The organism is Sporosarcina sp. (assembly GCF_029257255.1).
GTDB lineage: Bacteria > Bacillota > Bacilli > Bacillales_A > Planococcaceae > Sporosarcina.
This window is the reverse complement of sequence record NZ_JARICI010000002.1, coordinates 1-43,503: the sequence shown is the minus strand read 5'-3', so window position 1 is coordinate 43,503 and position 43,503 is coordinate 1. Positions and strand designations below refer to the sequence as shown.

Genomic DNA, 43,503 nt, shown 5'->3' with positions numbered 1-43,503 from the left:
TAGGTGACGGTATCGCACTTGCTCATGGCCTCGACAATGTCATGGCGGGGGAACTTCTTGAGTTCTCTACCGGCGTAATGGGTCTGGCACAAAACTTGGAAGCGAACAACGTAGGTATCGTTATCCTAGGGCCATACACAGACATTAAAGAAGGCGATGAAGTTCGTCGTACAGGTCGTATTATGGAAGTACCAGTCGGAGAAGAATTGATCGGCCGTGTCGTCAAGTCACTTGGACAACCAGTTGACGGATTAGGTCCGATCAACACAACAAAAACACGCCCTATCGAAAGCCCTGCACAAGGGGTTATGGCGCGTAAATCAGTTCACGAACCACTGCAAACAGGAATCAAAGCGATTGACGCTCTAGTTCCTATCGGCCGTGGACAGCGTGAATTAATCATCGGTGACCGTCAAACAGGTAAGACTACTGTTGCGATCGATGCGATTCTTAACCAGGCAGACCAGGACATGATCTGTATCTATGTAGCAATTGGACAAAAAGAATCCACTGTTCGTGGAGTTGTTGAAACTCTACGCCGCAATGGTGCTCTTGATTACACAATTGTTGTTACAGCATCTGCGTCAAGCCCGTCTCCAATGCTTTACCTTGCACCATACACAGGTATTTCAATGGCAGAAGAATTCATGTTCGACGGCAAGCACGTACTAATTGTTTATGATGATCTATCTAAACAAGCTGCAGCTTACCGTGAACTTTCCCTTCTACTTCGTCGTCCTCCAGGCCGTGAAGCATATCCAGGGGATGTCTTCTACTTGCACAGCCGTTTACTTGAACGTGCTGCAAAATTGAATGACTCATTAGGAGCAGGTTCTATTACTGCACTTCCATTCGTTGAAACACAAGCTGGAGATATCTCCGCTTATATTCCAACGAACGTAATCTCTATTACAGACGGACAGATCTTCCTTCAGTCCGACCTATTCTTCTCAGGCGTACGTCCTGCTATCAACGCAGGTCTTTCCGTTTCCCGAGTTGGTGGATCGGCGCAAATTAAAGCGATGAAGAAAGTTGCCGGTACACTTCGTTTGGACCTGGCAGCGTTCCGTGAACTAGAAGCATTCTCTCAATTCGGTTCAGATTTGGATCCTACAACAAGAGCAAAACTGGACCGCGGTCAGCGTACAGTTGAAATCTTGAAGCAGGACTTGAACAAACCGTTGAAAGTCGAATACCAAGTTATCAGTCTTTATGCACTGACACGCGGTTATCTCGACGATATTCCAGTAAAAGACGTATTGCGTTTTGAAGCTGAAATCACTAGCTGGTTAGAATCAAACCACACGGAAGTTTATGATCATATCCGTACAACGAAAGATCTTCCAGCGGATGACGTAATGAGCGCAGCGTTCAACGAATTCAAGAAAAACTTCGTTTCTTCAGAAGCATAATCTTGAACTGATCTTAAAATAAAGGTGGTGAATAGCCAGTGGCGTCCTTACGCGAGATAGAAAGCCGTATTGCTTCAACAAAAAAGACGAGTCAAATCACGAAAGCGATGCAGATGGTATCTGCTTCCAAACTGAACCGTGCCGAGGTCAACGCGAAGAAATTCGTTCCTTACATGGATAAAGTAGAAGAAGTGGTCGGTGCCATTGCAGCCGTAACGAAAGATTCCGGGCATCCATTGCTTACTGCACGTCCCGTTAAGAAAACTGCGTACATCGTAGTCACTTCTGACCGCGGGCTCGTAGGAGGATACAACGCGCACATCTTCCGTGCCGTTACCCGTGCAATCGAACAGCGCCATAAGTCGAAAGACGACGTGGTCATTATCGCGATCGGCCGTAAAGGCTATGAATTCTTCGACCGTCTGGGTTACCAGATTGAAGAAAGTCTGATCGGGCTCTCGGATCACCCTCGTTTTGAAGAAGTAAAAGATATCGCGAATCGTGATGTTGGCATGTTCACAGAAGGCGTATACGATGAAGTGTACTTGTACTACAACCACTTCATCTCCGCCATTTCTAATGAGGCAACTGAACGTAAATTGCTTCCACTCACAGATATTTCATCCGTTTCAGCTTCTTCATCATATGAGTTCGAGCCTTCTGCGGAAGCGATTCTCGAAACGCTTCTTCCGCAATATACGGAGAGCCTCATTTATGGAGCAGTGCTGGATGGAAAAGCGAGTGAACATGCTTCCAGTATGACAGCAATGAAGACGGCGACAGACAATGCGTCTGAACTAATCGATTCGTTGACATTACAATTTAACCGTGCGCGTCAAGCAGCGATCACTCAGGAAATCACTGAAATCGTAGCCGGCGTAGCAGCACTAGAATAAATCATTTGAAGGTAAGTAAGACAGGAGGGAAAAGCATGAGTAATGGACATATTCTTCAGGTTATGGGTCCGGTTGTCGACGTTAAGTTTGAAGGCGGACAGCTTCCTGCGATCTATAACGCATTGAAGGTTAATATCGACCGCGCAAATGGCGTAGTTGAAGTGTTGACTCTTGAGGTGGCACTTCACCTTGGAGACGATGCGGTTCGTACGATTGCGATGTCCTCGACAGATGGTCTGAAACGCGGTACGCCCGTAGTAGATACAGGTGCACCTATTTCTGTTCCAGTCGGTGACATTACACTCGGACGTGTATTTAACGTACTAGGCGAGGAGATCGACCTAGCTGAACCAGTTCCGGCTGATTCACAACGTGACCCGATTCACCGTTCAGCACCAACGTTTGAATTCCTTTCCACAGAAGTTGAAATTCTGGAAACTGGAATTAAAGTAGTTGACTTGCTTGCACCATACATCAAGGGTGGTAAAATCGGACTCTTCGGTGGTGCCGGTGTAGGTAAAACAGTTCTGATCCAGGAATTGATCAACAACATTGCTCAAGAGCACGGCGGTATCTCAGTATTCGCAGGTGTTGGAGAGCGTACTCGTGAAGGTAATGACTTGTTCTTCGAAATGACGGACTCAGGCGTTATCAAGAAAACAGCAATGGTATTCGGTCAAATGAACGAGCCGCCTGGCGCACGTATGCGTGTTGCACTTTCCGGCTTGACTATGGCTGAGTATTTCCGTGATGAGCAAGGACAGGACGTTCTATTGTTCATCGATAATATTTTCCGCTTTACACAAGCAGGTTCTGAAGTTTCTGCCCTTCTTGGACGTATGCCATCTGCGGTTGGTTACCAGCCGACATTGGCTACAGAAATGGGTCAGTTACAAGAGCGAATCACTTCTACAAATAAAGGTTCCGTTACATCGATCCAAGCGATCTATGTACCAGCGGATGACTATACGGATCCAGCTCCGGCAACAACATTTGCTCACTTGGATGCGACAACGAACTTGGAGCGTAAGCTTTCTGAGATGGGTATCTACCCAGCAGTAGATCCGCTTGCTTCTTCTTCACGCGCATTGAGTGCTGAAATTGTTGGGCCTGAACACTACCGTGTAGCACGTGAAGTACAGACAACGCTTCAGCGATACCGTGAATTGCAGGATATCATCGCAATTCTAGGTATGGATGAGTTGGATGAAGATGACAAGCAGGTTGTTGACCGCGCTCGTCGGATTCAGTTCTTCTTATCACAGAACTTCCACGTTGCTGAACAGTTTACAGGACAAAAAGGTTCTTATGTTCCGGTTGCTGAAACGATTAAAGGCTTCGCTGAAATTCTGGAAGGTAAGTATGACCACCTGCCAGAAGATGCTTTCCGTTTAGTCGGACGCATTGAAGAAGTTATTGAAAAAGCAAAAGGCATGGGTATCGAAGTCTAAGAATAGGGACCAGGAGGGAAAAAAATGAGTAAAATCAAAGTGAATATCGTCACTCCCGACGGCCCTGTTTGTGAAATGGATGCAAACATGGTGATTGCAGTTACCGAAGCTGGTGAAATCGGGGTTCTTCCCGGCCACATCGCTATGGTAGCACCACTTCAAATTGGTGCACTTCGCATTAAAACAGACGGCAAGACAGAAACTGTCGCAGTCCACGGAGGTTTCATAGAAGTCCGTCCTGAAGTGGTTACTGTATTGGCGCAAAGTGCTGAAATGGCTGAGTCCATTGATATTGCACGCGCAAAGAAAGCAGCAGATAAGGCTGAGACTGACTTGAAGAAAACTTCTGATAGTCTGGATCACCGTTTGGCTGAACTTGATTTGAAACGTGCCATCAACCGTATGCAAGTGTATGAGCAGCGTATATAAATAGCAGTATAAGGGCGGACAGAATTTGTTTCTGTCCGCCCATTTTTAGTGTTTTGATGGTTTCGTAATAATAATTAGTCTGAAACTAGGCAAGTGCGCCAAAAGTTCATCAGAAAGCGCGAAAAACGTTTTGGAACGAACCAAAACAGACTTAGAGCGCCCAAAAGTTTCGTGTAGCCGAACCAAAGTTAAAATTAGCCGCACCAAAAAGCGACTGCAGCGCACCAAACCGTATTATTTTTTTGAAAGGAGTGTGGATGATGAGTTCACTCGGCAGTAATCCATTACTCGCGATTGTTTCACATATTTTTTTCATTGGAATTAGTTTTTATGCATTACAGGCGATATTGCCTCAAGCGATCATTCGTAAAAATCGGGTGTTGCAAACACAGCTTTTGTTTATTTTGCTAAGTATTGCAATTGGTTCGACCGTATCAAATTTCTTTTTAGACATATCCTATTGGTCAGGAAGATGGGCCACCTGGTTTTGACTTCCTTCAGCTGAAGTGCTCTGGGATAGCAGCCGGAGTTTAAAACTCCGGCTGAACGAAGTTAAAACCTTAAGTGTCTGTTTATGCAAATGGTTTGAGGATGGGATACCGTTGATCTGCGCTCTAGGCGGACGCTTTCCGGAGGGCTCGCGGTGAGCCAACTTGGTCGCTTCGCTCCCCCAAGTTGTCTCACCTGTCGAGGCTGATCCTCCCGGAGTCGCCGCCTTCCGCTACGATCAACTGTCATGGCTCTCTGGTTGTGTAAGTGGAGAAGTAATTAAAATGCATTATAGGTTTGTGATAAATCTAAGCATTTTACTTAGAAAAATGTATTATTTTTTGGCTTAACAGCGCAACTTATTCTGATTTTTAAAAGTAAAATTCCTTTAAATAATTATGCTAAGTTGTGTACCTGCATATGATGAGTTTTGCGTTTGTTTAGACACAGTACATTGTTAGGATTGGAGCGTCGGGTGGCGACTCCCGGAGGATCAGCGGCTCACCGCACGCCCAGAGCGCAAATCCCCACTGCAAACTAACTTCACTTAACTCTTAACATGCCACACAATACACAAACTACTCACCAGCGTAATTAAATTTGTCAAAATGCGTGTAGAATCTTTTAAACTGGGGTATTACGTTAAACATGTCCAATATTACATCGTATGTAATATACACATTGTGTCAAAATGCCACATATACTAGGTTACGTATGAAATACTCAAAAACTGCGCCGGAAGTTACTTGTCTAGTAATGTTTTACAGGGTACAATAGAATATGTTTTATGTGTGAATTAACTGAATGAATATGTGATGGATAACTACTAAAATGTTTATTGATGATAATAGGTTGTGGGCGTAGGATATAACTTGACTCGGAGGGGCTAGTGGTGGAAAAAATTATTATTAACGGCGGACGGACTTTACAAGGGAACGTGCGTGTAGAAGGAGCTAAGAATGCGGTACTGCCGATCTTAGCAGCTGCTTTATTGGCATCGGAAGGTGTGAACGTGATTCGTGATGTTCCGAACTTATCAGATGTTCGGACAATCAATGAGGTACTGAAAAGTCTGAATGCGAAAATCACGCACAACCCGGAGAACAATGAAGTGATCATCGACTCTCAAGGAAGACTGGCGGACGAAGCGCAATTTGAGTTTGTACGTAAAATGAGAGCATCCATTTTAGTAATGGGGCCATTATTGGCACGCAATGGATTCGCTCGTGTCGCATTGCCGGGCGGCTGTGCGATTGGCTCAAGACCGATTGACCAGCACTTGAAAGGTTTCGAAGCAATGGGTGCTGAAATTTCATTTGGACACGGTCACGTAGAAGCAAAGGTTAACGGTCGTTTGAAGGGTGCAAAGATTTACTTGGATTTCCCAAGTGTCGGCGCTACAGAAAACATCATGACGGCTGCTGCATTGGCTGAAGGTACCACTGTGATCGAGAACGCTGCAAAAGAACCGGAGATCGTAGACTTGGCGAACTTCATTAATGAAATGGGCGGAAAAGTAGTCGGCGCCGGTACAGACAATATACGTATTGAAGGCGTCTCTAAACTGTATGCATCTGTCCACCACATTATTCCTGACCGTATCGAAGCAGGAACGTTCATGGTAGCAGCTGCCATCACTGGCGGAGATATTGTTATTGAAAATGCAGTGCCTGAACACTCTACAGCTCTCATTTCCAAAATGACGGAAATGGGCGTAGTCGTAACGGAATTGGATGAAGGAGTTCGCGTTACAGCGCAACATCCATTGAAGGCAGTCGATCTGAAGACGATGCCGCATCCAGGTTTCCCGACAGATATGCAGTCACAAATGATGGCATTGATGTTAACGGCAACAGGTACAGGCGTATTGACTGAAACTGTATTCGAAAATCGTTTCATGCACGTGGAAGAGTTCCGACGTATGAATGCTGATGTAAAGATTGAAGGACGCTCTGTAATCGTTTCTGGACCATCCAAGCTTCAGGGAGCTGAAGTTGCAGCAACTGATTTACGTGCCGCTGCCTCATTAATCTTAGCTGGCCTCGTAGCAGATGGGGTCACTCGCGTTACTGAACTTATCCATCTAGACCGCGGCTATGTTGACTTCGACAAAAAGCTCAAAGCATTGGGTGCAGACATTACACGTGTCTCTTCAGAACAGGAAATCACTGAAGCAACACAACTCGTATAATATTTCAAAACCATGGACATTCATTGTTCGTGGTTTTTTCTATTACATAAAATTCCGTGCACCAACATATAGTCCAGTATGTACAAAAAACTACTCTTTTTATTCATCATTCTCACTTTATTTTTTATTCCCATCTTACTAAGACAAGCGCCAGAGCTGAAGCTGGTAGAACAACGGAAGGAGAAGACATGCGAGATCATGATTACGGTCACCGGGGTGGACGAGCCGATTTCATTGGAAGAGTATGTAGTGGGGGTTGTGGCTGGGGAGATGCCGGCTGATTTCCATGAGGAAGCGCTGAAAGCCCAGGTGATTGCGGCGCGCACATATGCGGCGCGTAATACGGATAAAGGAAAGAAGCCGATTGCGAAAGATGTGTCGGCGCAGGTGTACCGGACAGAAGCTGAGCGCAAGGAACGATGGGGCAAATCGTTCAAGCAGAATGAAAAGAAGATCCGGGCAGCTGCGGAATCGACGAGGGGGGACATTGTCGTTCACGGTGAGGAAATCATTTCGGCGATGTTCTTCTCTACATCTAATGGCCAGACAGAAGCTGCACAAAACTTCAGCGGCAATCCAGTGGAATACTTGCAGAGCGTAGAAAGTCCGGGGGAGGAAGATGTGGCCCCTGAAGTCGAACGTAAATTGCAGATGACGTTGACGGAATGGAACCGTAAGCTTCAATTAAATTGGGATGCCAGTGAATTCCGGGAGCTGCAGCTTGTGAGGAATCCAACAGGCCGGGTCCAGAAAATCATCGCGGGCCAATATGAAGCGAGCGGACGGCAGATCCGGGAGAAGCTTAATTTAGCATCGACGGATTTCAATATTGCCTATGACGTTAATAATCAAATTGTGCATATTACCACGCTCGGTTATGGACATGGTGTGGGGATGAGCCAGTATGGAGCGGAAGCATTTGCGCAAAAAGGCTGGACGGCGGAGCAGATAATTTCCCACTATTATACAGGCACTCGCATACAAAAAATAAATTTATCAGGAGACGAATGTTTAAAATCGCCGTAACTTGCAAAGAATGCAAGTGAGGTGATGACAATGAGAGAAGAAAAACCAAAGATCCCTTCTCAGGATAGTAAAAAAGTTAAAAACGGCTGGTTCTGGCCTGCCATTTATACGGGAGTCGCGCTTTTATTTGTCGGCATGGTATGGGGATACTCCGCTATGACAGGCAAAGACGAAGTGGCAATATCCGATGTGGCGAAGATCGACCAGCCGAATAAAGATGTCACGGTAGAAACAAATGCAGAAAAAGAAACACTGAAGTATCCATTCCATGAAGATCAGCTAGATCAAGTCGCAATTTTACAAGAGTTTTACGATCCTACAGCAGATGAAGCAACACGCGAAAAAGCATTGCTCGTATTCAAGCAGATGTATGTCACAAGCAAGGGTCTCGCGCTTTCTATGGATGGCCAGCCATTTGAAGTAGTGGTGGCGATGAGCGGTACAGTCGAAGAAGTTATTGTAGATTCATTCAAAGGCAATGAAATTAAGGTGAAACACGCTGACGGTAAGACGACAGTCTACGCTTCACTGACAGGCGTTCTAGTAAAAGAGGGCGACAAAGTTCAGCAGGGACAAGTTCTTGCTACAGCAACTCAGAATGAATGGAACCCGCAAGCCGGCGTTCATTTACAATTTGAAGTCTATGAAGAAGGCGTAGCGGTCAACCCGCATGATTTCCTAGCATTCTAATAAATAACACACGAAGCCATTCCAGCCCCCCGGAATGGCTTTTTCATATGTTCAGGGCCGGATGCATACAATACAGTACCTAAAGGAGTGAAGAGAGAAAGGAAGAGGGCGTGCACGAGCAAATTAGAAGGCGTTGCGTACGTCTCGGAAAGCTGCTGATCGAAACGAAACTGACCGTGCGCGCGCTTGCCAATGTCACTGGCTATTCAAAAAGCACGGTGCATAAAGATCTGACCGAGCGGCTACCGAACGTCGATCCGGGTCTGTCGGAGCAAGTCGCAGAAATCCTTGCTTACCATAAATCAATCCGCCACTTACGCGGAGGAGAGGCGACCCGTCAAAAATGGAAAAATGAAATCCCCGCAGAGAAGGCGAATGTGAAATGAGCAGTTCCAATACTTGTAATTTATTCGTTGGCTTGATACAATACAGACAAGTTAATATTTCTGGTTTGAGTTATTGAGAGACCTCAAAGAGTGATTGTCATGTGCAATCGTTCCTTTGAGGTCTCTTTTTTTATTTATTATCAACATAAGTTGAAAATCTATTTACAATGTACAGCCTGATCAGTTGATTGGTGTGCATGGTAGCCTATGTTCGCCGCGTCCTGCGGCAACGGCTGCATGACTCACTTCGTGTGAGCCCGCGGCTAAATCGACTCTGGGAGGATCAGCCCGACAGGTGATGACAACTTAGGGGAGCGTAGCGACCAAGTTTTGTAGAAAGCACCCTGTATTGCCTTAATTTCTGTAAAGTACACAGAAATACGGCAAAGCGAACCCTTCGCTGTTCGCTTGGCTCACCGCGGGCCCGCAAGACAAGCGTCCGCCTGGAACGGAAATCAACGGTACTAGATAACTTCTAGAATACAGGTCATTAAGTCCAACTTATAAATGCAGAAGACGCAAACACGTAGAGTGTAATGGATTAAAAGATTCTAATTATAAAGGAGAGAGTAGTATGACTACATTTTCAGCAATGAAACGCCAAGAGGTAATTGATTTATTGGATTCCGAGTTATTTGACGTAGTGGTTATCGGGGGCGGTATTACAGGGGCAGGGATTGCGCTTGATGCCGTTACGCGAGGATTGAAAACTGCGTTGATTGAGATGCAGGATTTCGCTTCCGGCACGTCTAGCCGCTCGACAAAGCTTGTGCACGGGGGGCTGCGTTATCTGAAGCAGTTTGAAATTAAGGAAGTAGCGGAACTCGGCAAAGAACGGGCTATCGTCTATGAAAACGGACCGCACGTCACGACGCCTGAACGCATGCTTTTGCCATTCCATAAAGGCGGGACATTCGGCAGCTTCTCGACGGCGATTGGTTTGCAGGTCTATGATTTCCTGGCAGGTGTGAAGAAGTCCGAGCGCAGAACGATGCTCAACGTGGAACAGACAGTGAAGCAGGCTCCTTTAGTAAAAAAAGAAGGACTGCAGGGCAGCGGGATGTATGTGGAATACCGCACAGACGACGCACGATTGACGATTGAAGTAATGAAAGCCGCTGCTGAAAAAGGTGCAGTCATTCTGAATTACGCAAAGGCAGCAGGATTCACGTATGATGAACAAACTATAAATGGCGTGGAAGTAGAAGACATGACGTCTGATAAAAAATGGACAATCCAAGCCAAGAAAGTGATCAATGCGGCAGGACCTTGGGTGGATGAAGTGAAAAACATGGACGGGCCTTCAGCAGGCAAACATTTAATTCTGTCAAAAGGTATTCACCTTGTATTCGATCAGTCAGTATTTCCACTGAAGCAGGCGATTTACTTTGATACGCCAGATAAGCGGATGATCTTTGCGATTCCGCGTGAAGGTAAAGCATATGTCGGCACAACGGATACTTTTTACGAAGGTGATCCGAAAGAGATGCAGATTACGGAAGAAGATCGTACGTATATACTCGATGCCATCCGTTACATGTTCCCAAAAGTGACGGTTACGGCAGAAGACGTTGAGTCTACGTGGGCAGGCGTGCGTCCGCTCGTTCATGAAGAAGGCAAGAGCCCTTCTGAAATCTCTCGCAAAGACGAGATTTGGGATTCGGAAAAAGGACTGATCACGATTGCTGGCGGAAAACTGACCGGCTATCGTAAAATGGCGGAGACCGTCATTAACAAAGTTGTACGTCAGCTGTCCAATGAAACGGGACGGAAATTCCCGCGCAGCATCACGAAACACTTCCCAATTTCCGGCGGCGACATTGGCGGCTCATCGAACTATAAACGTTTCATTCGCGAGGCGGTTGAACGCGGACAGGCCCTTGGCTTTACGGAACGTGAGAGTCAGCATCTGGCTGCATTGTACGGTTCGAATGTGGATAAAGTGTTTGCCATTCCTTATGAACCGGCGACTCAAATGCCAAGAATTCTCTATGTGAAGTTGCGTTATGCCATCGAACAGGAAATGACCGTGAAGCCAACAGACTTTTTCGTGCGCCGGACTGGCGACTTATTTTTCCATATCGATAATGTGCAGGCTGGGAAGACTGACGTGCTGAACGAAATGGCGGCTATTTTGCAATGGACAGAAAATGAACGTACACAATACGAAGAAGAACTGAATGAGGAACTTAGAAAAGCTACGACAGTGATCTGACATGGTATTATAAAGAAAACTCTTTTAGAGGAGAGATCCGTATCATGCCTTTCCACAATCAGAAAATCCTGCCTGCTGCACGGACGGCAAAGCAATTCGAAAGACTGCTTGAAAGTCAGTTCGAATATATCGTCCTGCTGGAAGTGCATATAAGCAATGTGAAGACATTGAAGCACGAGGCAGATAAGCGTTGCAAAAAACTGATCATCCATGCCGATTTGATTCAGGGCTTGAAAACAGATAACTTCGCGGCAGACTTTCTCTGCAATGATATTCGGCCGGCCGGCATTATTTCCACGCGGTCGAATATGATCGCAAAAGCGAAGGCGAAAGGCATTATTGCGATTCAGCGCATGTTCCTGCTGGATACGATCGCGCTGGAAAAAAGCTATTCGCTAATCAAGCAGACGGCGCCTGATTTTATTGAAATGCTGCCGGGTGTTATTCCTGAATTAATTGAGGAAGTGCAAGCACAAACCGGTATCCCGATTATCAACGGCGGTTTGATTCGGACGAAGAAGCATATTGACGATGCGCTCAGTGCCGGTGCGGTGGCAGTCACGACCTCAGATCATGTGCTGTGGGAATCATTCGCAAAAGATATAAATTCCGGAAATTCCTGTTGACAGACAATTCCATCAAAGATATACTTGGTGATAAGTTCATAGACGTGGTTGAGTACAGGAACCCACAATTATTTTCTTGCCTTGCGCAAGGGCTTAATTGTGGGCTTTTTCATGTTCTCCAATCACAAAAAACGATAGGGAGGAGAAAAAAGATGACACCATTTGTTGGAGAATTGATAGGAACAATGATTTTGATTATCTTTGGCGGGGGAGTAGTCGGCGGTGTAGTGCTGAAGAAATCCAAGGCAGAGGGCGCAGGATGGATTGTAATTACAGTTGGCTGGGGGCTGGCGGTTGCAATGGGGGTATACGCGGTTGGAGGTGCCAGTGGGGCGCACTTGAATCCTGCAGTTACAATTGGCCTTGCAACAATTGGGGATTTTGCTTGGGCAGACGTTCCGATGTACATCGTTGCACAAATGCTTGGAGCGATAGCAGGAGCGATCATTGTCTATCTACAATATTTACCGCACTGGAAAGAAACAGAAGACCAAGAGGCGAAGCTTGCGATATTTGCAACGAGTCCGGCGATCCGGCATCCGCTTTCTAATCTGACAAGTGAAATCATCGGTACATTCGTCCTTCTTCTCGGACTGCTGTCAATCGGTGCGAATGAATTCACTGAAGGGCTAAATCCTCTCATTGTCGGTGCACTCATCATCGCAATCGGCATGTCGCTCGGCGGTACGACTGGCTACGCGATCAATCCTGCGCGTGACCTGGGTCCCCGAATTGCGCATTTCTTCCTTCCAATTCAAGGGAAAGGGACGTCCGATTGGGGCTATGCCTGGATACCAGTTGTTGGGCCAGTCCTGGGTGGAGCTTTCGGAGCTTTATTTTATCGTCAATTCTTCATCGGCGAAAACAGCATAGCATTCTGGATCGTTGGTGCAATCGTCTTAGCGGTTCTGCTGGCTGCACAATTTACTGTACGCAATGTACCTGAACCAGTCTATCAGTTAACGAGTGCAACCAAGGCAGAAGTAGAGCAAAAACGTGTATAATAGAAAATAACTAGATACTGGAGGAATAGAGAATGACAGAAAAATATATTTTGGCACTGGATCAAGGAACAACTAGTTCACGGGCTATTCTGTTTGATTCGAAGGGTGAAATTTACCATACAGCGCAGCAGGAATTCACACAGTACTTTCCAAAGTCAGGCTGGGTGGAACATAATGCGGATGAAATTTGGAGTTCTATTCTCTCTGTCATCGCTACGGTCATTTCTGAGAAGAATATTAATGCAACGCAAATCGAAGCGATCGGCATTACCAATCAGCGCGAAACTACTGTCGTCTGGGATAAACATACAGGAAATCCGGTTTATCATGCGATTGTCTGGCAATCACGCCAAACAGCAGAAATTTGTGAGAATCTGAAAGAAAACGGTTACAATGAATTGTTCCGCAATAAAACCGGCTTGCTAATTGATGCTTATTTCTCAGGTACAAAAGTGAAATGGATTCTTGATAATGTGGAGGGAGCACGCGAACAGGCCGAGAAAGGTGACTTGTTATTTGGCACAATCGATACATGGCTTATTTGGAAACTGTCCGGAGGCAAAGCACATGTTACCGATTATTCCAATGCATCCAGAACGCTCATGTACAATATTCACGACTTGAAATGGGATGAAGAGTTGCTTGAGATTTTAGACGTACCGGCGTCGATGCTTCCTAAAGTCTGCCAGTCTTCTGAAATCTATACACATACGGAAGCGGCGCATTTCTTCGGACACGAAGCACCGATCGCCGGCATCGCGGGAGACCAGCAGGCAGCGTTATTCGGCCAGGCATGCTTCGAAAGCGGCATGGTGAAAAATACGTACGGCACAGGCTGCTTTATGCTGATGAATACAGGTGAAAAAGCGGTGACATCCGACCACGGTTTATTGACGACAATTGCCTGGGGGATCAACGGCAAAGTGGAGTACGCACTTGAAGGTAGTATTTTCGTAGCAGGTTCTGCAATCCAGTGGCTGCGTGACGGCATGCGGATGTTCCGCAATTCTTCTGAAAGTGAATTGTACGCAAACCGCGTAGACTCCACAGATGGCGTATATGTAGTCCCTGCATTTGTCGGCCTAGGCACCCCGTACTGGGACAGCGACGTGAAGGGAGCCGTATTCGGATTAAGCCGTGGTACGACGAAAGACCATTTTGTCCGCGCAACGCTTGAATCTCTTGCTTATCAAACGAAAGACGTACTCGATGCAATGGAAGCTGATTCAGGCATTTCACTGAAAACACTGCGCGTGGACGGCGGGGCTGTTTCCAACAACTTCCTCATGCAATTCCAGTCAGATCTGTTGAATGTGCCGGTGGAGCGTTCAACAGTCAATGAAACGACAGCACTTGGAGCTGCCTATTTGGCAGGACTCGCAACAGGTTTCTGGAAAGACAGCGACGAAATTGCTTCACATTGGCGTCTCGGCAGAGCATTTGAGCCTGACATGGAAGAGAGCAAAAGAGAAGAACTGTACGCAGGCTGGAAGAAAGCGATCGTTGCAACGACTGCTTTTAAATAAAAATAGTAGAGCGGAGTCTGTCGGGAAAGCTAGATTGCTTTCCTGGCAGCTTTTTTAATGGAGTTTGGCAGCTGGAGATGGTGTGGTGCGCGTTTATTCGGGGGATAATCATAAAGCATTGCGAAGCGCTCATAGCCGGGCTTTTTCATTTGAAATAGCGGGAATAGTGCGCGCGGGGTCTGTTTTGGTGCGTTGGAGACGGGGTTTGGCGCGCTGCAGTGTGAAAATGGTTCGGAGGCGGGGTCTTTTGGTTCGTTGATGGATGTTTTTGGCGCGGTAAAGCAGGGTATTGGTGCGCTTGTCTAAGCAACAGGAGTTATTTCAAATGAAAGCTGCGCCCTGGCGTAACCGCGGCGTTGATCATATAACTCCACTACGCGCTCATACCCCTTGCATGCAAATTCCAACATTTTCCGACAATAATTACAAAAATCCTAACGAACTATGCCATTCGAATAGGAGATATGATACAATTCATAGTTAGAATACTACATATTTACAGGGCGGAAGGGGAAGCGACAGCGATGTTTTCGAAAGATATAGGGATTGACCTGGGAACAGCCAACTTATTGATTCATGTGAAGGGGAAGGGCATTGTCATTAACGAGCCTGCGATTGTTGCAATTGAGAAACAGACGAAAAAAGTTTTGGCTGTCGGAGACGAGGCGTACCAGATGGTCGGGCGGACGCCAGGAAACATCGTCGTCGTACGACCAATGAAAGATGGCGTTATTGCCGATTTTGATGTGACAGAAGCCATGCTTAGCCACTTTATTAATAAATTAAACGTAAAAGGCTTTTTATCCAAGCCAAGAATTTTGATTTGCTGTCCGACGAATATCACAAGCGTAGAGCAGAAAGCCATTCGCCAGGCAGCTGAAAAGTCCGGCGGCAAGCAAGTATTTCTGGAAGAAGAACCGAAAGTCGCAGCGATCGGCGCAGGCATGGATATTTTCCAGCCTACCGGTAATATGGTCATCGACATTGGCGGCGGTACGACTGACGTCGCAGTACTGTCAATGGGCGATATCGTGTCGTCTGAATCAATTAATATTGCGGGCGACCAGTTCGATCACGACATCATCCAGCATATTAAAAAACAGCATAAATTATTGATTGGTGAGCGGACTGCCGAGCAGATAAAGAAAGAAGTCGGCACCGTATTTATTGAAAAAGCGAAGCCAAGTACCATTGATATCCGCGGACGCGATATGGTTTCCGGACTGCCTAAGACCGTGACGATCACTTCTGAAGAAATTAATAAAGCGCTTCATGAATCGGTGAATCTGATTGTTCAGGCTGCAAAAAATGTACTTGAAAAGACACCGCCTGAACTGTCTGCAGACATCATCGACCTCGGTGTGTTCCTGACGGGCGGCGGCGCGATGATCCACGGAATCGATATGCTGCTGTCTGAAGAATTAAAAGTGCCAGTGTTCATTTCGGAAAATCCGTTAAACTGTGTAGCAATCGGGACGGGCATTCTGCTTGAAACGGTCGGGAAATCTGCCGCGCGTTCTCACAGATAACGACATTTCAACGGAAATTAGTGTATAATAAGAAGTATCATTCATTCGTAAATGGTGCGAATGAAGACAAGAACGGAATAAAAGGAGTGAAATGGAATGTTTCGTGGTTTTTACACGGTAGGATCAGGCATGATCGCACAGCAGCGCAGGACAGAAATGCTTGCGAACAATATGGCCAACGTCAATACACCTGGTTTTAAAGCGGAGCAGTCGACAATCAGGGCTTTCCCTGAAATGTTTATGTCCCGTCTCGATGCCGCGCGCGTGCCAACGGAAAAGGGATTGAATTTCAAAGGACTTGCACCGGTAGGCGGATTGTCTACGGGCGTCTATATGCAAGAAACTCTGCCTTTATTCGCACAGGGTCAGCTGCGGGAAACGGAATTGAAGACAGACGTCGCACTGATTGACGGACCGATGGATGTCAATGAAGAGACAGGTGTAGCCGGAACGGTATTTTTCACGCTGGAAGGCGAAAATGGCGAACAATACTATACACGGAACGGAAATTTCACTGTCAATGCTGAAGGGTACTTAACGAATCCATCTGGACTGTATGTACTGGACGCAACAGGCAACCGCATCGAGCTTTCGGGCGATGATATCCGTATTACCGAAGAAGGATTCATTTTCGAAGGAGATACGCAGGCAGCTACACTCGGTATTGCGTACTCTGCCGAACCGGATCTACTTTCGAAACTCGATAACGGATTGTTCAGATCTCCGGACGGACAAGCGCTGCCGATGGGTGGCAATTACTCTATGCAGCAAGGCTTCCTGGAAGATTCCAATGTGGATGCAGCACGCGCAATGACAGACATGCTGACGGCGTACCGTGCATTTGAGGCCAATCAAAAGATTTTACAGGCGTATGATCGCAGTATGGAAAAAGCAGTAAATGAAGTCGGACGTGTCAACTGATGTTCACTAATTATGGATTGCCTAAGCAAGAGAGGAGTCACCTATTATGATTCGCACAATGACCACAGCAGTCAACACGATGAACCAGCTGCAGCATAAGCTTGATATAATTGGCAATAACTTGTCCAATTCAGCTACGCATGGCTATAAATCGACCGACGCTAAATTTCAGGAACTGCTCTATCAGCAGATGAATAACGATAAAGCTGACCGTGCCGACCGCCGTTCAGAAGCAGGTATACGTACGGGAGTCGGCTCACGGCTCGGTGGCATTCAAATGAACTGGAAAGTCGGTTCGCTACAAGTGACGGACCGCCAGTTAGACTTCGCCCTGACGGAACCTAAGCAATATTTTAATTTAATTCAGCAGGGTGAAGGCGGAGAAGAAATCATTTATTCTCGAAAAGGGAATTTTTATGTATCGCCGATGAATAACGGCCAGAATATGCTTGTGAATGATGAAGGGCTGCCTGTGGCGGACAGTGCCGGACGACCGATTATGTTTTCAGGACAGGCAACCAACTACCATGTTCATCCAAACGGACGGCTCGAAGTTACACAGCCAGGTGGCAATCAGACGTTTGAGCTTGGGGTAACAGTTCTTGAAAAGCCTGACTCTATGGTACAGCTATCGGCGACAAACTTCGGCCTGCCTGCAGATATGGCGGGGCTTGGAATTGCAGCCAATGACTTACTGACGGAACTGACAGGTGCAGGACGCAGCCAAATCGGCCTGCAAAATCAGGCACTCGAAAGCTCCAACGTCAATTATGAAAAAGAGATGACAGATTTGATTGCTGCCCAGCGTGCTTATCAATTTAATGCACGTTCTGTAACAATGGCTGATCAAATGCTAGGTCTAATTAACGGCATCCGCTAAGCGTGCAATAGGAGTACTGACTATGACAGATGAAAATCGTACAACTGAAAAGCAGATCTCGCAGCCCGCTGAAACGAACGTGAAAACGTCTGAAGTGAATCAGCCATCGCGAAACGACCGTCATAAAAAGGTTGAATCAGACGCGAATTTTTGGGCGCGCATCAAAGCCAAATGGCCGAACAGAAGCCTAAAAGAAAAACCGGATAAACAGGAAGTGCCAGTCAGCGAACTGAAGTGGGTACGCATCCGCATGTTCCCTATCTGGCTGCGCCTGCTGATTGTGTTTGTTTTAATGATTGTGGCAGCTGTACTGGGTGCGTTATTAGGGTTCAGTGTATTAGGTGACGGATCAGCCGGAGATGTATTCCGAAAAGAAACCTGGCAGCACATATTTGATATAATGAACGGTAAAGGTAAATAAAATTTATTTATTTCAAATATAAGTTCTATTAATTGCTTTAGTATGAAAGTGTAACTGAAGAGACATACTCGAACAAAGGAGAGTTTTCCTATGCTGTCAGCAGAACAGATTCAAGCAATCATCCCGCATCGTTACCCATTTTTATTGGTCGATCGGATCGAAGAACTGGAAGAAGGCAAACGTGCCGTCGGACTGAAGAATGTGAGCATTAATGAAGAGTACTTCAATGGCCACTTCCCAGGCTATCCTGTCATGCCGGGCGTTCTCATTGTAGAAGCTCTCGCGCAAGTCGGTGCAGTCGCTTTATTAAGTTTGGAATCTAACAAAGGACGCCTGGCATTCTTTGCCGGAATCGACAATTGTCGGTTCAAGCGTCAAGTAACACCAGGCGACACACTTCGCCTTGAAGTCGAAATCGTCCGTCTGCGCGGAACGATCGGCAAAGGAAAAGCGATCGCCACGGTTGACGGTGAAGTCGCGTGTGAAACGGAAATCACATTTGCCTTAGGTCCTGTGCAAGAACAGTGAGTCATTAGTAACTCATAGTTTGCACGAACGAAAAAATTTGATACAATGAACATTGGATTGCCATCATTGGCATACAGTGGGAGGTTACAAAAGAGCATGTTTAAGAAGCTTTCTCCAAATATAAAAAGCAGCATCACCCGTTCCATTTCGCAATCATTTGAGGATTATATGAGCGATATCGGCTGGGCGGAAGACAAGTACAATATAGAGCAATTTTACGCAAATTGGCGTGAATATATCACAACCAAAGCGCTTTGGTATGAAAAGATTCCTGATGAGATCAAAGCAAATCCCAAGTTTCATGAAGACTTGGCAAAACGGGTAGAGGAGGTTTTAGTCCGCGTCCTAAATGATCCGCCTGCTGAAGAGCAGATCGCACAGATTGAAATCCTTCAGGAAAAGCTCGGCACACATTATGAATATGGCTGTAAAGCAGAAGCTTTATACGTCCAAAATTTGTTGGAAGCTAAGGCAGAACAACAAAAGAAGTAACATGAATAGTTCCCTCCTTTTCGCACAAGCTAACGAAGATCGTACCAGAGTGTATGATTGACAGCTCGCAAAAAGGAGGAATTTTTTTATGATCAGAAAAGCACTGCCAGCAGTCTTTGCATCTGCACTCGTCCTGACGGCTTGTAACACGGATAATGGCGCTCTTCCAGACAACAATGAAACACCGATGGAGAATATGGAACGAGACAACACGCCGAACGACAACAAGCGCATGGGCCCTAATCTCGATGGTCTGGATGACAATAATCGAGACAACGGCGGGATCATGAACGAGGACCGCAAAGGAATCATCGACGAAAACAACCGCGACACGCTCGATGATAACTTAGAACGTGACGACGGCTTGATGAATGGTGAAAACGGCAATCGCGGCGCACGCGATGACAACACCATCCAAGGCGGAATGAACGGCAATACCACAGCGCCGGACGGCATCATTCGTGATGAAGATCGTAAAATGAAATAATGCTCCAGCTGTCAAAAACGGCTCCTGCTTGGCAGGGGCTGTTTTTAGCTTGGGGAAAATTAGTGTGGTTTTCGTAAAAATGTTGCGATGATCATATATCTCGGTCAGCCGCTCATACACCTCTACGGGGCGCTCATACCCAGTGGCTGTGGCGCTCGTAAATCCTGTTTGCACGCTCATAGCCTTGTGGTGCTGCGAAAGTGTTGCGCGATAATCATATAACTCGGACAACCGCTCATACATCTCTGCTGGGCGCTCATACCCAGTGGCTGAACGCTCCTAAACCCCGGCTGCGCGCTCATACCCACAGCCGCCGCGCTCATACCCAACCTCCAAGCGCTCATACCCAACCTCCAAGGGCTCATACCTACTTCATCCACGCTCATAGCCAACCGACCCTCCCACAACTAAAAAAAGCTGCCACAAAAGTGACAGCTCCACATCTTATTTCTCTGAAGGTATAAAATCACGGCGTAACTTCGGCCGATCCCACATCGCTGTCTCAAACTGCTCCAGCAATGCGTCGCCTTCCAAGCCGTCTTCAAGCAGCTGTTCCAGCAAGTGTTCCGCATACTTCGATCGGGCGCGTTCTAAGCGGCCTTTCATTAGGACGGAAATGCGTTCTCCGATTTGGCTCCAATCTTCAACGGCGACAATGAATGACGCAGGTTCGTTCCCCGGATACGAAATGACCACACGCACCGTCAGTATTGTTTTCTCCGTCTTCCATTTTTCCATAATATCTTTATACTTTTCATCGATAAACAGCTCAAGCACCCACAATCTGTGGCTGTTTTCCTGGTTGATAATAATTCCGTCATATAGAGGAAATGGAAGAACTCCGTCATCTTGCATGACTTCCACTGAAATCATTTTAAACGTTTTCATTCGAAATCACCTCGGTACAATTTTCCTCAGTATAGCACAAAAACTCGAAACAGCCGAAAATTGATTTATTCGAGAGATTTTATAAACGGAAAGATCATAGCTATGCGGAATCTTCTATAAGACTCTGAATGAAAATTGAAAAATAGACTCATTAACGATCTCAAAAATGAATTTTGCCGCTTTGCCAGGACGGTTCATTCTGGCATAAGATTAACTCAACCTAATGAAAGGAGGAGAAACCAGTGAACCAAGTGGCGTTAGTAGGGCGCATCACAAAAGATCCTGTACTGAAGGAACTCTCTTCTGGAAGAGTCAACACGACATTCTTTCTTGCTATCAATCGCAGTTTCAAAAATGCAGATGGCGAGATTGCGACGGATTTTGTCCTGTGCTCTGTATGGGGACGAACTGCAGAAAATCTCGTTCGCCACTGTGGCAAAGGATCGCTCGTAGGCGTCAGCGGCAGCATTCAGACGCGTAACTATGAACGAGAAGACCGCACGAAAGTGTATGTCACGGAAGTTGTTTGTTCAGATGTTCGTTTTCTTTCATCCAAATCAGCGAAGTCCAATGAATCCGAAATGAAAGCGCACTCAACTGAAGAAGCGGCACAATTCGAAGCTGCTGAAAAAGGACAAGCACTGCCTATTTTCTAATACTTACATGACTCAATATGGAAGGGAGGAGAGAAACAGGCAAAGCTGCCGTTCATTTCAGTCACTTTCACTCATGATCAACTCCGAGAATGAGGATGGATTATACCTACAATTGAAGAGAAACGAAAAAAGAGAAAACTAGAAGGACACTACAAGCATATTCGCCGAAAAGTTACATTCTGCGCGGGGAGGGGACCCCCGTAGAGATCTACGTATTCAGCATAGGAACTGAATAATTTACGCCAACTCATCCGCCGCGCGCGTTTGGAGACCACTTCCAACTGCGAGCTGGCGGAATACATATACAAACTAGAGGAAAGGAAGTGAAATCTATGACTATAAACCAGAAAACCCTTCCGAAACACTACCCTCCCGTCTCTCAACAAGACATCCAGCGCCTCGAAACACAAGTCGGCCAGCTGATCCGCATCATTGCCAACCTCAACGAACGCCTGAATTACCTCGAAACAAACACCACGAATCCTTTCTTTCTGCCCTCCGATAGAAAATGAAACAAAAAGACCTGCATCCGCTGGAGATGCAGGTCTTTCCTTTTTGACTGCTTATGCTAGTTTATTGCAAGAGAATAGCTTCTAAAGGTGGAGCTATGAGCGCAGAAATCGTCGGTATGATCGCCAAAGTGTACGGTATGATCACGCGGCGGCCTCGTATGATCGCTTGCGCAGGTTTTATGATTATCTCCGAAATTTTTTCAGTAACCAACGCGCCAAAACTGTAGCCCGCCCCGCATCAATCCCATCACCAAACGCACCAAACTCAATTAAAACTCAATAAATCCTCCAACTCGCGATCATTCAGCTCTGTCAGCCACTGACTCGAATGAATCAAATCGGCCGACAGCGCGGCTTTCTCAACGAGCATCTGATCAATCTTCTCTTCAATCGTCCCGACCGTCACGAATTTATGCACATGCACGAACTTCGTCTGGCCGATCCGGTATGCGCGGTCTGTCGCCTGGTTCTCGACAGCCGGGTTCCACCAGCGGTCCGCGTGCAGCACGTGATTCGCCTGCGTCAGATTCAATCCGGTACCGCCGGCTTTCAGCGACAGGATGAAAATCGGAAACTCGCCGTTCTGGAACGCTTCGACCAATGCATCGCGCTGTCCCTTCGGCATACTGCCCGTTAAAAACGGTACATCGATTCCATGAAGTTCCGACAGACACTGACGCAGCATCTGGCCCATGCCGATATACTGCGTGAAAATCAGACATTGCTCGCCGTTCGCTGCAATCTCCGCGGCCATCGAGACGATCCGCGCGAGTTTATTCGAACGTTGCGTCAGTTCGGAAGCGGGTACCTGTGTTTCCTTCAAGAACAATGCTGGGTGATTACAAAGCTGTTTTAAACGGCTCAGCATCTTCAGAATGAGGCCTTTACGCTCGAAACCAGTCAGCGTCTCCAGCTTAAACTTCGTCTCGTCAACAAAGCTCTCGTAAAGCGCTGCCTGCTCCGGCGTCAGCGGAACATATTCATTTTGCTCGAGCTTCTCTGGCAGATTCAAGCGCAATGCCGGATCATCTTTCGTCCGGCGCATCATGAATGGCTGAATGCGCGCGCGCAATTTCTTCTTCTCCGTTTCCAAGTCATCACGCTCGATCGGCACGATGAACTCTTCACTGAACTTGCGGAAACTGCCGAGATAGCCTTTATGAATGAAATCAAAAATCGCCCAAAGTTCAGATAGCCGGTTTTCGATTGGTGTCCCTGTCAGTGCGATATGGTGTACGCCGTGCAATTTCCGAATCGCCCGCGACTGTTTCGTCTGCAGATTTTTGATATTCTGTGCTTCGTCAATCGCCACACTCGCAAACGTATAAGCAGAGAGCATCTCGCCGTCCTGCGTGGCGGTACCGTATGTCGTCAGGATAATATCTGCTTCCTGATTGACCATTATCGCTTCAAACTGCTCTTCGCGTGCGCGGTTTGTTCCATAATGCACATGCACTCGCAATGAAGGCGCAAAGCGTTCCAGCTCCTTCTGCCAGTTGCCCATGACACTCGTCGGACAGATGATCAGCGAAGGGGAATTGGTTTCGGGCAAGTCATGCACATACAGCAAGTACGCGATGAGCTGCACCGTTTTACCGAGTCCCATATCGTCAGCCAGTACCGCGCCGAAGTGATTATCACGCATGAAATGAAGCCACTCAAAGCCTTCCTGCTGGTACGGACGGAGCTCTGCCTGCAGTTTAGCGGGCACTATCACTTCCGGCAGCCCTTTCTTCTCCTGCAGCATGGTCATCACTTTACGCAACGACTGCTGCATCGAGAACGCCACTAGCGGATCGTCCTCTTCTTCCTCTTCCATAATCGGCGCAATCTCTTCCGGCACCTCGTGGAACAGCAAATCCTTCACCGTCCACTCGCCGTCATCGACTTGCTCCATCAGCTCGCGAATCCGCTTGAGCCACGCCGGATCCAAATGAAACCACTCATCGCCTGCGCGGATATACTCGCGGTTCTCATCGACCATACGCTGAAATTGTTCACGGTCGATATTCTCGCCCGCCAATGAAAATTTCCAGTCAAATGACAGCACCTGATCGAGACTCGCAGATGAACGGTATGACTGCATACCGGCAGATGTCCGGATTTTTAACTTCGTCTCTGTAACAGACTTCAGCCAAGCAGGCAAAATCACCGGATAATCAAACGCCTGACATAAAGGCAAATCCTCTTGAATAAACACACGCACCTGCGCATCGTTCAGCAATTCATGCACAAATTGATCTTCAGCAACCAACTCGATGGAACGGAAAATCCCGGCCATCTCCGCTTGGCGCTCCTGAATATCCTGTGCAAACTTCTTACGTGCAGCAGGCAAAGCTTCTTCAATCGAAGCATTCACTTTACGAACGGCAGGCGCCCATTGTGCACCGCGTTCACTGATCAGAACTGTCTCTAACAGCCAGTCCGTTTCATCAATATCCGGCTCCGTCAAACGCAGCGCCACACGGAACGGCAGCTTAGTGGATTCACTATGCGGCCAGCCGTATTGCTGGAAATGGGGGAGCAGGGCCGGGAAATCTTTCATCGACACGCCGAGCGTCGCCAGCTGTCCGCGAACTGCCTGCGAAACATAGCGTCCCGCTTGATCGGACAGACCGGTTTCCTGCATATCAAACGACAGACCTCCGTCCGTAGCCTGAATATGCGAAAATAGCTTCGGATCCTTCCAAAGCTGTGCCGCTTCCCGAATGGCCGTCAACACTTCCTCATCTTCATTCGCAGCACCTGCATACTGAACATATGGATGCCCTGTGGAAGAGAACAAGCGCAGCAACTCGTCAACCGTCACGTCAATCCAGCCGTCACGCTGCGGAACGAGCATGCCGTACAGCGTCGGTTCATCCGAATAAAACAAATAAGAAATGAGCATATCCGCGTCCACTTTTCGTGTTTCTCCTGCGACATTGGCGCAGACCAGAAACGCACCGTCTTGTCCTTCTTTCAGCGTTAATTCCAAGGCAAGTTGCAAGATGTTCGATTGGGTCATAGCAGCAAGTTTCCTTTCTCCATTTCTTCCATCAGTGCACGCAGGCGGGGGAATTGCTGGCGGACTGTATTGATATATCGGTTCCAAAACTCATTGCGGCCGTCACGTTTAGCGGCCGTTTTCATTTGCTTCCATAGACGTACTGCGCGGCGGTAACTGTCGCGATTCTTCTCTTTCACGAGTTTCAACGCTTCCGCATGCATCAGCGGGAACACCGCTCGTGAATCTTCCGCAAGTGCCGTTTTCAGCGAATTACTGTCAATCATATCAACGGAATTCCGTGTCAGATGCATCAGTGCAGCCCATTCTTCATAACGGCTGCGTTCGAATAAAAATTGCCCGTATGCACGGTTTGCTTCTGGTCCGTATGACTGAAATAGCTGATCACGCTGTTCTTCGGAAACATCCGATAACGCCAGTAACTGATCGATATCTTCCGCAAAAGCCGAGCGATTGCGTGAAGCCAATTGCTGATAATAGTCAGCAAGGTGGGGAAGCAGCTGCAGCATAATCGACTGGACAATATCGAAATCCTCGTCCTCTTTCGCATAAAGCGCAAACGCCAGCCACTGCGGTACAGCAGTCGGATCGAGCGCTTCTAATTCACGGTCCAGCTCGTCAAAACGTCCCGACGTCAAATATAAAAACGCTCGGAAAAGCGAAGCGTCTGGCGCAGTTTCATTCTCCAGGCGGTCAATCGCCTCAGACAATTCAGCTTCATCGGTGTAGAGCTCAGTATAGACGAGTCGGAAAACCTCAAAACGTTTTGAGAACAAGCCGTCTTCCTGAACGGCAAATAAATGAATCAAATCCTTGAGTTTTAAATGAAATGCATCCGTTTCGAACAGGCGGGATTTCGAACTCAGCTGAATAATTCCGGCCTTCAATTCGGACAGCTGTTCATTGAGCCAGATCGTCAGCTGCCATTTGCCGTAATGATAGGAATCATTCGAGGATAGCTCACTGTTCAGAAACGGCCAAGACGCCTGCAGCAACGTCAATTCGTAGTAAAGCGTAAAGAGCGGCTTCCATTCCCATTCAAAAGGAGAAAGCCGCGTCTTCTGTTGTTCGATTTTCGATGTATAATGCAAAAAGCCCGTCGGTCCGTCTTTATGATCCAGTTCGTCAAGAGGCTTCACCAGTTCTGTCAAAGCCGAAATCCAGGCTTCCGGCGTCCGCTGCTGTATCGAGAGCTGTGTCTGCACCGTGCCGGACTGTCGCCAGTTATGCAGCCAGTCCGACAGCGAATGAAACTGCGAATACAAATGAAAAACGACCGCGATCTGATGCGCGCACCAGCTGTTGTTTAAACAGGTACAGTAAGGCTCCATCGTTTGAAAAGAAAGACGTGCGAACTCGGATTCCGTTCCCGAGATATTCGCCATCAGCGATTGCTCGGTCTGGGTATAGCGGTAGGCGCCGATTGCGTTCATACGGACTAAAGAAGCGGCCTTGCGAATGGTTTCCGCCTGCTGCGGTACAGTCGGCTGAAATGTATGTTTAATGTGGTTCATGAATTCTTCAATTTCACGTTCGTGCAAATTTGCGATGCGTTCAATCGTCATTTGCATCGAATCAACTCCTTAAGTCAAGTACGCTCGGGTATGGTTAAAAGCACGTTGATTTTCGTTCCAGGCGGACGCTTTCCGGAGGGCCCGCGGTGAGCCAAGCGAACAGCGAAGGGTTCGCTTTGCCGCATTTCTGTGTACTTTACAGAAATTAAGGCAATACAGGGTGCTTTCTACAAAGCATTTTCACTTCGCTCCCCTAAGTTGTCATCACCTGTCGGGCTGATCCTCCCGGAGTCGCCGCCTTCCACTCCGGTACACTGGCTTGTGTTTCAATACTTTTTATGTGATTGGCAGTATGAGCATACTATTGGAGACTTTCATGATAGATATGGCGTTCATGCAATACTTATCATTTACCAGGGGCTTAGATTCTTGCGATCAATGCGGTTACAAAGTTAAAAAGCGAAACCAAGCCAACTTATTCTTCACTCTTAAAAACTGCAGCATGACATACCTACTCAAACCAGCGCCGAAGCGGAATTTAAGCTGCAAAGCATACCCCATTAAAAACTTCCAGAAAAATCGAGTAACGGGGATCACGCCATCTTATTCTTCCCATTTAAAAACTGCAGCATTACATACATACCCAAATCAGCGAAGGCGCAATCCCCCAGCGCCGCAGCGGAATTTAACCTGCAAAGCATACTCCATTTAAAACCCTCAGAAAGATCGAGTAACGGGGACCACACGAACTCATTCCAAACTCTGAAAAAAGTGGCATGACATACCTTTCCCAAACTAGCGTAAGGCAATCCCTCAGCGCCGCAGCGGGTTTAACCTGCAAAGCATACTCCATTCAACACTCCCAGAAAAATCGAGTAACGGGGACCACACCAACTTACACTGCCTCATTAAAATTTTGTCGAAGGCTTTGCGGAAAATTGTCCGCAGCCTGACATTTTTTTTAGGACTGCCATGATAATCTATTTTTAAGGAGGCCGGCATATGTATGCGGAACTTATGATAGGAATCAATATGCTCTTTAATTACGCAATCCTGTCATTCACTAATAAAGTTGGAAATCATCAGACGAGCAGAAGGAGGCTGTGGAGCGCCTCGTTTATCGGAGCCTTCTTTATTACGTTGTTTCCCTACTCTGTGCTAGCGATCATCTTCACTTTTTTAGGAATGACCTATATTGCCTTTGGACAAACGCTCAGCAGCTGGAAAAATGCTGCCCTTGCAGTTCTGATCGCTGCTTTTTTTGCGGGTGGACTGCTAACACTGATTTATTCGAAAATTGATGCTGCGCAAAATAATTTATTTGTATTATTTGCCATCGGCATCGCGTACATCGCCCTTTATATTTTCAAAATAAAGTGGCTGGATACTCGTAAGAACAATAGATTGCAAAGCCTTACAGCTGATTCTGTCTTAACGTTATGGCAAAAAGCAATTCCTCTGAGAGTATTTGTGGATACCGGCAATCATTGTGTGGAACCCATCTCAGGCACTTCTGTTCATTTTATTGCTTTCGAAGCAATAAAAGAACAGCTTCCTGCAGACTTTTCAGCTGCCTTGCAAAAATGGAGGCCTGACACCTCGCCTGACTTATCAAGATTTCCTGCAGTTTACCAAAAAGATCTTCGACTCATCCGTCTGCAAACTGTGCAGGGTGCCTCGTGGACAGTTGGCATCAAGTTCAACAGCTGGCTGGTAGACGGACGGCCAATGCCTGCAGGCTATGCAGTGCTGACGAAGGAACAGCGGAATTACCCGCAAGGTGCATCCGCTATACTACAAGTCAGTGCGCTGGAAATAATGAAAGAAGAAAGGAGATTAGAAACATGTTAACGGATGTGAAGAAGTGGATTTCCTATCTGGCGGGTTTCTTTAGGAAAAAGAACGGAACATTTTATATCGGAGGGCATGAATCTCTCCCAAAACCACTTGATAAAGAAAAGGAAGCCATCACTATTCAAGCTTTGATGAATGGAGACCCGGCAGCGCGTGATACACTGATCGAAAAGAATCTCCGCCTTGTCGTTTATATTGCAAGACGTTTTGATAATACGAATACAAATATTGAAGACCTGATCAGCATTGGAACAATCGGCCTTATAAAAGCGATAGAAACGTTTAAAGCGGATAAAAATATTAAGCTTGCGACATATGCTTCTCGCTGTATTGAAAATGAAATTTTGATGCATTTGCGTAAAACTAATAGGATGCGGTCAGAAATTTCATTCGATGAACCACTTAATTCAGATGCAGACGGTAATGAACTATTGCTGTCTGATATTTTAGGGACAGATGAAGACATCATTACAGATGACGTGGAAAAGAAACTGGAACGTCAGTATATGATCGATGCAATTTCTGGTCTAGATGAAAGAGAACGATATATTATGGAACAGCGCTTCGGACTGATGGGCACCATGGAAATGACGCAGAAAGAAGTGGCAGATCTGCTTGGTATCTCACAGTCGTATATCTCAAGACTTGAAAAGAAAATCATCTCTGAACTTCGTGACAGGCTAAATCAACCCATTTCCTGATTGGCTACATCGGCAGAAATTGGTGATTTTCAAAACCGCATATTCTAAAGAGTTGAGGACAAACTACTCTGTACACTCACCTATAGAATGCGGAGGAAAAGCCAATGGTACGTACAAGAGTAGAAATTTGTGGGATCAATACGTCCGAGCTGCCATTATTGACAAGCGATGTAATGAAAGAGACTTTCATTCGTTTGCAAAGCGGTGACGAATTCGCAAGAGATGAATTGGTGTTTGCGAATTTACGTCTCGTACTAAGTCTGGTTCAGCGTTTTAATTACCGCGGGGAACAGGCTGATGATTTATTCCAAGTAGGTTGTATTGGGCTGCTGAAAGCCATTGATAATTTCGATTTAAAACACAATGTTCGTTTCTCAACGTATGCGGTACCCATGATTATTGGGGAAATTAAACGGCATCTCCGTGACCATCATGCTGTCCGTGTATCTCGATCACTGCGTGACATCGCATATAAAGCCATAAAGGCAAAAGAAGAGTATATCAATGAACATCAGCATGAGCCGCGCATCTCAGATTTAGAAAAAATTACGGGTATTCCGGAAGAAGATATTTTATTCGCTTTAGATGCAATCCAAGATCCCATGTCATTGCATGAACCAATGAACAGTGACGGCGGCGATCCAATTTATATGATGGATCAGCTACAGGATCAGCGAGTCTCGGAAGAACGCTGGATGACCTATGTCTCGATTAAAGACAGTGTAGATGATCTGGATGAACGCCAGCAGCTCATCGTTTCAAAACGCTTCTATCTTGGTCAAACACAGACTGAAATCGCGAAAGAACTTGGAATATCTCAAGCGCAGATTTCCCGAATTGAGAAGAATGCGATGGAAAAAATCCGTTTAGGCATTGAGCAGAAGAATAGTTAAGTAAAAGCTGTCACAATGCCTCCATTGGATTGTGACAGCTTTTTTCGTTCTCGATAAAACACACTAAGCATAGTATGAAATAAGGAGGGGAAATTATGCGTTTTTCCAGCTTGCAGAAAAAAGAAGTGATAGAAATTAAAAAAGGCTCATTCCTAGGTTTTGTTCAAGATGCTACAATTGATGTTACCGGCGGCAAAATAGATAAACTGCACATTGGTGAAATTCAGCGTTCCTTTTTCTCAGATGCAAAATCAAAAGGTGTGCAAAAGGTCGGCTATGCCGACGTCAAGACCATAGGGAAAGATATTGTACTTGTCCAGAATAAACACTTGAATCAATGACTAATCGTTGATATCTAGCGCCTTGCTTGATACAATGAAGCAAAGAAGAAGAAAAGTAGTGATATTGTGGAAACGAAACAACGGTTAGCAATTATACAGCAGCAAATTAACGAAACATGTAAAAAAATCGGTCGAAACCCGGAAGATATCACGTTAATTGCGGTTACTAAATCGGTATCTTCCAAAAGAGCACAGACCTTGGTCGATCTTGGTGTAAAGGATCTGGGTGAAAATCGGTTGGAAGGGCTTCTGGATAAACAGGAAAACATTCAGGAGAAAGTGAATTGGCATTTCATCGGTAACTTGCAGACACGCAAAGTGAAAGAACTGATTCACAAAATTGACTGTCTTCATTCTTTGGATCGGATGAGTCTTGTGAAAGAAGTAAACAAAAGAGCTTCTGAGCCACTGAAATGTTTTGTGCAGATCAATGTCTCTGGTGAAGAATCAAAGTCTGGTATTACACCGGAAGAAGCGGATACATTCTTCGAACAATTAGCAGAGTATGAAAACGTTCATGTTATAGGGTTAATGACGATGGCGCCTAATACAGAAGACGAATCTGAAATCCGCAGCGTCTTCCGTTCGTTACGGGAAGTACGTGACAAAATCACAGCTAAACAATTGCCGTATGCTCCATGCACACAATTATCGATGGGAATGTCCAATGACTTTATGATTGCAATTGAAGAAGGTGCAACTCATATTAGGGTTGGTACCGCCTTAGTCGGATCAGAAAGCGAGGAAGACGAATGAGCCTCAAAAAACGATTTGAGAAATTGTTTTGGTTGGAAGAAGAGGAAACAGTCACTGAATCTACGAGCAGACAACCAATTGCTAATCAGCCACCTGCCCGTAAAGAACCTAAAAATACTAACACAAAGAAGCAAGTATCTGAACCTAATCCCTCCACGCCGGTCATCAGCCTGCAAAGTATTCAAAAGTCATCCAAAGTAATTTTAGTGGAACCCCGTGCTTATGCGGAAGCCCAGGATATTGCAGAGCATTTGAAAAACAAACGCTCAGTTGTAGTAAACTTGCAGCGGATTGATCGGGATCAAGGTTTTCGTATCATTGATTTTTTAAGCGGCACGGTCTATGCGCTTGGCGGAGATATTCAGCGTGTTGGTACGGATATCTTTCTCTGTGCACCTGACAACGTGGAAGTGGCAGGCTCGATTACAGAATATCTGTCTGAATAAAGTATCGGATTGTTTCTTTTGGACGAGCCAAAGCTTCTGCGTGAGTATGAGTTGAACAATTTTGAATGAGGTGTACATGTTATTATGATCGATTTATTAAACATTGTGTATTTTGTAGTGTCCAGAGTGCTTTTAGTATATTCCTTTATTTTAATCGCATATATATTAATGTCCTGGATTCCATCGACCCGGGAGACGAAAATTGGTCAGCTGATTGGACGCATTGCTGAACCTTATCTTGGGTTCTTCCGTAAGTTTATTCCACCTCTTGGTATGATTGATATATCTCCTATTGTGGCATTATTTGCACTGAATCTGATCGGCAGAGGAGTCGGACAGATCTACTTGATGTTATTCCAAGCGTTAATCTAAACGTAAAATAAACGTAAATCCTCACAGGGTGGGGATTTTTTTGTACAAAGAGAAGGAGAAGGATGGTAATGGAATCGATTTTCCAACATTTCAGGAAGGAAGAACAGCCTTTTATTGAAAAGGTGAATAGCTGGGTCAAAGAAGTAGAGGATACGTATGCTCCCAAACTGACGGAGTTTTTGGATCCGCGCCAGCGGTTTATCACAGAATCGATTGTGCGTAATTCGGATCTGATGCTTGAGGCGGAAGGAGGGTTCCCGGATTCAGAACGGAAACGGGTGCTGATATATCCGGATTATTATTCACCGGAAGCAGAGGAGTATCAGATTAGTCTGTATGAAGTGCATTATCCTCAGAAGTTTGTGGATATGAAACATTCTCAGCTTCTTGGCTCATTAATGTCAGTGGGAATTGACCGCTCGCGATTCGGGGATATTCAGATTGCTGACGAAAAAGTGCAATTTGCAGTGGCGGAAGAAGTGTCCGAATATATTCATGTCAATTTTACGCAGGTCGGCAAAGTGAAAGTATCTGTTAAACCAATTCTGGACGCTGCTGAAGTGATTGATGCGAAAGAAGAGTGGACAGAAGAAATGCATATTATTAGTTCGCTGCGTTTGGATACCGTTGTCGCTTCATTGGCAAATTGCTCACGTGCCAAAGCTTCTTCTCTGATAAAGGGAGAAAAAGTGAAAGTGAACTGGGCAATGATCGATCAGCAGGCTTTTGAAGTGGAAGAACATGATGTTCTGTCTGTCAGAGGTTTTGGCCGCTATAAAATCCTCAGTATTGAAGGCAGGACGAGAAAAGATAAGATCCGTGTGGTGATTGGTGCGTTAGTCTGATAGAGAAATCCTTGATAAAATAAGCAAAGTAGTGTTTAATCAAGTAGTACAGAACTATTAAGAAATGATATGGATCAGACGGAAAGGAGAAAGCATTTCATGGCTTTAACCCCTACGGATATACATAACAAAGCATTTAGCACGAAGTTTCGTGGCTATGATGAAGACGAAGTGAATGAGTTTCTAGAGCAGGTTATGAAAGATTATGAAAACGTTTTAAAGAAAAATGAAGAGCTGCAGCAAGTTATCTCTATCAATGAAGCAAAAATAGCTCATTTCAATACAATTGAGGGTACTTTGCAGAAGTCTATTTTGATTGCGCAAGAAGCGGCAGAAGATGTGCGTAGAAATGCGATGCAGGAATCTAAATTAATTGTTAAGGAATCCGAGAAGAATGCAGACCGGATTGTCAACGATGCGTTAGCGCGTGCGAGAAAGATTGCGCTGGAAGTAGAAGACTTGAAGAAACAATCTAAAGTATTCAGAAGTCGTTTTAAGATGATGGTGGAAGCTCAGCTTGATTTGATCAAGATGGATGACTGGGATCAGCTGCTGAAATATGAACTGGATACGACAAGTGTAGAAAGTGCAGCAGACGAAGAATCATAAGAACTTGACAATTCTTTGTGGCATTTTTATAATGACAATAATTACGAATCGTTGAAGCGTTGAAAGAGAGAGTACTTTCTGATATTACCGATAGCGAGCCGGGGGCGGTGGAAGCCTGGTGGAGATACAGAAACGAAAATCACTCTTTAGCTGGTTCATGGATATGTACATGAGCCCGGTTACACTGCCGTTATCAGTGTCTAAGCGGCAATTGTTTTCAATTGCAAGTAGGGTGGTACCGCGATAATAACCTCGTCCCTTTTGGGGATGGGGATTTTTTTATTTTCTTTTATAGTACTTTAGACGTAAACATAAAGAGGAGGAATTATCAATGGAATACAAAGATACATTGCTCATGCCAAAAACAGAATTTCCGATGCGCGGAAATTTACCAAACAATGAGCCGAAGATGCAGGAAAAATGGAATGAAGAGAATATTTATAAAAAAGTGCAAGAACGTACAGCAGGCAGACCTTTTTTCATTCTGCATGACGGACCTCCGTATGCAAACGGCGATTTGCACATGGGTCACGCACTCAATAAAGTGCTGAAAGATTTTATTGTTCGCTACAAATCTATGTCAGGTTTCCATGCACCATATGTGCCAGGTTGGGATACGCACGGTTTACCGATTGAGCAGGCGCTTGTCAATAAAGGTGTAGACCGCAAGAAGATGAGCATCGCAGAATTCCGTAAAATGTGTGAAGAATATGCGCTTGAGCAAATTAGTAACCAGCGTACACAATTCAGACGTCTTGGAGTTCGTGGTGACTGGGAAAATCCATATATTACATTGAAGCCTGCATTCGAATCACGCCAGATTCAAGTATTCGGTGAAATGGCGAAAAAAGGCTATATTTATAAAGGACTGAAGCCGGTTTATTGGTCTCCTTCCAGTGAATCTGCGTTGGCTGAAGCGGAAATCGAGTACCAAGACAAGAAGTCTCCTTCGATTTACGTTAGCTTCCCTGTGCGTGACGGCAAAGGCGTATTGGCTGAAGACGTTAAATTCCTTATCTGGACGACTACCCCTTGGACAATCCCAGCGAATCTTGGAATTTCTGTTCACCCGGCATTTACGTATGCAATCGTAAGTGTTAATGGTGAAAAGTTTGTTGTCGCGAAAGATTTGGTGGACTTTTTAGCGAAAGAGTTAGAGTGGGAAAATTATACAATTGAGCGGGAGCTACCTGGAGCTGACTTGGATCGTGTCGTTGCGAAGCATCCATTCTACGACCGCGATTCACTTGTTATGCTAGGCGAGCACGTGACAGCAGACGCTGGTACTGGCTGCGTTCATACAGCACCGGGTCACGGTGAAGATGACTTCTACGTCAGTAAATCATACGGTATTGATGCCTTGTCTCCAATAAATGACCGTGGTGTCATGACGGAAGAAGCACCATTCTTTGAAGGCATGTTCTATGAAGATGCCAATAAAGCAGTCACAGAAAAACTGAAAGAAGTCGGCGCACTTCAGAAGCTTTCATTTATCACACACTCGTATCCGCATGACTGGCGTACGAAAAAGCCGGTTATTTACCGTGCGACAGCTCAGTGGTTTGCATCAATTGAATTATTCAGAAGTGACTTACTGGAAGCAATCCGTAAAACTGAGTTCACGCCTTCTTGGGGTGAAACACGTCTGTTCAATATGGTTCGCGACCGCGGCGACTGGTGTATTTCCCGCCAGCGTGTATGGGGGGTTCCAATTCCGGTATTTTACGCGGAAAATGGAGATGCCATTCTGACAGATGAAACGATCAGCCATGTAGCTGAATTATTCCGCGAGAACGGTTCAAATATTTGGTTTGAGCGTTCAGCAAAAGAACTACTTCCTGAAGGCTTTACACATGAAGGCAGCCCGAACGGCGAGTTCACGAAAGAAACAGATATTATGGATGTTTGGTTCGATTCCGGAACGACTCACCAAGGGGTGCTTGATGAGCGCGATGATCTTGTGTACCCTGCTGATCTGTACTTGGAAGGTTCTGACCAATACCGCGGCTGGTTCAACTCTTCATTGACGACAAGTGTTGCGATCAATGGAATTGCACCTTATAAGGGAGTTTTGAGCCACGGCTTTACGCTTGATAAAGACGGCCGTAAAATGAGTAAATCACTCGGCAATGTTATTGTGCCGTCAAAAGTAATTAATCAATTAGGTGCTGATATTGTTCGTCTGTGGGTTGCTTCAGTTGACTACACAGCTGACGTGCGTGTATCTGATTCAAACTTTAAGCAAGTATCGGAAGTGTACCGCAAGATCCGTAATACGATCCGATTCCTGCATGGTAATGTATCAGACTTCAATCCGACAGCAAACCGTGTTTCATTTGAAGACATGCGTCCCGTTGATCAGTATGTTTATGTGAAACTTCAAGATTTGATTGAAGAAGTCACAACAGCATACAGCAATTATGAATTCGCAAGTGTCTATCATGCGGTGAATAATTTCTGTACAGGTGTGCTGAGTTCCTTCTACTTGGATATCGCGAAAGATGTTGTGTATATCGAAGGCGCAAATCATCCGCACCGCCGTGCTATGCAGTCGGTTATGTATGATACGTTGATTACTTTAGTCAAACTCATCACACCGATCCTGCCACACACTGCAGATGAAATGTGGAACTACCTGACAGTTAAAGAAGCTGACAGTGTACAGTTGACCGATATGCCGAAAGCGGATCAAAAAGGCGAAGCAGCAGACAAACTGCGCGAACGTTTTGACGGCTTAATGGCTATCCGTGATGATGTATTGAAGGCTTTAGAAGAAGCGCGAAATGCAAAAGTCATCGGGAAATCACTCGAAGCAAAAGTAACGGTCGTATTGCCAGAAGATCTTCAAGGCTTGCTGCAGGCTGAAGATATCGACTTCGCTCAATTCTTTATCGTTTCTGCTTTTGAAGAAAGTAAAGATGCAGATCTTCCAAATGCATTAAAATTGGACCGCGCGACTGTACTGGTCGAAAAAGCGGACGGCGAGAAATGCGAACGTTGCTGGACAATCTCCACAACGGTCGGAGAAGATTCAGAGCATCCTGCACTATGTACACGATGTGCAGACGTTGTAAAAGAGAACTATGCATAAGTAATCTTGATGCAAAAGCCATCATCATTCACTCGTGGATGATGATGGCTTTGCTTTTTTAAAGTGAAGGGCACGGTAAAAAAGGTAAAATTAGCTGACTTTGTGGTAAAATAAATTAGACATTTGCTGGACGGAGGTAGACGCAGTGATCGTTTATTATGCAATAGCTGTTTTGGTCATAGCACTGGATCAACTGACAAAATGGCTCGTAGTAAAAAATATGGAACTTCGGGAATACATCCCCTTGCTAGATCCTTATCTAGGCTTCCTATCGCATCGCAACCGCGGCGCTGCATGGGGTATGCTCGAAGGGAAAATGTGGCTGTTTTATATCGTAACCATCGCAGTGGTTGCAGCTATCATATACTTTTTCCATACGGAAGGAAAAAAAGACCGCCTGCTTGGCATCAGTCTGATGTTATTACTGGGAGGGGCAGTCGGAAACTTTATTGACCGTTTGTTCAGAGGAGAAGTCGTGGATTTCGTTTCTGTACTGATTCCCGTCATTAATTATGATTTTCCAATATTCAACGTGGCAGACGCGGCATTGACCATTGCAGTCGTACTGATCTTAGTGCATGTACTGCTTGATGAAAAAAAGAAAAAGAAAAAAGGTGTTTCCTAATGGAACGATTTGAATATGAAATTACAGAAGAACTTTCAGGCAGTCGAATAGATAAAGCAATTGCTACTTTGCAACCGGATTGGTCACGCACACAAATACAGCAGTGGCTAAAAGAAGAACGTATTCAAGTGAATGGCAGTTTTGTGAAATCAAACTACAAAGTAAAAGCTGAAGATTCGATTGCCGTAGAGCAGCCGGACCCGGAAGCGTACGATATTGAAGCAGAAAATCTTCAACTTGAAATTGTTTATGAAGATCAGGATGTCCTGGTAGTGAATAAACCAGTAGGAATGGTTGTGCATCCTTCACCGGGCCATCTGTCCGGCACACTGGTCAACGGATTGATGTATCAAGTTACGGATCTGTCCGGCATCAATGGCGTTATGAGACCAGGTATCGTTCACCGAATCGATAAAGATACATCTGGTCTTCTAATGGTGGCAAAAAATGATAAAGCACATGTTTCATTGGTCAATCAGCTTGTAGAGAAATCAGTTAACCGTGTGTATACCGCGCTTGTGCACGGACATATTCCTCATGACAACGGAACAATTGATGCACCGATCGGGAGAGACCCCCGTGACCGTCAAAAAATGGCTGTCGTCGATAATGGAAAAAATGCAATTACCCATTTTAAAGTGCTGGAACGTTTCGGCGAGTACACACTGGTGGAATGCCGCTTGGAAACGGGACGTACACACCAGATTCGTGTGCATATGAAATATATCGGCTACCCGCTAGTCGGAGATCCCAAATACGGACAAAGAAAGACGATTGAATTCGGTGGACAAGTTCTTCATGCCGGAATAGTTGGTTTCGTGCATCCTGTGACAGAAGAGTACATGGAATTCACGGCCCCTTTGCCTGAAAATTACCAACAATTACTTAATGATTTACGTGCATAAAATTATTGACAAGTGCAATTACTGACTGTATGCTTGATGAAGAAATTGAATAGCGATACCTTTAAAGTCAGTCCTGTGAGGCTGGGAAGGTTGCACGGAATTACATGATGTCTTGCTGCGGCAGGATATCGATGTATGCTTTTTTCTGCACGTCTGCCCTCAGTCACTTCTGACTGGGGGATTTTTTTATGGGCTTTTAAAGGAATATGTGTTTACAGAAAGGGGAACCGTTGATATGGCGGAAAAAGCAGAAATACTGGATGAACAGGCTATTACACGTGCCATCACACGAATTGCACATGAAATCATTGAAAAAAACAGAGGCATTGATGATTGTATATTGGTCGGCATTAAAACAAGAGGCGCCATTTTATCGAAACGTTTAGCAGATAGAATTGAACAGATTGAAGGCAAGCCTATTAAGAAGGGAGAGTTGGATATCACGCTTTACCGTGATGATCTTCAGCTAAAGCATGAACAGGCAGAAGCACTGGTTCATCAAGTCGACATTGAACATGATGTTGCGGACCAAAAAGTAATATTAGTGGATGATGTTCTGTACACAGGGCGCACAGTCAGAGCTGCTCTAGATGCAGTGATGGATTTAGGTAGACCTGCCTCCATACAGCTCGCGGTTCTGGTAGACAGGGGGCACCGGGAATTACCGATTCGTCCCGACTTTGTAGGCAAGAACATCCCTACATCAAGCGAGGAACAAGTAGTGGTCAGCATGACAGAAACTGACGGAACGGATGGCGTCACGATCCACAAACGCACATTATAAATAGCCGGGGGAAAACGAAGATGAGTGAAAAAGTATTAGATGTCAATGAAAAACCACAGCCGGCGCGATGGCTCATACTGAGTCTACAGCACATGTTTGCAATGATCGGAGCTACAATCTTAGTGCCGCAGCTGGTCGGATTAAGCCCGGCAATCGCTTTGTTGACAAGCGGAATCGCAACCATCGTATTTATTGCAGTAACGAAGTTTCAAGTACCTGCTTACTTAGGTTCTTCCTTCGCTTTCATCATACCAATTCAGATTGCAACAAAGACTGGTGGAATAGGAAGTGCAATGATCGGGAGTATGTTCGTTGCGCTGGTATACGCAATTATATCGCTGCTGATTTGGAAAACAGGCTACCGCTGGATTATGCGCATCCTTCCACCGATCGTCGTCGGACCGGTCATCATGGTCATTGGACTTGCCATTGCGCCGACAGCCATCCATAATGCGAGCACAGTCGAATTAAATGGAGTGGATGTCTACAGCGGACTGCATTTTTCAGCAGCGCTGGTCACTCTGGCAGCAGCAGTATTTTGCCTGATGTTCTTTAAAGGAATTATTAGTCTCATGCCGGTGCTTATAGGAATTACAGTCGGTTATATCTATTCAGCAGCCATCGGAATTTTGGATTTCAAGGCAGTGGCCGAGGCCAAATGGTTCGCTGTTCCTGAGATGCTGATCCCCGGTGTAGATTATTCTTTCGTTGTCACCCCCACCTTATTGATCATCATGGTGCCAATTGCCATTGTTACGATTTCAGAACATATCGGCCACCAGCTGGTGCTTGGGAAAGTAGTTGAACGTAACTATATTGACAGTCCGGGGCTTCATAGATCATTGCTCGGTGACGGTTTAGGGACACTGATAAGCGGGATGGTCGGCGGACCCCCAAAAACTACGTACGGTGAGAATATCGGTGTGCTAGCGATTACCCGCGTATACAGTGTCTATGTGATTCTCGGTGCAGCCGTGTTTGCCATCTTCTTCTCTTTCATGGGGAAAGTGATGGGGATCATTGCTACGATTCCACAGGCTGTGCTCGGTGGGATTTCAATCCTATTGTTCGGAATTATTGCTTCATCCGGAATGCGCATGTTGATCGACCATAAGATAGATTTTGACAACCAGCGTAACCTCGTCATCGCGTCCATCATACTGGTCATTGGAATCGGTGGAGCCAGCCTCAAATTCAGCCCGACGTTTGAAGTTGGCGGTATGGCACTGGCAGCGATTGTCGGTGTACTTCTGAACTTGATTCTGCCTGGAAGAAAAGACGATACATTAATGGATGAAGAATAACGGAACAATAGAATAACTTGCAGAACATGCCTGCACTTCATGAGGAGGAACATCCGATGGAACATTTAGTTTCAATGAAAGAACTGACAGTGGAAGAAATCATGCTCATATTAGAGCGGGCAGCTATTTTCAAACGGCTAGGCTTCCGGGAACTGCCAGGAACCTATACGGTGTGTAACTTATTCTTTGAGCCCAGCACACGGACGAAAACAAGCTTTGAAATGGCTGAGCGAAAAGTCGGAGCGCAGATTATCCCGTTCGAAACCAGTTTCTCCAGCACTCTTAAAGGGGAGACACTGTATGATACGATTAGAACATTGGAAGCTATCGGATTAGATGCGCTCGTCATCCGGCACCCGTCGGACGGTTTTTATGAAGAACTCGTTGAGCGTACGAATGTTGCCATCATCAATGCAGGAGATGGTTCAGGCCAACATCCGACACAGTCATTACTTGATCTGTTCACTATTCAGGAAGAGTTTGGTGGATTTGAAGGTCTTAAAGTACTGATTGCAGGGGATATCGCTCACAGCCGGGTTGCGCGCTCAAATGCAGAAGCACTGCGTAAATTGGGAGCAGAAGTGACGTTCTTATGCCCACCGGAATGGGCAGGAGAATTCGACAGTGTCGACAACTGGGATGAAGTCATTGAAACAAGCGATGTGGTCATGCTTCTACGTGTGCAGCATGAACGTCATAATACGGAGATGGCCTACACGAAGGCTGCTTACCATGAGCAGTACGGACTGACAGAAGAGCGAGCTGCACGAATGAAGGAAAAGGCAATTATCATGCATCCAGCACCTGTGAACAGAGATGTTGAAATAGCGGACTGTTTAATTGAAAGTCCGCAATCGAGAATTTTTAAACAAGTCGAAAATGGTGTATATATTCGAGCAGCTGTTCTAGAACTAATTTTGAAGGGGCGGAAGTGATATGAAAACTTTAATTCAAAATGTACAGATGGTAAACGAAGAGGGCGAACTAATCCAGACAGATGTTAAAATCGCAGAAGGAAAAATTGCAGAAATCGGTAACCAGTTAGCAGCTGAAGAATGTGAAATCATAGAAGGCAAAGGACTCTTATTGTCACCTGGACTAATTGACGTACACGTTCACTTGAGAGAACCGGGTGGAGAGCATAAAGAAACGATCGCAACTGGAACGGCGGCAGCAGCCAAGGGCGGTTATACCACTATCTGCTCTATGCCGAATACGCGTCCTGTTCCTGACACGATTGAAAATATCGAGAAGATTAATAAGTTAATAGAAGAAAACGCGAAAATCCGCGTACTTCCATATGCATCGATCACGATCAGAGAAGCAGGGAAAGAGCGGACGAACTTGAAGGAATTAAAAGAACACGGTGCATTTGCTTTTACAGATGACGGAGTTGGAATTCAGGAAGCGGGCATGATGTATGAAGCGATGCAGGATGCAGCGGCTATTGATATGGCAATTGTGGCCCATTGTGAAGACAATACATTAATTTACGGCGGTGCGATGCACGAAGGCGCACGCAATAAAGAGCTTGGACTGCCGGGGATTCCTGCAATTGCAGAGTCAGTACATATTGCGAGAGACGTTTTATTGGCAGAAGCGGCAGGCGCTCACTACCATGTATGCCACGTAAGCACAAAAGAATCAGTTCGTACAATCCGCGACGCAAAAAAAGCAGGAATTCGTGTAACGGGCGAAGTAAGTCCGCATCACTTACTGCTGACAGAACATGATGTGCCGGGAGACGATGCTGACTGGAAAATGAATCCGCCGCTTCGCTCGGAAGAAGACCGCAAGGCTTTGCGTGAAGGGTTGCTTGACGGTACGCTGGACTGCATCGCAACAGATCACGCACCACATACGGCAGAAGAAAAAGCTGCGGGGATTGCAAAAGCCCCATTCGGTATCACGGGATTCGAAACAGCATTCCCTCTATTATATACGCACTTCGTTAAACCAGGGCACTGGACACTGAAGCAACTGGTGGATTGGATGACAGTCAAGCCGGCTGAAGTTTTCGACTTGCCTTACGGTAAAATTGAAGTAGGTGCAGCAGCTGATCTAGTTCTGATTGACTTGGAAAAAGAGCAGAAGATCGACCGCACGACATTTGTTTCGCAAGGAAAGAATACGCCATTTGACGGCTGGGAATGCGCTGGATGGCCGGTAATGACAATTTTCGGTGGAAACATCGTTTGGAAGGATGGTCAATGATGAAAAAACGATATTTAGTATTAGAAGACGGTTCGATATTTGAAGGGAAAGCATTTGGAGCGGACAGCGCTTCGATTGGAGAAGCTGTATTTGCTACAGGAATGACTGGTTATCAGGAAACAATTTCTAATCCTTCAGGCTGCGGACAGATTGTCGTTATGACTTATCCATTGATAGGAAACTACGGAATTAACCGAGATGATTATGAGTCTATCGATTTGGCCATTAACGGTTTGGTTGTTAGAGAATTAACTGAAGAGCCTTCGAACTTCCGAAGCGGCATGTCTTTAGGAGATTTGCTTTCATTGAAAGGAATTCCTGGAATTCAGGAAATCGACACACGTAAGCTGACTCGTTTATTGCGTAATAAAGGCGCATTAAAAGGCAAGCTTACGGCTGCCGGCGATGACATTGACACAGCGGCAGTTCTTGCAGAAGTTCAAGGCTATGATTTGCCGAAGGACTTAGTCGCGAAAGTATCAACAAAGCGTCCATATCCAAGCCCCGGTCACGGCAAGCGCGTTGTCGTCATCGATTACGGAATCAAGCACGGAATCCTGCGTGAACTGAATAAGAAAGAATGTGACGTCATCGTAGTTCCTCATGATACATCTTCAAAAGAAATATTGGCTTTGTTCCCGGACGGTATTTTATTATCCAACGGACCGGGGAATCCGGAAGATGTGGAAGGTGCGGTAGAAACGATTAAAGAATTGCTCGGCAAGAAACCAATCTTCGGGATCGGCCTAGGCCACCAGCTGTTCGCATTAGCTTGCGGAGCAAAGACAGCAAAAATGAAGAACAGCCACATCGGAGGAAATTATCCGGTAAAAGATCTGAAAAGAAACCGTACAGACCTGACTTCACAAAGTCATGGTTATGAAGTGTTGGAAGATTCACTGGCTGCAGCGGGTCTTGAAGTTACACATAAAGCGCTGAATGACGGCTGTGTAGAAGGTGTCAGAAGTAAGAAATATGAAGCAATTGCTGTACAGTTCCACCCTGAAGCATCACCAGGACCGCATGATGCAAGTTACTTATTCGACGATTTCATTCAATTAATGACTGCAAGCAACCGAAAGGAGAATACCAATGCCTAAACGTACAGATATTAAATCCATTCTCGTCATCGGCTCAGGCCCAATCGTCATCGGCCAGGCTGCTGAATTTGACTATGCAGGTACACAAGCGTGCCTGTCCCTGAAAGAAGAGGGGTACCGTGTAATCCTTATCAACTCCAATCCGGCGACGATTATGACGGATACGGAAGTTGCAGATAAAGTCTATATTGAACCTATCACTTTGGAATTCGTCAGCCGAATCATCCGTAAAGAACGTCCAGATGCATTGCTTCCTACACTAGGCGGACAAACAGGATTGAACATGGCAATCGAGCTACAGGAATCAGGAATCCTTGATGAATTAGAGATTGAAATTCTGGGTACAAAACTTGACGCCATCCATAAAGCAGAAGACCGCGACTTGTTCCGTACCTTGATGAATGAAATGGGTCAGCCTGTCCCAGATAGTGATATTATCCACAATCTTGAGGAAGCATATACATTCGTCAAGAGAATTGGCTATCCA

43 protein-coding genes and 1 other annotated feature are annotated in these 43,503 nt (G+C 45.8%); of the genes, 40 read left to right on the top strand and 3 right to left on the bottom strand.

All coding sequences use genetic code 11. The features are described from left to right. The 20 genes from atpA to Q1J64_RS00180 all read left to right on the top strand — a co-directional run. Nucleotides 1–1,412, top strand: a 1,412-nt coding sequence (gene atpA / locus Q1J64_RS00275) for a F0F1 ATP synthase subunit alpha (protein WP_301107093.1), incomplete at its 5' end; no start/stop codon positions are given. Between the two features lie 38 nt (nt 1,413–1,450). After that, entirely contained in the window at nt 1,451–2,308 is an 858-nt protein-coding gene (gene atpG, locus Q1J64_RS00270; protein WP_301107092.1) for an ATP synthase F1 subunit gamma, read from the top strand. Between the two features lie 35 nt (nt 2,309–2,343). Continuing rightward, complete coding sequence (atpD, locus tag Q1J64_RS00265; RefSeq protein ID WP_301107091.1) at nt 2,344–3,759, top strand: F0F1 ATP synthase subunit beta; 1,416 nt, start codon at nt 2,344–2,346, stop codon at nt 3,757–3,759. A 24-nt stretch (nt 3,760–3,783) separates the two neighbouring features. Further along, on the top strand, nt 3,784–4,188 hold the full coding sequence (locus Q1J64_RS00260) for a F0F1 ATP synthase subunit epsilon (protein WP_301107090.1): 405 nt from the start codon (nt 3,784–3,786) through the stop codon (nt 4,186–4,188). A gap of 260 nt (nt 4,189–4,448) precedes the next feature. Continuing rightward, on the top strand, nt 4,449–4,679 hold the full coding sequence (locus Q1J64_RS00255) for a DUF1146 family protein (RefSeq protein WP_301107089.1): 231 nt from the start codon (nt 4,449–4,451) through the stop codon (nt 4,677–4,679). Between the two features lie 890 nt (nt 4,680–5,569). Beyond that, the gene (gene murA / locus Q1J64_RS00250) at nt 5,570–6,868 is read left to right on the top strand and encodes a UDP-N-acetylglucosamine 1-carboxyvinyltransferase (RefSeq protein ID WP_301107088.1); all 1,299 of its coding nucleotides are present in this window, start codon (nt 5,570–5,572) and stop codon (nt 6,866–6,868) included. A 78-nt stretch (nt 6,869–6,946) separates the two neighbouring features. Then, nucleotides 6,947–7,894, top strand: a complete 948-nt coding sequence (gene spoIID, locus Q1J64_RS00245) for a stage II sporulation protein D (RefSeq protein ID WP_301107087.1) — start codon at nt 6,947–6,949, stop codon at nt 7,892–7,894. Nucleotides 7,895–7,924: 30 nt separating this feature from the next. Next, nucleotides 7,925–8,584 carry a M23 family metallopeptidase gene (locus Q1J64_RS00240; protein ID WP_301107086.1) on the top strand — a complete coding sequence of 220 codons (660 nt, stop codon included), beginning with the start codon at nt 7,925–7,927 and terminating at the stop codon, nt 8,582–8,584. 110 nt (nt 8,585–8,694) lie between these two features. Continuing rightward, nucleotides 8,695–8,970, top strand: coding sequence for a sporulation transcriptional regulator SpoIIID (locus tag Q1J64_RS00235; protein WP_301107085.1), 276 nt, complete (start codon nt 8,695–8,697; stop codon nt 8,968–8,970). A 574-nt stretch (nt 8,971–9,544) separates the two neighbouring features. Then, a complete protein-coding gene (locus Q1J64_RS00230; RefSeq protein ID WP_301107084.1) occupies nt 9,545–11,185 on the top strand; it encodes a glycerol-3-phosphate dehydrogenase/oxidase in 1,641 nt (546 codons plus the stop codon). A 44-nt stretch (nt 11,186–11,229) separates the two neighbouring features. Then, nucleotides 11,230–11,811 carry a glycerol-3-phosphate responsive antiterminator gene (locus Q1J64_RS00225; RefSeq protein ID WP_301107083.1) on the top strand — a complete coding sequence of 194 codons (582 nt, stop codon included), beginning with the start codon at nt 11,230–11,232 and terminating at the stop codon, nt 11,809–11,811. A 152-nt stretch (nt 11,812–11,963) separates the two neighbouring features. Further along, the gene (locus tag Q1J64_RS00220; protein ID WP_301107082.1) at nt 11,964–12,815 is read left to right on the top strand and encodes an MIP/aquaporin family protein; all 852 of its coding nucleotides are present in this window, start codon (nt 11,964–11,966) and stop codon (nt 12,813–12,815) included. Nucleotides 12,816–12,847: 32 nt separating this feature from the next. Next, nucleotides 12,848–14,341, top strand: coding sequence for a glycerol kinase GlpK (gene glpK / locus Q1J64_RS00215; protein ID WP_301107081.1), 1,494 nt, complete (start codon nt 12,848–12,850; stop codon nt 14,339–14,341). 524 nt (nt 14,342–14,865) lie between these two features. Then, the gene (gene mreB, locus Q1J64_RS00210; RefSeq protein WP_301107080.1) at nt 14,866–15,870 is read left to right on the top strand and encodes a rod shape-determining protein MreB; all 1,005 of its coding nucleotides are present in this window, start codon (nt 14,866–14,868) and stop codon (nt 15,868–15,870) included. A 96-nt stretch (nt 15,871–15,966) separates the two neighbouring features. After that, nucleotides 15,967–16,791, top strand: a complete 825-nt coding sequence (locus Q1J64_RS00205) for a flagellar hook-basal body protein (RefSeq protein ID WP_301107079.1) — start codon at nt 15,967–15,969, stop codon at nt 16,789–16,791. A 46-nt stretch (nt 16,792–16,837) separates the two neighbouring features. Next, nucleotides 16,838–17,671 (top strand): flagellar hook-basal body protein, encoded by an 834-nt coding sequence (locus Q1J64_RS00200; protein ID WP_301107078.1) that lies wholly within the window; start codon nt 16,838–16,840, stop codon nt 17,669–17,671. 22 nt (nt 17,672–17,693) lie between these two features. Continuing rightward, nucleotides 17,694–18,092, top strand: coding sequence for a DNA-directed RNA polymerase subunit beta (locus Q1J64_RS00195; protein WP_301107077.1), 399 nt, complete (start codon nt 17,694–17,696; stop codon nt 18,090–18,092). 90 nt (nt 18,093–18,182) lie between these two features. Further along, nucleotides 18,183–18,620 (top strand): 3-hydroxyacyl-ACP dehydratase FabZ, encoded by a 438-nt coding sequence (fabZ, locus tag Q1J64_RS00190; RefSeq protein ID WP_301107076.1) that lies wholly within the window; start codon nt 18,183–18,185, stop codon nt 18,618–18,620. 96 nt (nt 18,621–18,716) lie between these two features. Continuing rightward, a complete protein-coding gene (locus Q1J64_RS00185) occupies nt 18,717–19,112 on the top strand; it encodes a hypothetical protein (protein ID WP_301107075.1) in 396 nt (131 codons plus the stop codon). Between the two features lie 88 nt (nt 19,113–19,200). Then, on the top strand, nt 19,201–19,599 hold the full coding sequence (locus Q1J64_RS00180) for a hypothetical protein (RefSeq protein ID WP_301107074.1): 399 nt from the start codon (nt 19,201–19,203) through the stop codon (nt 19,597–19,599). Between the two features lie 444 nt (nt 19,600–20,043). Here the strand turns inward: Q1J64_RS00180 and Q1J64_RS00175 are convergent, their stop codons facing one another. Beyond that, nucleotides 20,044–20,487: a YwpF family protein gene (locus tag Q1J64_RS00175; RefSeq protein WP_301107073.1), complete on the bottom strand. Its 444-nt coding sequence runs from the start codon at nt 20,485–20,487 to the stop codon at nt 20,044–20,046. A gap of 242 nt (nt 20,488–20,729) precedes the next feature. Between Q1J64_RS00175 and Q1J64_RS00170 the strand changes: the two genes are divergently transcribed. Further along, entirely contained in the window at nt 20,730–21,143 is a 414-nt protein-coding gene (locus tag Q1J64_RS00170; RefSeq protein ID WP_301107072.1) for a single-stranded DNA-binding protein, read from the top strand. 332 nt (nt 21,144–21,475) lie between these two features. Further along, the gene (locus tag Q1J64_RS00165) at nt 21,476–21,655 is read left to right on the top strand and encodes a hypothetical protein (protein WP_301107071.1); all 180 of its coding nucleotides are present in this window, start codon (nt 21,476–21,478) and stop codon (nt 21,653–21,655) included. Between the two features lie 265 nt (nt 21,656–21,920). Here Q1J64_RS00165 and Q1J64_RS00160 read toward each other — a convergent pair whose 3' ends face one another. Together Q1J64_RS00160 and Q1J64_RS00155 are read right to left on the bottom strand one after the other, a co-directional pair. Continuing rightward, the gene (locus Q1J64_RS00160; protein ID WP_301107070.1) at nt 21,921–24,662 is read right to left on the bottom strand and encodes a DEAD/DEAH box helicase; all 2,742 of its coding nucleotides are present in this window, start codon (nt 24,660–24,662) and stop codon (nt 21,921–21,923) included. After that, nucleotides 24,659–26,233, bottom strand: a complete 1,575-nt coding sequence (locus Q1J64_RS00155) for a hypothetical protein (protein ID WP_301107069.1) — start codon at nt 26,231–26,233, stop codon at nt 24,659–24,661. Before Q1J64_RS00155 ends, Q1J64_RS00160 begins: the two co-directional genes overlap by 4 nt. Nucleotides 26,234–27,178: 945 nt before the next feature. On the opposite strand from Q1J64_RS00155, the gene Q1J64_RS00150 reads away from it, so the two are divergent. The 18 genes from Q1J64_RS00150 to Q1J64_RS00065 all read left to right on the top strand — a co-directional run. Then, a complete protein-coding gene (locus Q1J64_RS00150; protein WP_301107068.1) occupies nt 27,179–28,027 on the top strand; it encodes a sigma-E processing peptidase SpoIIGA in 849 nt (282 codons plus the stop codon). Further along, entirely contained in the window at nt 28,021–28,731 is a 711-nt protein-coding gene (sigE, locus tag Q1J64_RS00145) for an RNA polymerase sporulation sigma factor SigE (protein ID WP_301107067.1), read from the top strand. Before Q1J64_RS00150 ends, sigE begins: the two co-directional genes overlap by 7 nt. Before the next feature lie 104 nt (nt 28,732–28,835). Beyond that, nucleotides 28,836–29,624: an RNA polymerase sporulation sigma factor SigG gene (gene sigG / locus Q1J64_RS00140; RefSeq protein ID WP_301107066.1), complete on the top strand. Its 789-nt coding sequence runs from the start codon at nt 28,836–28,838 to the stop codon at nt 29,622–29,624. A 95-nt stretch (nt 29,625–29,719) separates the two neighbouring features. Then, on the top strand, nt 29,720–29,965 hold the full coding sequence (locus Q1J64_RS00135; protein WP_301107065.1) for a PRC-barrel domain-containing protein: 246 nt from the start codon (nt 29,720–29,722) through the stop codon (nt 29,963–29,965). 66 nt (nt 29,966–30,031) lie between these two features. Next, the gene (locus Q1J64_RS00130; RefSeq protein ID WP_483315967.1) at nt 30,032–30,721 is read left to right on the top strand and encodes a YggS family pyridoxal phosphate-dependent enzyme; all 690 of its coding nucleotides are present in this window, start codon (nt 30,032–30,034) and stop codon (nt 30,719–30,721) included. Beyond that, the gene (locus Q1J64_RS00125; RefSeq protein ID WP_301107064.1) at nt 30,718–31,167 is read left to right on the top strand and encodes a cell division protein SepF; all 450 of its coding nucleotides are present in this window, start codon (nt 30,718–30,720) and stop codon (nt 31,165–31,167) included. Before Q1J64_RS00130 ends, Q1J64_RS00125 begins: the two co-directional genes overlap by 4 nt. Before the next feature lie 84 nt (nt 31,168–31,251). Next, nucleotides 31,252–31,539 (top strand): YggT family protein, encoded by a 288-nt coding sequence (locus Q1J64_RS00120; protein ID WP_301107063.1) that lies wholly within the window; start codon nt 31,252–31,254, stop codon nt 31,537–31,539. A gap of 68 nt (nt 31,540–31,607) precedes the next feature. After that, a complete protein-coding gene (locus Q1J64_RS00115) occupies nt 31,608–32,384 on the top strand; it encodes a YlmH family RNA-binding protein (protein ID WP_301107062.1) in 777 nt (258 codons plus the stop codon). Between the two features lie 99 nt (nt 32,385–32,483). Then, nucleotides 32,484–32,993 carry a DivIVA domain-containing protein gene (locus Q1J64_RS00110; RefSeq protein ID WP_301107061.1) on the top strand — a complete coding sequence of 170 codons (510 nt, stop codon included), beginning with the start codon at nt 32,484–32,486 and terminating at the stop codon, nt 32,991–32,993. A 50-nt stretch (nt 32,994–33,043) separates the two neighbouring features. Beyond that, nucleotides 33,044–33,256, top strand: a binding site (T-box leader). Nucleotides 33,257–33,324: 68 nt separating this feature from the next. Then, on the top strand, nt 33,325–36,084 hold the full coding sequence (ileS, locus tag Q1J64_RS00105; protein ID WP_301107060.1) for an isoleucine--tRNA ligase: 2,760 nt from the start codon (nt 33,325–33,327) through the stop codon (nt 36,082–36,084). A gap of 145 nt (nt 36,085–36,229) precedes the next feature. Next, a complete protein-coding gene (lspA, locus tag Q1J64_RS00100) occupies nt 36,230–36,709 on the top strand; it encodes a signal peptidase II (protein ID WP_301107059.1) in 480 nt (159 codons plus the stop codon). Continuing rightward, nucleotides 36,709–37,614 carry an RluA family pseudouridine synthase gene (locus Q1J64_RS00095; protein ID WP_301107058.1) on the top strand — a complete coding sequence of 302 codons (906 nt, stop codon included), beginning with the start codon at nt 36,709–36,711 and terminating at the stop codon, nt 37,612–37,614. The genes lspA and Q1J64_RS00095 overlap by 1 nt, the downstream gene beginning before the upstream one ends. Nucleotides 37,615–37,849: 235 nt before the next feature. Further along, on the top strand, nt 37,850–38,398 hold the full coding sequence (gene pyrR / locus Q1J64_RS00090; protein WP_301107057.1) for a bifunctional pyr operon transcriptional regulator/uracil phosphoribosyltransferase PyrR: 549 nt from the start codon (nt 37,850–37,852) through the stop codon (nt 38,396–38,398). Between the two features lie 20 nt (nt 38,399–38,418). Continuing rightward, the gene (locus Q1J64_RS00085; protein WP_301107056.1) at nt 38,419–39,702 is read left to right on the top strand and encodes a uracil-xanthine permease family protein; all 1,284 of its coding nucleotides are present in this window, start codon (nt 38,419–38,421) and stop codon (nt 39,700–39,702) included. A 56-nt stretch (nt 39,703–39,758) separates the two neighbouring features. Then, nucleotides 39,759–40,637: an aspartate carbamoyltransferase catalytic subunit gene (locus Q1J64_RS00080; protein WP_301107055.1), complete on the top strand. Its 879-nt coding sequence runs from the start codon at nt 39,759–39,761 to the stop codon at nt 40,635–40,637. Nucleotide 40,638: 1 nt separating this feature from the next. Next, complete coding sequence (gene pyrC / locus Q1J64_RS00075; protein ID WP_301107054.1) at nt 40,639–41,916, top strand: dihydroorotase; 1,278 nt, start codon at nt 40,639–40,641, stop codon at nt 41,914–41,916. Then, nucleotides 41,916–43,016, top strand: coding sequence for a carbamoyl phosphate synthase small subunit (locus Q1J64_RS00070; protein WP_301107094.1), 1,101 nt, complete (start codon nt 41,916–41,918; stop codon nt 43,014–43,016). Before pyrC ends, Q1J64_RS00070 begins: the two co-directional genes overlap by 1 nt. Then, the coding region (locus Q1J64_RS00065) for a carbamoyl phosphate synthase preATP-grasp domain-containing protein (RefSeq protein WP_483315966.1) at nt 43,009–43,503 on the top strand (495 nt) is incomplete at its 3' end. The genes Q1J64_RS00070 and Q1J64_RS00065, both read left to right, overlap by 8 nt.

Bases quoted from the DNA above. Each gene is read 5' to 3' on its own strand.
- Q1J64_RS00110 (WP_301107061.1), top strand. From the start codon at position 32,484: ATGGCTTTAACCCCTACGGATATACATAACAAAGCATTTAGCACGAAG.
- Q1J64_RS00155 (WP_301107069.1), bottom strand. From the start codon at position 26,233: ATGCAAATGACGATTGAACGCATCGCAAATTTGCACGAACGTGAAATT.
- mreB (WP_301107080.1), top strand. From the start codon at position 14,866: ATGTTTTCGAAAGATATAGGGATTGACCTGGGAACAGCCAACTTATTG.
- Q1J64_RS00255 (WP_301107089.1), top strand. From the start codon at position 4,449: ATGAGTTCACTCGGCAGTAATCCATTACTCGCGATTGTTTCACATATT.
- Q1J64_RS00195 (WP_301107077.1), top strand. From the start codon at position 17,694: ATGACAGATGAAAATCGTACAACTGAAAAGCAGATCTCGCAGCCCGCT.
- Q1J64_RS00115 (WP_301107062.1), top strand. From the start codon at position 31,608: ATGGAATCGATTTTCCAACATTTCAGGAAGGAAGAACAGCCTTTTATT.
- sigE (WP_301107067.1), top strand. From the start codon at position 28,021: ATGTTAACGGATGTGAAGAAGTGGATTTCCTATCTGGCGGGTTTCTTT.
- Q1J64_RS00185 (WP_301107075.1), top strand. From the start codon at position 18,717: ATGTTTAAGAAGCTTTCTCCAAATATAAAAAGCAGCATCACCCGTTCC.
- fabZ (WP_301107076.1), top strand. From the start codon at position 18,183: ATGCTGTCAGCAGAACAGATTCAAGCAATCATCCCGCATCGTTACCCA.
- glpK (WP_301107081.1), top strand. From the start codon at position 12,848: ATGACAGAAAAATATATTTTGGCACTGGATCAAGGAACAACTAGTTCA.
- Q1J64_RS00125 (WP_301107064.1), top strand. From the start codon at position 30,718: ATGAGCCTCAAAAAACGATTTGAGAAATTGTTTTGGTTGGAAGAAGAG.
- pyrR (WP_301107057.1), top strand. From the start codon at position 37,850: ATGGCGGAAAAAGCAGAAATACTGGATGAACAGGCTATTACACGTGCC.
- Q1J64_RS00240 (WP_301107086.1), top strand. From the start codon at position 7,925: ATGAGAGAAGAAAAACCAAAGATCCCTTCTCAGGATAGTAAAAAAGTT.
- atpD (WP_301107091.1), top strand. From the start codon at position 2,344: ATGAGTAATGGACATATTCTTCAGGTTATGGGTCCGGTTGTCGACGTT.
- Q1J64_RS00180 (WP_301107074.1), top strand. From the start codon at position 19,201: ATGATCAGAAAAGCACTGCCAGCAGTCTTTGCATCTGCACTCGTCCTG.
- ileS (WP_301107060.1), top strand. From the start codon at position 33,325: ATGGAATACAAAGATACATTGCTCATGCCAAAAACAGAATTTCCGATG.
- Q1J64_RS00150 (WP_301107068.1), top strand. From the start codon at position 27,179: ATGTATGCGGAACTTATGATAGGAATCAATATGCTCTTTAATTACGCA.
- Q1J64_RS00080 (WP_301107055.1), top strand. From the start codon at position 39,759: ATGGAACATTTAGTTTCAATGAAAGAACTGACAGTGGAAGAAATCATG.
- Q1J64_RS00085 (WP_301107056.1), top strand. From the start codon at position 38,419: ATGAGTGAAAAAGTATTAGATGTCAATGAAAAACCACAGCCGGCGCGA.
- Q1J64_RS00205 (WP_301107079.1), top strand. From the start codon at position 15,967: ATGTTTCGTGGTTTTTACACGGTAGGATCAGGCATGATCGCACAGCAG.
- Q1J64_RS00220 (WP_301107082.1), top strand. From the start codon at position 11,964: ATGACACCATTTGTTGGAGAATTGATAGGAACAATGATTTTGATTATC.
- Q1J64_RS00135 (WP_301107065.1), top strand. From the start codon at position 29,720: ATGCGTTTTTCCAGCTTGCAGAAAAAAGAAGTGATAGAAATTAAAAAA.
- spoIID (WP_301107087.1), top strand. From the start codon at position 6,947: ATGTACAAAAAACTACTCTTTTTATTCATCATTCTCACTTTATTTTTT.
- Q1J64_RS00095 (WP_301107058.1), top strand. From the start codon at position 36,709: ATGGAACGATTTGAATATGAAATTACAGAAGAACTTTCAGGCAGTCGA.
- pyrC (WP_301107054.1), top strand. From the start codon at position 40,639: ATGAAAACTTTAATTCAAAATGTACAGATGGTAAACGAAGAGGGCGAA.
- Q1J64_RS00165 (WP_301107071.1), top strand. From the start codon at position 21,476: ATGACTATAAACCAGAAAACCCTTCCGAAACACTACCCTCCCGTCTCT.
- sigG (WP_301107066.1), top strand. From the start codon at position 28,836: ATGGTACGTACAAGAGTAGAAATTTGTGGGATCAATACGTCCGAGCTG.
- Q1J64_RS00070 (WP_301107094.1), top strand. From the start codon at position 41,916: ATGAAAAAACGATATTTAGTATTAGAAGACGGTTCGATATTTGAAGGG.
- Q1J64_RS00200 (WP_301107078.1), top strand. From the start codon at position 16,838: ATGATTCGCACAATGACCACAGCAGTCAACACGATGAACCAGCTGCAG.
- Q1J64_RS00120 (WP_301107063.1), top strand. From the start codon at position 31,252: ATGATCGATTTATTAAACATTGTGTATTTTGTAGTGTCCAGAGTGCTT.
- Q1J64_RS00175 (WP_301107073.1), bottom strand. From the start codon at position 20,487: ATGAAAACGTTTAAAATGATTTCAGTGGAAGTCATGCAAGATGACGGA.
- Q1J64_RS00160 (WP_301107070.1), bottom strand. From the start codon at position 24,662: ATGACCCAATCGAACATCTTGCAACTTGCCTTGGAATTAACGCTGAAA.
- Q1J64_RS00230 (WP_301107084.1), top strand. From the start codon at position 9,545: ATGACTACATTTTCAGCAATGAAACGCCAAGAGGTAATTGATTTATTG.
- Q1J64_RS00225 (WP_301107083.1), top strand. From the start codon at position 11,230: ATGCCTTTCCACAATCAGAAAATCCTGCCTGCTGCACGGACGGCAAAG.
- Q1J64_RS00260 (WP_301107090.1), top strand. From the start codon at position 3,784: ATGAGTAAAATCAAAGTGAATATCGTCACTCCCGACGGCCCTGTTTGT.